Annotated in this window: 33 protein-coding genes and 1 pseudogene; 20 read left to right on the top strand and 14 right to left on the bottom strand. The window is 53.5% G+C overall.

All coding sequences use genetic code 11. The features are described 5' to 3' along the window. Positions 1–320 precede the first annotated feature (320 nt). From QZ303_RS07345 to udk, 8 genes are all read right to left on the bottom strand, one after another. Complete coding sequence (locus QZ303_RS07345) at positions 321–1607, bottom strand: hypothetical protein (protein ID WP_295731212.1); 1287 nt, start codon at positions 1605–1607, stop codon at positions 321–323. A gap of 86 nt (positions 1608–1693) precedes the next feature. After that, a complete protein-coding gene (locus QZ303_RS07340) occupies positions 1694–5392 on the bottom strand; it encodes a discoidin domain-containing protein (RefSeq protein ID WP_295731211.1) in 3699 nt (1232 codons plus the stop codon). A gap of 38 nt (positions 5393–5430) precedes the next feature. Continuing rightward, positions 5431–7257 carry a SusD/RagB family nutrient-binding outer membrane lipoprotein gene (locus QZ303_RS07335; RefSeq protein ID WP_295731210.1) on the bottom strand — a complete coding sequence of 609 codons (1827 nt, stop codon included), beginning with the start codon at positions 7255–7257 and terminating at the stop codon, positions 5431–5433. 39 nt (positions 7258–7296) lie between these two features. Next, a complete protein-coding gene (locus QZ303_RS07330; protein ID WP_295731209.1) occupies positions 7297–10740 on the bottom strand; it encodes a SusC/RagA family TonB-linked outer membrane protein in 3444 nt (1147 codons plus the stop codon). Between the two features lie 302 nt (positions 10741–11042). Then, positions 11043–12044 (bottom strand): FecR family protein, encoded by a 1002-nt coding sequence (locus QZ303_RS07325; RefSeq protein WP_295731208.1) that lies wholly within the window; start codon positions 12042–12044, stop codon positions 11043–11045. Between the two features lie 65 nt (positions 12045–12109). Continuing rightward, positions 12110–12673: an RNA polymerase sigma-70 factor gene (locus tag QZ303_RS07320; protein WP_295731207.1), complete on the bottom strand. Its 564-nt coding sequence runs from the start codon at positions 12671–12673 to the stop codon at positions 12110–12112. Beyond that, entirely contained in the window at positions 12673–13410 is a 738-nt protein-coding gene (gene lptB / locus QZ303_RS07315) for an LPS export ABC transporter ATP-binding protein (protein WP_295731215.1), read from the bottom strand. The genes QZ303_RS07320 and lptB overlap by 1 nt, the downstream gene beginning before the upstream one ends. 155 nt (positions 13411–13565) lie before the next feature. Next, positions 13566–14189 (bottom strand): uridine kinase, encoded by a 624-nt coding sequence (udk, locus tag QZ303_RS07310; RefSeq protein WP_295731206.1) that lies wholly within the window; start codon positions 14187–14189, stop codon positions 13566–13568. Between the two features lie 124 nt (positions 14190–14313). Here udk and QZ303_RS07305 point away from each other — a divergent pair, with 124 nt between their 5' ends. Together QZ303_RS07305 and QZ303_RS07300 are read left to right on the top strand one after the other, a co-directional pair. After that, on the top strand, positions 14314–15063 hold the full coding sequence (locus QZ303_RS07305; protein WP_295731205.1) for an ABC transporter permease: 750 nt from the start codon (positions 14314–14316) through the stop codon (positions 15061–15063). After that, positions 15060–15830, top strand: a complete 771-nt coding sequence (locus QZ303_RS07300) for an ABC transporter ATP-binding protein (protein WP_295731204.1) — start codon at positions 15060–15062, stop codon at positions 15828–15830. Before QZ303_RS07305 ends, QZ303_RS07300 begins: the two co-directional genes overlap by 4 nt. 18 nt (positions 15831–15848) lie before the next feature. Here the strand turns inward: QZ303_RS07300 and QZ303_RS07295 are convergent, their stop codons facing one another. Next, the gene (locus QZ303_RS07295) at positions 15849–16976 is read right to left on the bottom strand and encodes a vitamin K epoxide reductase family protein (protein WP_295731203.1); all 1128 of its coding nucleotides are present in this window, start codon (positions 16974–16976) and stop codon (positions 15849–15851) included. Between the two features lie 216 nt (positions 16977–17192). On the opposite strand from QZ303_RS07295, the gene QZ303_RS07290 reads away from it, so the two are divergent. Beyond that, complete coding sequence (locus QZ303_RS07290) at positions 17193–18194, top strand: porin (protein WP_295731202.1); 1002 nt, start codon at positions 17193–17195, stop codon at positions 18192–18194. Between the two features lie 31 nt (positions 18195–18225). Then, complete coding sequence (gene purT, locus QZ303_RS07285; RefSeq protein WP_295731201.1) at positions 18226–19416, top strand: formate-dependent phosphoribosylglycinamide formyltransferase; 1191 nt, start codon at positions 18226–18228, stop codon at positions 19414–19416. Between the two features lie 162 nt (positions 19417–19578). Here purT and QZ303_RS07280 read toward each other — a convergent pair whose 3' ends face one another. From QZ303_RS07280 to panC, 4 genes are all read right to left on the bottom strand, one after another. Then, a complete protein-coding gene (locus QZ303_RS07280; protein WP_295731214.1) occupies positions 19579–20448 on the bottom strand; it encodes an endonuclease/exonuclease/phosphatase family protein in 870 nt (289 codons plus the stop codon). Between the two features lie 86 nt (positions 20449–20534). Further along, a complete protein-coding gene (gene ffh / locus QZ303_RS07275; RefSeq protein ID WP_295731200.1) occupies positions 20535–21887 on the bottom strand; it encodes a signal recognition particle protein in 1353 nt (450 codons plus the stop codon). A 33-nt stretch (positions 21888–21920) separates the two neighbouring features. After that, positions 21921–22271: an aspartate 1-decarboxylase gene (gene panD, locus QZ303_RS07270; RefSeq protein ID WP_295731213.1), complete on the bottom strand. Its 351-nt coding sequence runs from the start codon at positions 22269–22271 to the stop codon at positions 21921–21923. A gap of 20 nt (positions 22272–22291) precedes the next feature. Next, the gene (gene panC / locus QZ303_RS07265; protein ID WP_295731198.1) at positions 22292–23140 is read right to left on the bottom strand and encodes a pantoate--beta-alanine ligase; all 849 of its coding nucleotides are present in this window, start codon (positions 23138–23140) and stop codon (positions 22292–22294) included. Positions 23141–24057: 917 nt separating this feature from the next. Here panC and QZ303_RS07260 point away from each other — a divergent pair. The 16 genes and pseudogenes from QZ303_RS07260 (at position 24058) to QZ303_RS07185 (ending at position 41589) form a co-directional block, all read left to right on the top strand. Beyond that, a complete protein-coding gene (locus QZ303_RS07260; RefSeq protein WP_295731196.1) occupies positions 24058–27078 on the top strand; it encodes a SusC/RagA family TonB-linked outer membrane protein in 3021 nt (1006 codons plus the stop codon). A gap of 29 nt (positions 27079–27107) precedes the next feature. Next, positions 27108–28676: a SusD/RagB family nutrient-binding outer membrane lipoprotein gene (locus QZ303_RS07255; RefSeq protein WP_295731194.1), complete on the top strand. Its 1569-nt coding sequence runs from the start codon at positions 27108–27110 to the stop codon at positions 28674–28676. 41 nt (positions 28677–28717) lie between these two features. Next, positions 28718–29734, top strand: a complete 1017-nt coding sequence (locus QZ303_RS07250; RefSeq protein WP_295731192.1) for a glycoside hydrolase family 18 — start codon at positions 28718–28720, stop codon at positions 29732–29734. Between the two features lie 22 nt (positions 29735–29756). Continuing rightward, entirely contained in the window at positions 29757–30965 is a 1209-nt protein-coding gene (locus QZ303_RS07245; RefSeq protein WP_295731190.1) for a DUF1735 domain-containing protein, read from the top strand. Positions 30966–31100: 135 nt separating this feature from the next. Beyond that, positions 31101–32468, top strand: a complete 1368-nt coding sequence (locus QZ303_RS07240; protein ID WP_295731188.1) for a DUF1735 domain-containing protein — start codon at positions 31101–31103, stop codon at positions 32466–32468. Between the two features lie 202 nt (positions 32469–32670). After that, positions 32671–33357, top strand: coding sequence for a DUF4136 domain-containing protein (locus QZ303_RS07235; protein WP_295731186.1), 687 nt, complete (start codon positions 32671–32673; stop codon positions 33355–33357). Positions 33358–33649: 292 nt separating this feature from the next. After that, on the top strand, positions 33650–33952 hold the full coding sequence (locus QZ303_RS07230) for an urease subunit gamma (RefSeq protein WP_295731184.1): 303 nt from the start codon (positions 33650–33652) through the stop codon (positions 33950–33952). 222 nt (positions 33953–34174) lie between these two features. After that, a pseudogene (locus QZ303_RS10620) lies at positions 34175–34456 on the top strand (urease subunit beta); the annotation flags it as partial. A gap of 141 nt (positions 34457–34597) precedes the next feature. Further along, on the top strand, positions 34598–36316 hold the full coding sequence (ureC, locus tag QZ303_RS07220) for an urease subunit alpha (protein ID WP_295731180.1): 1719 nt from the start codon (positions 34598–34600) through the stop codon (positions 36314–36316). Positions 36317–36407: 91 nt separating this feature from the next. Next, positions 36408–37061, top strand: coding sequence for an urease accessory protein UreE (gene ureE / locus QZ303_RS07215; protein WP_295731178.1), 654 nt, complete (start codon positions 36408–36410; stop codon positions 37059–37061). A gap of 27 nt (positions 37062–37088) precedes the next feature. Next, positions 37089–37772, top strand: coding sequence for an urease accessory protein UreF (locus tag QZ303_RS07210; RefSeq protein ID WP_295731176.1), 684 nt, complete (start codon positions 37089–37091; stop codon positions 37770–37772). A gap of 60 nt (positions 37773–37832) precedes the next feature. Then, positions 37833–38462 carry an urease accessory protein UreG gene (gene ureG / locus QZ303_RS07205; RefSeq protein WP_295731174.1) on the top strand — a complete coding sequence of 210 codons (630 nt, stop codon included), beginning with the start codon at positions 37833–37835 and terminating at the stop codon, positions 38460–38462. 32 nt (positions 38463–38494) lie between these two features. Beyond that, the gene (locus QZ303_RS07200) at positions 38495–39439 is read left to right on the top strand and encodes an urease accessory protein UreD (protein ID WP_295731172.1); all 945 of its coding nucleotides are present in this window, start codon (positions 38495–38497) and stop codon (positions 39437–39439) included. Positions 39440–39495: 56 nt separating this feature from the next. Then, entirely contained in the window at positions 39496–40479 is a 984-nt protein-coding gene (locus tag QZ303_RS07195; RefSeq protein ID WP_295731169.1) for an urea transporter, read from the top strand. A 26-nt stretch (positions 40480–40505) separates the two neighbouring features. Then, a complete protein-coding gene (gpmA, locus tag QZ303_RS07190) occupies positions 40506–41192 on the top strand; it encodes a 2,3-diphosphoglycerate-dependent phosphoglycerate mutase (protein ID WP_295731167.1) in 687 nt (228 codons plus the stop codon). A gap of 130 nt (positions 41193–41322) precedes the next feature. Next, a complete protein-coding gene (locus tag QZ303_RS07185; RefSeq protein WP_295731165.1) occupies positions 41323–41589 on the top strand; it encodes a CrcB family protein in 267 nt (88 codons plus the stop codon). A 301-nt stretch (positions 41590–41890) separates the two neighbouring features. Here the strand turns inward: QZ303_RS07185 and QZ303_RS07180 are convergent. Then, the coding region (locus QZ303_RS07180; RefSeq protein WP_295731163.1) for an HNH endonuclease family protein at positions 41891–42717 on the bottom strand (827 nt) is incomplete at its 5' end.

Genomic DNA, 42717 nt, shown 5'->3' with positions numbered 1-42717 from the left:
AATCAGGTAAGGGAGGGTATATGCCTTTATTTGTCTTAAATGAAAGAGCCGTGATTTTCCCGGTCCATTGATGGCAAATAACTCGCTAATTTCATTCCAGACTTTTGAGAAATATACTCCCCTCGATACCGACATTAATTATTAAATATAATATAATGCAAATGCGACGAGAGGTAGAAAGAGCCCTACATCTCATCGCATTTTTCAGAAAATAAAAAGGATCAGCAGTTTGAAGAATCTCTGCAGTGTGAATAATCTACAATCTATGAAACCTGGACTATGTCACCCCGCAAACCTTATCAATTATGCACGCTAAATAATCAAGGCACAATCACCTTAACGGCAGAACCGTCAGTGTAACGTATGATGCAGATTCCTTTTAACGGAGTATCAAGGCGAGTACCACGAAGATCGTATATGCCTTCGATGATCTTTTCTCCCGATAACACTACATTCTCAATCGAGGATGTTCCTTTGGACTTCTCATACTCCACGCCGATGTAGCCGAGGAAAAATCCTCGGTTGCCGGTAAGGTCATGGTAGGCAATCTTGACCTTCCCCTCCACGGCTCCGGATTCGGGGACGTAGAAATTATATGCCTCGTTTGTTCCCGTAAGGTCTACCGTCTCGCCATATAAGATCTCATTACCCTCCGCATCAATAACGTAGACTGAAAGCTTACCGGTAGGATTATTTCTACGAGCATCTAGTGAAGCCTCCAGGTTGATATCAGTGATCTTGCCCTCGAACGCACCGGAGACAATGACAAGATTCGTAAATGCGGCATTGTCGGATGCGGTGCCGAATTGCTGCCCCTTTCCTCCAGCATACGAAAAAGTATAATTAGAATGGTATTTGTCCTCCATCCACGTGGGATTAGCGGTCATCCAGTCGGTAATCTGCCAATTTACAGTCTCACCGTTATCTGCCGTAATGGGTTGAGGCTCTTTAAAGTTTGACGGCTTCCACACAAGAGCATCAAGATATTTTTCATACATCACGGTCTCCACTTCGGGTTCTTCCGAAGTTTCTTCGGTCTCGACATTGATATAACCGAGGTAAAACGGACCGGGGGAATAGGTATTGGTCATGTCGTGGTAACGGATTTTCACACGTCCGTTCACCACTCCGCCATCATCGGGAACAGCGAAATTGTAAGCAGCATTGGCATCCGTGAGATTCACAGTCTCGCCATACTGCACGGCATTCCCATCTCCACCGATCACATAGACAGAAAGCTTTCCGGCCTGCCAATATTTGCTCAGCGATGCCTCAAGATTGATGTCGGTGATTTCCCCTTCGAACACGGCCGACTCGATATTGAGTTCAAGAAAGTTGAATTTCTCCGATTCGACCTTGCCGAACTGCTGCCCGCGGCCTCCGGCATAACCGAAACCATAGTAAGACGAAGCATAACCGGGATCCTGATACTTCGAATCGATATTGACATAGTCGGTGATCTTCCACATCACTCCGTTGATGTCAACCTCCTGTTGAAAATTATTTCTTGTAAAATACATCTTGTCGAGATAAATCTCGTAACTGGCGGCTTGTGCAAAACATACACCGGTGGCCGCTACCATAATGGAGAATAAAAATTTCTTCATTTTGAATAAATATTAGATTGGTTAGTGTTTGCTCACCGGGAGAGTGAGCGGAAAGAACGTCTCCCGGTGAACGTTGATTAGTTTAGTTACCTCACAATGAGCTTTTCGGTACGGATACCGGTGGCATCTTTGACACACAAGATGTAGAATCCTGCTGGAACATCAATTCCATAGGTCACCGGACCGTCGGCGGCACGGGCCGTGTCCATCACCACGCCACCAAGCGACACGAGGGTGATATCGGCGTCGCCCGCCACCTCGAAGCGCACGTTATCGCCAGTCGATACGGGATTGGGGCTTACATCGAGGGTGCGCGCCGTGTCGGTGAACACCGTTTCCAGTGACGATGTGCTCTTGGCGGTAAACGCCTCGACCTCGGCAAGCGACGGATAGAAGAGAGCCTTTAGATTGCATACTACGGCAAGATACTTGGCCTTGACCGGATCAGGGAAGATATACTGCAATTCGGACACCTTGCCGATCGATTCGAAGCGCTTCACCTCGTTCCAGTACATGCCGTCGTCGCTCACCCGGATGGAAACATCCTGATTGACGAGTCCCGGTTCGTCGTTATCATCCACTCCTTCGTTGCCGTTGGGTATGTATATCTTTACCTTGGCGAGATTCCAGCTGCCCGAGGCCTCAAACACTGCCCAGGTATCATCCCTGAATGATGCGAAGTTTTCGAGCGAGAGAAGTCCGTCGGTGACACGGTCACCATCGGTAAGAGTCGACACGGTGGTCTCCTTGAAGCTTACGGCAGGCTTATAGTCGGCCTCATATTGGCGAATAACAGCGGGCAGACCATTGAGCACATTCTCGGAGTCATCGGTATCGATGGTCACTGCCACGTTGGCGTCGCGGTAGTCGCCTCCATTGGTGACACGAATATTTAGTGTGGCTTCGCCGATAGATTCTGGAGCCTTGAAGCTGACAATGAATTTGCCTGCGGCGGCATCCTCGGTAATTTCTCCGACAGCGAGCTTGTCGGAAGTAGCCCGGCAGCCGAAGTCGGCGGCACGTTGCTCACCATTGAGGTCGTAGGAAACCTCGATCGTTGCCGTGGCATCGGGGGCCACAGTGAGGGAAGCGGGAGCCTCTATGGCAAGATTGCTCGTAGCGGTACCCAATACTTCGAACTCCCATATGACCATGGTAAGATACTGACGCACGTCGTCATCTGCATTCGGACTGATGCGCACATAGCGCGCCATGCTCGGAGCGATGTAATCTTCCTTGATATTGTCGGACCAGCGGCCTTCCTCATCTACCGGAGTATTCCACTCCTTGCCGTCGGCCGAAATCTCGATAGTATAGTCACCGAAGTTGTCGCCCGTCCGGGCCTTTGTATTAGACTGAGCATCGTGGATACGGAAACCATATATCTTATACATGTTGCCGAGGTCTACGGTTGCCGACATGTTGGTGCCTATGCGATACCACCGTTCCGAGTTGTTGTCGGGCACAGTCTTGCCGTCGATAATCCACGCGGGTGTCATCACGTCGGTAGAGCCACGGTAGGCGCATATAGAGCCGTTGACGGCCACATTGGCCACAGCATCGAAAGCCGACTGCTCCATGACGGTTACGATGGGCTTGCTTACGGCGTTGACCCCGTCAGTCACTTTCACATCGAGAGCACCGGCACTCTTGCAGCGCACCTTGATTTCGGAAGTACCGTCGCCGCTGACCATCTCAAGATTTTCAGGAAGCTGCCATTTGAAGTCGGAGTATCCGTCGAGCGAACGGGCCTTTATGACTATCTCCTCACCCACCTTGGCATAGCTTCTGGATGGCTTCATCACCACCTTTTCGGCGGGAGAAGCCCATGGACAGTTGATCTCGGAGGGAGTTCCTTCCACGCCACCTTTCATCACGGGCACGAGCTTTACGGCCACCGAAGCATCAGTGCCGGTACGAGCGAATGTGGGGATGAAGAATGCCTCGCCGCGCGTCTGACCAACCAGAGAGGTAGACTCGGAAGTGATGGTGTAGATGTCGAAATGGTCGAAATCGGCATTCGGCGTGAAGTCCCACATGAGACGGATGTCACCCTTCTTATAGCCGAGGGAGTTGGTCTGACGGAAATTGGCAACGGTCACTTCCTGCGGCTGATAACCTGCCGGGAAAATGCCGAGATATCCGAGACGGAGCGAATAGGAGGATACGGCAGCTGTGGCCTTGAGGTTTAGGGCAATTATATAGACTGTCTTTCCGGCCACAGGAGCGAGACTGTATTCATCTACGGTCCAACCGTTCTCTTTTTTCGTGCTCGAGCGGGTCAGTGTCACAGGAGTGGCATTGACATCACTATCGGTGAATAGCTTCACCTGCACCGAGTTGGCGCGGCTTGTCTTGTAAACGAGCTTGAAAGTTCCGCCATCTTCTCCCACGGGAATCATGGTCTTGTACATGCGCATGAGATGGTCGCCCTTGGTGAGCTTGCCGGTGAAGAGGAAGCTCGTACCGCAATTCCAGGCCTCGTCCCAATCGGGCACCACCTTGAAGTTGGACGCACGATCCTCGATCCACCATCGCCAGGTGGGCAGGATGCTCTGCATGCCGGAATGGTTCCAGTCCTGTGTGCCGCGTTTCTCCCCGTTGACGAAACGATGCTTGCCGAGGCCTACGCTGAACGACGACTCGAAAGGCAGCGACTGTATTGCAGAGCGCTCGAGCAGGGCGCCGGAAAAACCGCGCCATCCCGACGGAGCCACGTAGCTCGGATCGGCCTTTCGATTGACCCACATAGTCTCCTCATTCTTGAATACGGAGGCCTGTGCCGCATAGGCTTTCTCACCGCACTCGTCGGCCGTGCCGAGCAGATTTCTCACCGGATCCTTCCAAAGCTTCTCTTCAGGACAGAAAAGATCCATCGAGCCGATATGCCCCGTGCGAGGATAATTGGCATCCACGTCGTCGGAAGCTCCGGTAGTGCCCTTGGCCGACATTCCGGTTCCGTAATAGACTTTTTTGAACTGCTTGTTGCCCCAATGCTTTGTATAGTTTGCGTATGACTCAGCCGTGGCGAAACTGTATTCAAGAAATTGCGACACATTGGGATGACAGTCTACTACGACATATTCAGGAAACAAGCCGGCATTATACCATTGGAACTCATGATATCCCAGGCCATCGGCCTCGGCAAGCTTCATATATTCCTGAATCACGGTTGCCCAACTTCCGGAGCCTACACCTTTTGTCTCCTCGTTTATGAACCAACCGTCGAAACCGAAGTACTTTGCTATTTCGTAGAGTTTTTTTGCATAGACCGGCACGCCGTTCTCCTGGCGCACAAGCTCGCGATCCCATTCGTCCTTTCCTCCGAACGCAGCCGGAGCAAGGAAAATCTGACCGAGAATCTTCACTCCGTTCATGTGTGCCGCATCGATAGAATAAGCAGGAGGAGGACATATGAATCCCTCGTTGGAAGCACCGGCCCAGAAAATGGCAAGATCCATATATTGCCAGTATGTGGGCTGATAGCCGGTAAAACTGTTGTCGCCCTGTGACGGGGGCACGCTGCACATGTTGAAGAAATTGGTTGCGTTGCAGAGTTGACCCTCGTAGTACTGGTTCTCGTTGGCCTTCATGAGTTGAGGCTCAACAAAACGCTGCGCATATGGCACTGTGGAGCGGTTGAACTTGGCGTTGAAGTCGGTCTCCGGCGACCAATTGAGAATGTCGCACGGAAAGTAGCAGCCGTTATATGGCTGTTGGGCGTGGGCCTGAGAAAGGCCAATCGCTCCGACAAACGCGGCAAGTAGTAGTCGTTTGATTTTCATGAGTTATAAATTAGTGGAATGTATTGAGTAAAAAGATGTTACCTAAAGTTGCGAGGCTCTGCCCGCTTTCCTGAGTCATTGTTGGTGTCGGCCACGTCCCACCATAATCGGCGCCCTTGAGAATTGGCGGCTTGCAGTTCGCCGTTTTCAGAGAAGAAGAGATTGGAGTTCTCGGATTGGGGATAGAGAATTCTCTTGATGTGCTTGCCTTGCGGCACGTCGCCTCCGCTCATGTTGGAAAGCTGCAGTTCGAGGCGAGGATAATCGGTACGCCGGAACTCCGCCCATCCCTCGTTGCCGTTGGGGAACACCGCCATCCACTTCTGCGTGATGATGGCTTCGAGCGCCCGCTCCTTGTCACCGCCAAAAGATCCGTCGGAGAGGGCGACCAAGCCGTCGATATAGGCAGCCGCGTCAGCGGGATCGATCATATAGTAGTCCATCGACGCCTGCACGCCTGCACGGAAATATCCTTCGGCATCCATAGTGAGGTCGGCACCCCTCCAACCTCGCAGGGCAGCCTCGGCCTTGAGGAAAAGAGACTCGGAATATCCAAGCCAGACGGTGGGGCGCGAACAGTTGAACCAGAACTCGGAGTCGAGACCGCGCTCCGGCTTGGGCTTGGTCTTTGTCACTGAATAGTTCAGTATCGACATGGATATGTCAGGCTCCTGGGTGCCACGGTGGCATCCGACATAGTCCTCGCGGAGCGATTCCTTGGCATCAGCGAGGAGATTGCTCGTCATCTTGGCGCGATACCAGCATTTGATGCAGCGCGGGTCTATCACCTTGTCCGTGGAGCCGTTGCGTCCGCTCTTAATCTGATAGACGGCACCACCGGTGGAGAGATTGCGGTAAAACTGCTCCATATCCCACGACATCACGCTCTCTCCGCCAAAAAGCACCGATGTCATGGCGTGTACATTCTCATTGCCGCCGTCGTTAAGGCCGCCCATATCCACGGGTGCATACTTCGGCACGGTCTGCATGTTGTCATCGTTAGAGGTCATCAGACCGTACTTATTGTCAAGCGCATGCTCCGCCTCTTCTTTCGCGCGTGCCGGATCGACATTGGATATGCGCAGGGCCATACGCAGACGCAAGGTGTTGGCGAAGCGGAGCCACTTGTAGACATCGCCGAAGTAGCATATATCATCACGGTCGATCTTGAACTGGGATGCATCCTCAGGATCAATCTCATCGACCGCCTGCTCGAGCATGCGGAACATAGCGTCGTAGATCTGCTCCTGTGTGTCGTAGGCCACGTTATTGGTCTGGGGGATACGTGTGCGCGCATACTCGCGGAAAGGCATGTCGCCATAGGTGTCGGTATGGGCCAGCATGCAGAAAGCATAATAGATGCGCGTGATATAGAACATGTTCTTATATCTTTCGGGCGACGGATTGAACTTATAGGCACGGAGCATGGTGCGGTACTCAACCGAGCGCCCCTCGTAGAAGTCGCTCCAACGGTAGGCCGACCAACCGTCGGTATATAGGTAGTCAGGGGACTGCTTGGAATGTTTGGGCTGATTGTTGGCCACATAGCCGGCATAGATGTCATGGGTAAGGTTGGTGCTACGCTGATGCTGCGAATAGTAGCCCTGGTAAAGGAATTCGCGAAATATGGACGCCACACCGGAAAGATCGGACAGACATCTGGCGGAATCCTCCTTGGATACCATATAGTCGATGTTGATGTCGGCGTACTTTGTCTTGTCCTCCACGTCGGTCACTCCGTTCTCGGTGCGGTCGTCCTCGATGGCATACGTGTCGCGTGAGAATTCGTCGAAATCATAGCATCCAGCTATGGGAACAACGGCCATCACTGCAATGCATTGGAGGAATATATTTTTGTATTTCATCGTTGGTGTCATTAATGGTCAAGCTTGTATTGCGTGGGATCAGAACTCAATATTGAAAGTAAAGCCATAGGTGCGGGCGTAGGGTACGGCAAGAAAATCGAGCGCCTGCGAGAACATCGAGGTGTCGTAGCCACCCTCGGGGTTGCCGGGCGTATGCTTCATAAGGAAGCAGAGGTTGCGTGCTACCAGCGACGCACGCAAATTGGTAAAAGGTGTCTTGTCAAGCCATTTCTTCGGTAGCGAGTAACCTATGCTAAGCTCCTTCAGCTTTATGTAAGAGGCATCATAGACAAACTCTTCGGCATAGCCTTTCTCATTGAGATACAGCCCGACAGTCGAGTAGTAGGACTGCGCGGAAACGGGGATGTCGTTGGCCGAGCCGTCCTCTTTCACACCGGAAACCACCATGTAGTAATCCTTTATGCCGTTGACCTCCTTGAATTCACCACGGTAGGCGGTGCGCTGCGACGTGCCTACGGCAGTGGCCATACCCTCGGAAACGCAGACAATGTCGCCGCCGAACTTCATGTCGAACATTGCCGACAGACTGAGGTTGCCTAGACGGAACGAGGGAGTGACAGACATGAGCAAATCTGGCTGAATGTTGCCGATGGGGTGGTCGAGCTTCCACTTTTCAAGATTCCCGTTGCCGTTCGCGGCCTGTGGGAGTCCGTCGGCATCTACCACCACGCGTCCATGCGTATCGCGCTTCATGAGCTTGTTGGCATAAATGTCACCGAGCTTGCCGCCTACGACAGCGCCCACCTTTACCGGCATATTGCCGTCACCGGCGAAGTATATATGATCCACACCGTCGGCGAGGGATTTCACACGCGATTCATTGCGGGCGATGTTGACAGTAAGATCAAATGTGAAGTCGCGTGTCTGTACGGGGGTGCCGTAGAGCATCAACTCAACGCCACGGTTAGTGATGCATCCTGCATTGACCCACATATGACTCCAGGGAGATGAAGTATCGACCAGCATCGACTGGTTCTTGGTAGAACTATAGTAGTATGTGAAGTCGATACCGAGACGGTTGTCGAAGAACTTGGCATCGAGTCCCACCTCATAGGAGGTCTTGATTTCAGGCTTCAGATCTGAGTTCATCTTGATGGTCTGTACGACAGGTACACGATGTCCTGCCTGAAATTCGTACTGCTTCGTGTTGTAGAGATTGTAGGGATCGGGATCCTTGCCTACACGTGCGGCAGATGCCCTGACCTTAGCAAAAGTAATCCATGAGGGTAGCGACGCATTTATCTGGCGCATGAAGTCAGTGACAACAAACCCGAGCGAGGCCGAAGGGTAAAAGAACGAGCAATGGCGCGTGGGAAGAGTGGTGGACCAGTCGTTACGCGCGGTAAGGTCGAGCGAAAGGAATTCGCGGAATGCCAACTGCGCCGAGGCATATACGGAGTACATGGCACGTCGGTGTCCTGTGTTAGTGCCGCTCACGAGGTTTGCTCCGGTGTTGAATATCCAGGTATCTTTCCGTAACATGTCCTGGACAGAAGCAGAAAAGGATTCATACTTCTTACCTCCGAGCGTGAAGCCGAGACGCCACTTCTCGTTGAAACGGTGGTCACCTATGAAAGCCAAGGAGATGTTCTGCTCGAAATGATTTAGTTCGGCACGCTTCATTTCGTCGTCGGTGAGCTTGGCCGACCAACCCGTCTCATCGGTGGATATGGCCTGGTCGCCCAGCCCGAGGTTGGTCTCCTCGATTCGGGTGCGATAGTAGTCGAATGCATACTTCGCGTCGAGATGAAGCCAATCCGAGAATGTGAGATTTATTCCATAGAATCCGAAAGCACGCCAACGCTCATCACTGTTCTTATAGCGATTGCGTATATAATAAGGGTTGGAATAATGCTGATCCGGCCCAAACCAGTTGTTGTGGAGACGCTGCTCGGTTGTGAACCGGCTAAGATCGGCGAGGCGCACGTTACCGGGAATGAGGAGGAGCTGCCCCACCTCCCCCATTATGCCGTTGTATGGCCGATTCTCGGCCTTGGTGTTGGACACGGAGATCTTGCCCTCGGAGCGAAGCCATTTACTGAAAGTATGCCCTGCGGAGAAATCGATGTTGAGTTTGGACAACGATTCGTCTTTGAACATGCCCCTGTTGTCGTTGTACCCTACCGAAAGACGGTAGTTGGAACTTTCATTGGCACTGCTGAGCGCAACGGTGTGAAACTGCGAGAAACCCTTACGGAAATACTCGTCAAGTTTGTTGCCTGAATAAGAATACGGAGTGAGGGTGCCATTCCATGAGGGTAGCATCCTGCCATCGTAGGCAGGGCCGAAAGCAAGTTCGCCGGTGATGGAGACATTATTTCCCTCCTCATCAGGTATCCACAAAAGTTTGCCTCGGCTGCCCTGCCCGTAGATTTCCTGAAAACCGATGCTTTCGGCGACTCGGCTCCAAGTAAAAGACGAACTGTAGGATACACCTATGCCTTTCCCCTTGCTACCTCTTTTTGTGGTGACAAGGATCACGCCGTTGCCGGCACGCGCACCGTAGAGGGCCGCAGCGTTAGGGCCTTTGAGCACGGATATGCTCTCGATGTCCTCGGGATTGATGTCGAACGAAGTGCCTCCGCGGTCATACCCACCAAACGCCGAGGCCTCAGACGTCTGGTTGTCGGTAAAAGGGACTCCATCGACAATCCATAGCGGTTGGTTGTTGTCGGTAAGCGAAGAATTACCACGAATAGTAATCTTGGTGGATCCTCCCAGACCTGTAGACGCGGTGTTCATCTGCATGCCGGCCACTTTACCGTCGAGAGCACCAATCACCGACGAATCACCGGTAGGATTTAGGGCATCGCCTTTTACTTCCTGCACGGAATAACCGAGCATCTTCTTCTCGCGCTTTATTCCAAATGCCGTCACCACCACCTCTTCAAGGAGTTCGCTCGCAGGCTTCATGACTACATCAAGCTCATCATTATTTCCGGATGAAGCCTCAATAGGCGTATATCCCACATACGCAATAGAAATCACTGGTGCAGCCACGGAGGTAGTGATTGAATAGTTTCCGTCCATATCGGTCACGGCCACATCATTGGTACCCTTTATTCTCACGGTGGCACCTATAAGAGGTTCACCCTGTTCGTCAATCACCTGCCCTGTGATTTTGCGTATTTCAGTTTCTTTAGCGGCATCCTGCTTCTTTGGAGAAAGATATATGAAATTGTCTCTGACCACATATTTCACATTGCTTCCGGTGAATATCGCTTCCAAAACCCGATCTATGGGTGCATCGTTCAATGATATCGCCCTGACCTGTTCTTTAGCGAGATTGTCGTTGTAAAAAAACTTGTATTTTGACTGACTTTTGATTCGATCGACCACCTCGCGAACGGTAGTCTTAGAAGTCGTTGTCATGGAAATCTGTGCCTGAGCCACAAAAGCGGCGCCACAGAATAACCCCAATGTGATCAGGCGCAAGCCCGTTGAGCTGACTGGATCATACATAGCAGATAAATATGTGAATAGAACTAAATTTTTAAGGTCAAGAATAATATATCCATCTTTGGCAAAATAGTGTCAAAGTGGCGTTGTCAGTAAATTTACCCCTATACGGAAGACATCACCTAAGCCGTCGATAAAAAAAATTTCACAAAACGGTTTTATAAGCTTAGAAATAAAAAATGCGGATGGTTCGCATAAATGCAATACCATCCGTAAAATCATGAGAGGGTGTCCGATAACAACGCTCTATGACAGGTTACTTCTAAAGTATGAAATTTGGATTATGTGTGGAATACGTCCACCAATCAGCTCGGATCAAGATAGACAATATCACCTTCGACACGGAAATCCACCGGAACAGATTCTGCGATAAACTCCAGAGCCTCTTCAATACTATCGAATCGTTTTGTCTCTCCTGAGTAAGTGGATACTGTATCCACCTTGTCGGATACAACCACTTTTACTCCATAGAGATATTCCAACGATTCCACAATCTCCAGGATATTAGCATTATTAAATGGTATCACATTGTCGTGCCATACCGCATCGAGCGATGTGTTGACATCCGTGATATCAAATTTCCCACTCTTAGCATCCAACACAGCTTTCTGTCCCGGACAGAGCAACACCGTGGCCTCACTTACCGGGGAGCTGACTCTCACACTACCGTCTATGAGACTAACCCAATTGACGAGAGAAGCCCCCATACGAGCGCAGAACCTCGTGCCAAGCACTCTGATGTCCATTTCGGGAGAAGAGACAACGAAAGGGACAGCGGCATCATGTGTCACCTCGAAATATCCCTCCCCGTCAAGATTCACTTTTCGATAGCCGCTCCCGGCAGTGAATTCTTCCGGATATGAAAGAGTAGAGTGTGAATTCAGCCATACCTTGGATCCGTCGGGGAGAGTCACCTCGCGGGGAGTATCCACGGCAGCTACAGTTATGGATGGTATCTCGGACCGACGGTTTAAATATGCCACTATCCCAACCGCCATTGTGACCAATACTGCAACAGCGGCAGCATATGGGATAAAACGGCGCATCTTCCATGAGAATTCGGAGGTATCGACATGCATGGACTCGGCAGCAGATTGTTTATCAGACGATTCACGCTCTATCCTGTCTTTTAGACGAAGCCACGAGGCGCCAATGTCGCTTCTCCCTGCCAACGACATACCGGAAGCGATGCCATGGGCGCGTTCAAGCTCGAAAAAACGGCGGGCATCTTCGGGCGACTCCCGTAAGCGTCGGTCGAGGTCGATTATCTCGTTCTCGTCACATTCATTATTAATGAACTTGATCATGAGGTTTTCTAAATTCTCATCCATTGTCTTTTCACATAAATAAACCCTTACGCCGGCAAAAGCACCTAAATTAAGTTACAGAAAATTAAAAACAAGTAGATATGCCTGAGCTTGTCGCGCAACAGACGCAAAGCACGGTTGATATGTGCATCGACCGTCCGCACGGATATATTCATAACGGCGGCTATGTCGGCATGCTTCATGCCATAGATATATTTCAGTTGGAACACCCTGCCACATTTGTCCGACAGGCTGGCTATGGCATCATTTATGATTCTCGACAGTTCCGACCGTTCGATTTCAAAAGAGGAATCATCGTCTGACGCAAGAAACTCAAGACGCATCTCGTTGATATCGGATATGGCCTCGAACAGTTCATCGGATATCTTGCGATGTCGGAGTACCTTCAAGGAACGATTTGTAACGGAACGAAAAAGGTATGTTGTCACTCCGCTATCAAAATCCATGTTCTCACGATTGTCCCACACCGCCACGAATACATCCTCCACCACATCCTCGGCCAAGGGATAGCTACCCAATAGGCAATAGGCATGAAAACGCAGCCTCTTGTATTGCGAGAGGAAAAGTTCCTTGAATCTATCTTCTATACCGGCCGGTGTGGATGGCATCAGTCAAAGCGCTTGCGGTTGAATACGAAGTTGCGGCCGAGGTATTTCTCGCGCACGGTGGGATTGCCGGCAAGTTCCTCGGAAGTGCCCTGGAAGAGTATCTTGCCCTCGAAAAGGAGATAGGCGCGGTCGGTGATGCGGAGGGTCTCCTGAGCGTTGTGGTCGGTGATGAGTATGCCTATATTTTTCTCCTTAAGCTTGTAGACAACTTCCTGGATATCCTCCACGGCAATAGGGTCGACACCTGCGAACGGTTCGTCAAGCATGATGAACTTAGGATTGATGGCAAGGCAGCGCGCGATCTCGGTGCGGCGGCGCTCACCGCCGGAAAGCTGATCGCCGAGATTTTTTCGCACCTTTTGCAGGCGGAACTCGGAGATAAGGCTTTCGAGCTTGTCGCGCTGGTATTCACGCGAGGTGTCGGTCATCTCAAGCACGGCACGTATGTTGTTCTCAACCGAAAGCTTGCGGAATACCGACGGCTCCTGCGCAAGATACCCGATGCCGTTCTGTGCGCGTTTGTAAACCGGATATGTTGTGATATTCAAGTCGTTGAGGAATATCTGCCCTTCATTTGGAGTGATAAGCCCTACCGTCATATAGAACGTGGTGGTCTTTCCGGCGCCGTTAGGGCCGAGGAGGCCCACGATTTCACCCTGGGTCACGTTGATCGACACATGGTTGACCACCGTGCGCTGGCGGTATTTCTTAACGAGATTTTCCGTGCGGAGCACCATCTTTCCCTCGTACAGAGGTCCCTGATCCGGGTCGGCCACCTCTGCCGTGTCGGGAGCGACACCACCGGCAAGATCGATTGCAGCGTTTTCAGCGGTTTCCGTATTCACTATAGTGGCTTCGACATCCTCTGTCGGACGTGCGGTTAGTCTGTCGGTCATTTCTTATTGCTTTGATGTAGGCGACTCTCAATATAATCAGTAAGGAGCTGTACGGCTACCCTGTTGGCCGCACCCTGCGGAACGAGCAGGTCGGCATTGCGCTTCGAAGGCTCTATGTAGAGTTGGTGCATCGGCTTGAGTATGGCCTCATAACGGTCAATCACCATCTGCGGGGTGCGTCCGCGCTCGATACAGTCGCGTGAAATCACACGGATGAGACGGTCGTCGGCATCAGCGTCGACAAACACCTTAACGTCCATGAGCTTGCACAGTTCCGGTTGGGTAAGAATCAGAATACCCTCTATGATGACCACATCGCGAGGCTCTATCGTCACCGTTTCCGGTTGGCGCGTGCAGGTCAGATAACTGTAAGTCGGCATCTGTATGGCATGCCCCGACTTAAGTTCACGCAGATGCCGCTCAAGCAGTTCCCACTCGATGGCGGCAGGCTCGTCGAAATTGATGTCACACCGCAGCTCGGGAGGTATGTGACTCGAGTCGCGATAGTACGAATCCTGTGGAAGCACCGCTACCTCTCCCTGCGGCAGAGAGTTTATTATCTTGTTAACCACGGTGGTCTTTCCCGAACCGGTGCCACCTGCTATGCCTATTACCAACATTGTGATATATCTACAGAGGGCATTCCGCCCAGTTTATGCGACACAAAGTAAACAAAAAAAAAGCGATGAGCCAAAGAAATTGCGTAACTTTGACCGTTGATATTTAGAGCATGTTTAAAATCATATGATAATCGAATCGTCATTGGCCCGCTTCGGGCAATATTGCATATTCATGGGGAGGGTGTTCGCCGTTCCCCAGAAATGGAGGGTATTCGGACGCAAGTTCGTGCAGGAAATCGGCAAGCTCGGACTTGACTCCATACCTCTTACCATAATAATAAGCATCTTCATCGGAGCGGTAATCTGCATACAGATGCAGCTCAACATGACAAGCCCCATAATGCCGGCCTACTCCACAGGGCTTGCCACACGCGACATCCTGCTGCTCGAATTCAGCTCTGCCGTGCTATGCCTTATCCTGTCGGGAAAGGTCGGCTCAAACATCGCATCGGAGATCGGAACGATGCGAGTCACCGAGCAGATTGACGCACTCGAGATCATGGGTATAAATTCAGCGAGTTTCCTTGTCTTGCCCAAGATTCTTGCATTCATGGTGTTCATACCGGTGCTGGTAGTCTTTTCGATAGCTACCGGCCTTCTGGGAGGATGGATCATAGCAGCCTTCACCGACCTTATTTCGATTTCACGCTACATCTACGGCATACAGACGATGTTTATCGAATGGTACGTATGGTACACTATAATAAAAGCCATCGTATTCTCCGTGATCATCACCTCGGTGGCGTCGTTCTGCGGCTACTATGTGAAGGGAGGAGCGCTCGAGGTCGGGAAAGCGTCGACCAACGCCGTAGTGTCGAGTTCCATACTTATATTACTTTTTGACGTAATACTCACAAAACTCCTGATGCAATGATAGAGGTAAAGGATATCGAGAAATCGTTCGACGGCGTGAAGGTGCTGAAAGGCGTGAGCGCCACATTCGAAACAGGGAAAATCAACCTCATCATAGGGCAGAGCGGCTCCGGCAAGACAGTGCTCATGAAGTCGCTTGTGGGTTTGGTGCGTCCTGAGAAAGGAGAGATACTCTACGACGGTCGCGACCTCATGACCATGGATCGAGAACGTCTGCGCCATCTTCGCACCGAGATAGGGATGCTATTCCAGGGATCCGCGCTTTTCGACTCCGAGACGGTGCTTGGCAACGTGGAGTTCCCGCTCATGATGTACACCCGCATGACGCCTGCCGAACGTCGGAAACGCGCACAATTCTGCCTCGAACGAGTAGGATTGAAAGGTGCTGACGAAAAGTTCCCGAGCGAAATATCCGGAGGTATGCAGAAACGAGTGGCCATCGCCAGAGCCATCGCCCTCAACCCAAAATATCTGTTCTGCGACGAGCCTAACTCCGGCCTTGACCCAAAGACCTCGATACTTATCGACGAACTGCTCTACGACATCACCCACGAGTATGGCATGACCACAGTAATAAACACCCACGACATGAACTCGGTGCTCGGCATAGGCGAAAACATCATCTTCATTAACAAGGGCTATCGCGAATGGGTCGGCAACAAGGAGCTGATCTACACTACCGCCAACGAGGCGCTCACCGACTTCGTTTTTGCCAACGACCTATTCCAGAAAGTGCGCGCTTACGTGCTCGAACATGCCCACAAATAACCATCTCGCTCATGTCCGTCACGAAAGAGTGACATGTATGCCAGACGTGTCGGCTGCCTTTCGCGCTGATTTGTTATCCGAAGCCGTGTTTCCCGCCTTATTGGATTCCACGGCTGAAGCCGCGTCAGCATCCGACATCTCCGCCCCGAAAAGGCGCGGAACAATACGATTGATCACAAGTAGCGTCACAAGATAGCATGCCAGCAATATCACCAGATCGAAACGCAATGGAAAAACACCGTGAAACCGGCCACCGACGAGATATACAAGAAACTCAAGCCAGAACAACGTCTGCACGCACAGGCACAATGTGCACCAGGCCTTAATCTTGAACTTCTGGTAGCACACACTCCATATCGTATAAGGGAGACAGCATACGCTCGCCACTGCCAGATACGGCACGCAGGCGGGATACAGCAATATCGCCATGAAGCTTACCGAGAAATATGTCATGCCTATCTGACACCACGGGAAAAGCCCTATGAACACCGAAGCGTCGTGGCTCAGTACAGTCGAACATCCATGGCTTTGGATCACGCCGCACACACTGTCGGCAGCACGGCTCTCGACATGCGCATCCTTAAGTATCAGCAGGTAGCAGACATATATGCCGACAGCATTCAGCACAAGCGCCACCGGTACCGACCACGTGCTGAACACATCATTGACCACAGCGAACGATACGACAAGAAACGCCAGGCAAGCCACTAACACCCACGTCTCCACCCGTCGCGACATCTCCTTGAACCGGTGAGACTTGAATCCCGTCTCTCCACTGTGGGCATCCGGAGCGGCTGTAAGCGCTCTCCCGTCCCATCCGGCGACAAAATCCGACAATAGAATACTCCCCTTTCGCCGGTTCGGACCGATGAACTCCACCCTCTCGGACGTGACCCCGGTGACAATCCGGCAACCGACATCGGAACATGACGCCACGAACGGCACCGACAACGCGGCCAATGCTCCTGCGGAAGGCTCTCCATCCTTGATTTCCGGATTGGCACGATATTCGCGTAGCAGATCGTACATTGCCGTCATGGCCATACGGCGCGGATAAGCGCGATAACGTCGGCTGCTGTAGGCATCCGTGTGCGGTATGCCGAGTACTTTAAGATATTCTGTGAAAAGCGATGCGGAATTTGCCATATTATATACATTAAGCTTCAATGATAAATGAATAACAGCCGATGACATAAATGTGTTGCAATCGCAGGGACACGAATCAATAAAGCACTCGAAGAGACTGGAGGCATTTTTAACCGTGCCGCTTTGACATACGATGGAATTGCCGTACCTTTGCAGACAAGATAAACCAGTCACTCATCCATAATGAACGGAGCAGTTGCAAAAATACTGTCTATCATGTCGGTAACCGCCATATGCGCCACAAACGCGCATGGCGTCGACACGTACAATGCCGATAAACAATTCGATTATATACCTAAAGTACACGGCACCATCCGCACACGCTACGAGATGGTAACCGAAGATATCATGTCACGATTCCAGGTACGCACCGCCCGCGTGGCCCTGAGCGGCAACGCAGCGCCGTTTATCGACTACTACATGCAGACCGATTTCGACGACCGGGGAGAGTACAAGTTCCTCGATGCATGGGGTCGCGTGGCCATATCCGACGGCATAAAGGTGTCACTCGGACAGATGCGCATACCATTCAGCGTGGATGCCACCCGTGCGCCGCATCAGTATTACTTCGCCAACCGATCCACCGTCAGCAAGCTCGTGGGACAACAGCGCGGTGTCGGCGGCAAGATAGCCGTCGCCATCCCGGGCACAGGACTTACTGCCGAGGCCGGAGTGTTCAACACCCACTCCATCACCAAGCAGAAAACGTGGGAACGAACAATGGATGCCTCCTGCAAAGCACGCTATACATTAGGCAACATGTTTGTCGAAGGTGGATTTGAATCTGTCGTGCCCGACTCCGTGCGCATCAACCAGATAGATGCAGCCCTGCATTGGGGCGCCGGACGTTGGATGATCGAAGGAGAATACCTCTACAAACATTACACACGCGACCGTTTCAAGCCGACACACGCATGGAACGTTATGGCCGACTACAGCATGCCGATACGCACCAACACCTTCAACTACGTTTCATTCCAGGCACGCTACGACGGCGTTACCGACAACAGTCAGGGTACGCGAAACGCCGACGGATTCCTCTATATCACGCAGCCGCGCCACCAGCGCGCCACCATAGGCACCACCTTCAGCTACGTGCACCCCAAGCTGCGTGCCGACCTGCGCATCGACTACGAAAACTATTTCTACCCATCGGAAACCATCGTCGACACCGACGACAAGAGCAAGATAGTGGTCGAGCTGGTAATACGATTCTGAAAATTAAAAAATCATAGTATATAACACAGACATGTCGAAGATAGGATCAGTGATGACACCCGTAGGGCGCAAGGCGCTCCTGCTGGGCAGTGGAGAGTTAGGAAAAGAGGTGGCCATCGAGCTTATGCGCTATGGCGTCGAAGTGGTGGCATGCGACCGCTACGCCAACGCACCGGCCATGCAGGTGGCACACCGCTGCCACGTGTTCAACATGCTCGACGGCGCCGAGCTGCGCCGCATCATCGAGCTTGAACGCCCCGACCACATCATACCCGAGGTCGAGGCGATAGCCACCCCCACCCTGCTCGAACTGGAAAAAGAGGGCTACCATGTGACCCCCACCGCACGCGCGGCATGGCTTACCATGAACCGCGAGGGCATACGCCGTCTCGCCGCCGAGGAGCTTGGCATCACCACGTCGCCCTACCGTTTCGCATCAACACGCGAAGAGTTTGAGAAAGCGGTCGAAGAGATCGGCATACCATGCGTGGTAAAGCCCATAATGAGTTCTTCCGGCCATGGCCAGAGCACCATAAAAAGCGCCGATGACATCGACCGCGCATGGCACATTAGCCAGGAGGGCGGACGTGCCGGTGCCGGACGCGTCATAGTCGAGGGCTTCATCGACTTCGACTACGAAATCACCCTGCTCACAGTGCGCAGTTGCAGCGGCACAGTCTACTGCCAGCCCGTGGGCCATATCCAGATCGACGGTGACTACCGCTACTCATGGCAGCCCCAACCCATGAGCGCGGATGCGCTCGCCTCCGCCCAGGAGATTGCCAAGAAAGTGACCGACGCTCTCGGAGGCTACGGCATATTCGGCGTGGAGCTTTTCGTCAAGGGAGACAAAGTAATCTTCTCCGAAGTCTCGCCGCGTCCCCACGACACCGGCATGGTCACCATGATCTCGCAGGATCTAAGCGAATTCGGCCTGCACGCACGCGCCCTCCTCGGCCTCCCCGTGCCCGATATCCGCTTCTACGGGCCATCGGCGTCACGCGCCATAGTAGTCGAGGGTGACACTGACAAAGTTGAGTTCGACAATCTTGAGAAAGTGCTCGCCGAGCCTGGTGTGCAGATACGCATATTCGGCAAACCCGAAGTGAAAGGACACCGCCGCATGGGTGTGATCCTCGCCACAGACGAGACAGTCGACGCCGCACGCGCCAAGGCCGAACGTGCCTACGAGGCTCTACGCATCAACGTCCTCCCGCGCTGACAAAATAAGGGGTGGAACTCCCCCAGCTATACAACCCCACGGAGCACACAAAGGACACAGAGAAAGGGAAGGTGATTCCCATATATTAACTCTGTGTCCTTTGTGTGCTCCGTGCGGCTTTTCTACAGCAATGTGCGTATCCCTATAACAATCATCTATGAATCAAGGGAGGACGACAGTGACACGCACCGGAAAATGATCCGAAGGTATGCGGGCCTTGTAGTCATATATATCGACCTCGGTAGGAGCAGTTCCCTCCGTGTCGATAAGTCCGGCTTCAGGCGAACCGGTGCGATAGGTGTCGGTAAACACCCCGTATTTCAGCACACGCACTCCCGGCGACGTAAACACATGGTCGATCCGCTGCCTGGTAAATCCGTTCACATTGTAGTGGTTGATAGTACCGTTTGGGTCATAGACAAATTCAGCAGTGACAAAAGAGTCGGCAAACACACCGTCACCCACGATTGAGCGGTAGGAATCGCTCGTCTGGTCCACGTTGAAGTCACCCGTCAGAAACACCGGCAGTTCAGGCCCGAATTCCACGATCTTCCGCTTCACCAGCCGTGCGCTCTCTATGCGCGCCTTAACACCCACATGATCCATGTGCAGGTTGAATAACAGGAATTCACGTCCTGACTCCCTATGGCGGAAATGTCCCCACGAGCATATGCGGAAGCATGCCGCGTCCCATCCCAGACCCGGACGGTCGGGAGTCTCCGACAGCCAGAAGTCGCCATGCTCCACCACGTCAAACATGTCCTTGCGGTAGAATATCGCAGAGTGCTCGCCGGCCTCTTTGCCGTCATCGCGCCCCACGCCTATGTAGCCATACTCCGGCAGCAGTCCCGAAAGGTCATCGAGCTGGCTCTTGAACCCCTCCTGCGTGCCGAATATGTCGAAATCATGTATTTTAACCATGCCGGCCACATAAGGACATCGCTGCTCCCATCCGTTACCGGCCACACTGTCCTCCTCGTTTATCTGGCGCAGGTTATAAGTAGCGACATTGAACGTGGCCTCTCTGGCCATGCACAATGCCGCGATACCTATAGCAAGAACCAGCAGATACAGTCTACGGTACATAATTCCCACTATATCGATTATATGTCAGCCGATCAACGCGGACCGCGCATACCTTTCATGGCGCGCATGGCGTTCATCATCTTCATCGGGTTGGACTTTATGGCGTTGGCCTGACGCATAAGCTTGCGCGTCTCCTCAAACTGCTTCAGCAGGCGGTTCACGTCCTGGAGCGAGTTGCCCGACCCCTTGGCGATACGCTGGCGGCGGCTCGCGTTGATTATGTCGGGGTTGGCACGCTCGGCGGCTGTCATCGACTTGATGATCGACTCTATCCCCTTGAAAGCGTTGTCGTCGATGTCGACATCCTTTATCGCCTTGCCGACACCGGGAATCATCGAGGCAAGGTCCTTCAGATTGCCCATCTTCTTGATCTGCTCTATCTGAGCCAGGAAGTCGTTGAAATTAAACTGGTTCTTGGCAATCTTGCGCTGTAGTTCGCGGGCCTGCTTCTCGTCAAACTGCTGCTGGGCCTTCTCCACGAGCGACACGATGTCGCCCATGCCGAGTATACGGTCGGCCATACGCGCCGGGTGGAAATAGTCGAGGGCATCGAGCTTCTCCCCCGTGCCGACAAACTTGATAGGCTTGTCGACCACTGTGCGTATCGACAGCGCAGCACCGCCACGGGTGTCGCCGTCGAGCTTCGTCAGCACCACGCCGTCGAAGTCCAGGCGCTCGTTGAACTCGCGCGCCGTGTTCACGGCATCCTGGCCCGTCATCGAATCGACCACGAACAGTGTCTCCTGCGGCTTCACCGCTTTCTTGATGGCGGATATCTCCTGCATCATCTGCTCGTCCACGGCCAGACGTCCGGCGGTGTCGACGATCACGAGGTCGTAATGGTTGGTCTTGGCATAGCGTATAGCGTTCTCGGCGATCTCCACAGGATTGCGGTTGCCTTCCTCGGTATAGACAGGCACATCGATCTGCGCCCCGAGCACCTTCAGCTGCTCGATGGCCGCCGGACGGTAGACGTCACCCGCAACAAGCAGCGGACGACGCGACTTCTCGCTCTTAAGCTTCTTAGCGAGCTTGCCGCTCATGGTAGTCTTACCCGAGCCTTGCAGACCCGACATGAGTATCACCGTAGGATTTCCCGAAAGATTTATCTGCGCCGTGTCGCCGCCCATCAGCGCGGCAAGCTCGTCATGAACGATCTTCACCATCAGCTGACCCGGCTGTATGGCGTTGAGCACATTCTGCCCGAGCGCCTTAGCCTTCACAGTATCGGTAAACTGCTTGGCTACCTTATAATTCACGTCGGCATCGAGTAGCGCTCGGCGCACATCCTTCAATGTCTCGGCTACGTTGATTTCGGTAATCTTACCTTGGCCTTTAAGAAGCTTGAAACTACGTTCAAGCCGTTCGCTTAGATTTTCAAACATATGGTCGTGTAAGTGTTATCATGTTAAAGAGTCCTACACCAGGCGGTTGGTCGCAGTGTCGGGGAATATCACCGCCGGCTTGAACGTCAACGCCTCCTCGTAGGGCATCATGGCATAGCTCATTATTATCACAACGTCGCCCGGCAGCACCTTACGGGCCGCAGCGCCATTGAGGCATATCATGCCCGAACCGCGCTCACCCTCTATAGCGTAAGTGTCAAAACGCTCGCCGTTGTTGTTGTCGACGATATACACGCGCTCGCCCGGCAATATGTTGGCGGCATCCATCAGATCGCGGTCGATGGTGATGCTGCCTATATAATCGATATTGCTTTCTGTGACAGTCACACGGTGAATCTTCGACTTCACCATCTCTACCTGCATCATTGCCTTACCGTATATATTTATATAGTATATTTTATGTTGTCGATCAGACGCACGTCGCCCATGTAGACCGTGACGCATCCCACGGCCTCACCCGCAGCGTCGTCCCAACCGGCTATCGGCCGCATGTCGGCACCGTCGACAATCTCGTAGTATTCCACTTCCATCCCGTCCACGGCGTTGATGGCATCAATCACCTCGCGCTTCACCTGCGCCACGCTCTTGGTGCGCGCGCCCTCGACGCTTCCGGCGAGGATACGGTGGATGGCAGGAGCGGCCGCACGCTGCTCCGCCGACAGGCGCACGTTGCGCGAGCTCAGAGCCAGACCGTCGGCCTCGCGCCTGATGGGGCATGCCACGATATCAATGTCGAAGCCCTCAAGCTCCACCATACGGCGTATCACCGCGATCTGCTGGAAATCCTTCTCGCCGAAATAGGCACGGTCGGGTCCGACCATGCGGAACAGACGGCTCACCACCTGAGCCACACCGTTGAAATGCCCCGGACGCATGGCGCCCTCCATCACCTCGGCCACCGGACCAAGGTCAAACACCCTGGTATCAGGCTCAGGATAAATCTCCTCTACAGTCGGGAAGAACGCTATGTCGACACCTGCCTCGCGAAGCTTGGCGGCATCGGCCTCCTCGGTGCGGGGATAAGTGCGCAGGTCGTCGGGATTATTAAACTGGGTCGGGTTGACAAACACGCTCACCACCACTACGTCATTGTCGGCACGGGCCTTCTCTATCAATGACACATGGCCTGCATGGAGCGCACCCATTGTAGGCACAAAGCCTACGCTCCGCCCCCCGGCCCTGAGGCCGTCGACAGCTTCACGCAGCTCTTTGGCTGTACGTACAGTTTTCATTTCGTTGTTCTTATCTTTTGTCGTTCTTGAAAGGGCGTGCATCATGCAATGCTTCATTAGCACGGCATCAGCCCACGGCCTGCAAAATTACTTAATCCCCCGCTATCACGCAAACATTATATCGCCAAAACCCAAATTCAAAATAAAAACACGAAAAAATTCACTTTAAACCATATATTCACATGCCTGCAATCCAAGCTTCCACAACAGATTACAACACAATCAAACAAATATTAACAAAATATAAGCAATCGAACATTAATTATCCACATAACAAGGTATTTTTGATATATTTTAACAAATATGATTATATTTTACCATCCTATTATCATACCTTTGCATCGAATTCAATCCAACCCCTTTGCCATAATTCCTATTTTAATCCACCAAATTAAAACCCAACCAGATTTGACTTACTCAGCCCCGCACTCAGCCATCGCTTACCACATGACCATTGCTGCGTCGATGCGTCAACATCCGGCCTCTCCCTCCTTGTCACTTTATTCCTCAATAACCTGAATTCCTCGCTTGTTACTTTTGTATATATACCCCCAGACCTACGATTAACACAATTTAACAATGGGGGGGGTAAAATCTACCTGCAATTTAGTATATTTGCAGGACTATTTTTCACCTAATACCAAAATGATCAGACTTACTCAATAATTTAACAAACAGACTTTAATCAGACATAAGATTTTAAACAACCAAACCATTCCACGAAGCTTGAGCCGTCCCCCCGACGTACAAAGCCCACCAGCTCCTTGCAATTCTTTCTGCATCCACCTCTTTCCGATCCGGGCCATATAGCCATCTCCTTCCTCCGGACTCCTTGTAAAATTAATACCACCATACCAAAACTATTTATTCAACCAATCAAACAAATTATGAAGTCAAAAGTAACAAGTTTGTTATTGATGCTTTTACTCTTCCCTGTGATGAGCGTGCTGGCTCAGACGTCGCAGGTCGAGGGTATCGTAACCGACTCAAGCGGCGAGCCGCTGATTGGAGTATCGGTCTTAGTAAAAGGTACATCCTTAGGAGCATCAACCGACATCGACGGACAGTTCAGCATCAAGGCCAAACCAGGCGACGTGCTGAAATTCTCCTACATCGGCTTCCGCCCCGTGGAACTTTCGGTTCCTGAAAGCGGCAAAATAAATCTCGTGATGGAGACCGAGGCCACAGCCCTCGATGAAGTAGTGGTAACCGCCCTCGGTATCAAGCGTGCACAGAAAGCCCTTAGCTACAACGTGCAGACCGTCAACGGCGACGCACTCACCTCCAACAAGGACGCCAACTTCATCAACTCGCTCGCGGGCAAGGTGGCCGGTGTCAACATCAGCTCCGGTTCCGCAGGTTCAGGTTCTGCCGCCCGTGTCGTGATGCGTGGTACCAAGTCGCTCACAGGCAACGACAACGCCCTCTACGTGATTGACGGCATACCCATGTTCGACGTAAATACCGGCTCTGAAGAGGGCGGTACGATGTCGAAGCAGCCGGGTTCAAGCTCAGTGGCCGACATCAACCCCGACGACATCGAGTCAATGTCGGTGCTCTCGGGTCCCTCGGCAGCAGCACTCTACGGTTCTGCGGCAGCCAGCGGCGTCATCCTCATTACCACCAAGAAAGGTACTGAAGGTCGTGCACAGCTCACCTACAGCAACACCACACAGTTCCACCGTGCATGGATGACCCCCAAGTTCCAGAACATCTACGGCAACAACCAGGGAGAATTCACCTCATGGGGCAAGCGTATGGACACTCCGACCTCCTACGACCCCACCGACTTCTTCCAGACCGGCGCCACAGAGATCAACGCCATGACCCTCACCGTCGGCAACGACAAGAACCAGACCTACGCATCGGCAGCAGCCACCAACGCTCCCGGCATCATGCCCGAGTCTGACTACAACCGCTACAACTTCTCGATCCGCAACACAACCAAGTTCTACAACGACAAGCTGACTCTCGACCTCGGAGCCAACTACATCATCCAGAACAACAAGAACTTCGTAGGTTCGGGCGAGTACTTCAACCCCCTGCCCGCCCTCTACCTCTTCCCCCGTGGAGAGAACTTCGACGACGTGCGCATGTTCGAGCGCTTCGACCCCTCGCGCAACCTCATGACCCAGTACTGGGAGCAGAAGTACAGCACCGCGTTTACCATGCAGAACCCCTACTGGACCCAGAAGCGTATGCTCCGCGAAGCCCGCAAGCAGCGCTACATGTTCAACGCATCGCTCAAGTACGACATCCTCCCCTGGCTCTACATCATGGGCCGCGTGCGCACCGACAACGCAAACACCGTATATGAGGAGAAGTACAACGCCTCCACCATCATGGTAATCGCAGGGTCCGACAAGGGTATGTATGCCAAGAAGCGCACCATGAACCGCTCGACCTACGCCGACATCATGGCATCGATGAACAAGAACTTCCTCGACAACCGCCTCAACGTCAACGTGCAGGTAGGTGCGTCGCTCAACGACATGCTCGAAGAGTCGGAGCACTACGAAGGCGGCCTCGCCACCATCCCCAACTTCTTCGCCTACGGCAACATCTCAACCACGCAGATGAAGCGCGGCGAATCGGAATGGCACGACCAGGTGCAGTCGATCTTCGGATCTGCCGAAATCGGCTGGGACAGCCAGTACTACCTCACCCTCACCGGACGTAACGACTGGGCATCCATGCTCGCCTTCACCGACAAGACAAGCTACTTCTACCCCTCCGTGGGCGGTTCATGGCTTATCAGCGAGACTCTCCGCGACCTCCTTCCCGAGGTGATATCGTTCCTTAAGGTACGCGGCTCCTGGGCCGAAGTGGCATCTTCCCCCTCGCGCTACCTCACACGCATGCAGTATGTCTACAATGACCAGACCAACCAATACGAGTGGCCCTCGAAGCACTACAACCCCAACCTCAAGCCCGAGAACACCAAGTCGTATGAAATCGGTCTGAGCGCCAAGTTCTTCAACAACACCCTCGGCCTCGAGTTCACATACTACAACGCCAACACCTTCAACCAGACCTTCGAGATCCCCGCTTCCGGTTCGTCGGGCTACAAGACCAACCTCATCCAGACCGGTAACATCCGCAACCGAGGTATCGAGGCAGCCCTCAACTACAACAACCAGTGGGGCGACTGGAGATTCTCCACCGGACTCACCTACTCGCTCAACCGCAACAAGGTGATCTCCCTCGCCAACGGCGCCATCGACCCCGAGACCGGACGCCCCATCGAGATGGAATACTTCGCTGCCACAGGATGCCTCGGCATGTCGGGAGGCCCCGCTATCCGCCTCTACGAGGGTGGCACCATGGGTGACCTCTACAGCAACATGCGTCTCCGCCAGTCACCCAACGGCTACATCTGGAAAGACTCCGAGACAGGCAAGGTACAGCTCGAACAGGTCGATTACTTCAAGGTGGGTTCGCTCCTCCCCAACTACAACATGGGCTGGACAGGATCACTCGGCTGGAAGGACCTCAACCTCTCCTGGGCCGTCACAGGCCGATTCGGCGGTAAGGTCGTATCCGACACACAGGCAGTGCTCGACCGCTACGGCGTATCGCAGGTGACTGCCGACGCTCGCCTCAACGGTGGTGTGCCCATCCCCGGCAACGGCATAGCCGACGCACAGAACTACTACGAGACCATCTCGCAGGCCCCCGGCACATATTATATATATGACGCCACCAACGTGCGCCTCGCCGACCTCACCGTGTCATACACCTTCCCCCGCGCCATGCTCAAAGGCATAGCCGACGTGACCCTCTCGCTAACCGGCAAGAACCTCTGGATGATCTACTGCAAGGCTCCTTTCGATCCTGAAAGCACTTCGTCGACCACCAACAACTTCTACCAGGGTGTCGACTACTTCCAGCAGCCCAGCATGCGCACCTACGGTTTCAATGTCAAACTTACATTCTGATCCACCTTACGACAATCATGAATAAAAATATGTATAAAAACAATATAGTAAGCCTGATGTTGGGCGGCTCGATCCTCCTCGGAGCGGCCGGATGCACCGACAAGTTCGAGGACTTCAACACCGACCCCAAGGCTCCGACCCCGGAGGAGATGGAAGGTGACTTCGCCTCGACTGCGACCCTCCTCAACTCCATGATGCCCGTGCTCGTGCTGGGACAGGAGAACGACTTCCAGATGATCGACCAGATGATCGGTTGCGAGTACGGCCGCATGACTTCCGCAGCCAACATGTGGGGTACCGACATGTACTACGCCACTTACAATCCTCCCATCGGATGGACCGGCAACACATTCGACACCAACATGCCGAAGATGTACACCCCCTTCTTCATGATCCGTAACATCTCCGGAGGCGAAGGCCTCACCTACCACTGGGCCAACCTCATGCGCATCTTCGGATCGCTCCGCGTCAGCGACTGCTACGGCCCGATACCCTTCTCCAAGATCGGTAGCGGCGACGATTTCGCAGTGGCCTACGACGACATGCCTACCCTCTACAACGCCATGTTCGAGCAGCTCGACCTCGCCATCACCGGTCTCAAGGAGGCTGCCGGAGGCAATGCCGCAAAGATCTTCGCCGATGTCGACTTCATCTATCAGGGCGACATCGCGAAATGGGTCAAGTTCGGCAACACCCTCAAGCTCCGCATGGCCATGCGTCTCGTCAACGTAGAGCCGCAGCTCGCACGCCAGAAAGCCGAAGAGGCTGTCAGCGATCCGGGTGGCCTTATCGCCGACAAGAGCGATGCGGCATGGTCAACCTTCCTTCCCGGCGGAAACTCATTCCACAAAGTGAATGTGCTCTGGAACGAGGGTCGAGTCAGCGCCGACATCACATCCTACATGAACGGATATTCCGATCCCCGTCTCCCCATCTACGCCTCACCCGCTCCCGGGTCGGCTACCGGGGCTATCGTTGGTGCCCGTAGCGGCGTTTACCACTACAATCTCCTGAAATCCGAATCCACCAACTATTCCTACCCCAACGTCACCGCACAGACCAGCCTCCTGTCGATCTCCGCAAGCGAGTCTTGGTTCGCACGCGCCGAGGGCGCTCTCCGCGGATGGAACATGGGCGGAACAGCCAAGGATCTCTACGAGCAGGGCGTGAAGGTGTCTATGGAAGAGCGTGGAGCCACCATCGGCGACTACCTCGACAACACGTCCGGTCCCGCCGACTATGTGGCACTCGACAACACATCGTACAACATCGCAGCCACCACCACCATCTGCCCCAAATATGACGAATCGGCTTCGTTCGACACCAACCTCGAGCGTATCATCGTCCAGAAGTGGCTCGGCAACTTCCCCAACGGATGGGAATCGTGGACCGACTTCCGCCGCACCGGCTTCCCGAAATGGTTCCCCGTGGTCGACAACCGCTCTACCAACGGCGTGACCTCCGCCCGAGGAATGCGCCGCCTCCCCTTCCCGCAGTCGGAGTTCAACACCAACGAAGCCAACGTGAAGGCTGCGCAGCAGATGCTCGGAGGCCCCGACACCGGCGCTACCGACCTCTGGTGGGCAAAGAAAAACTAATTACTTATCTTAATCACCTTAATTAATCTCTATTTCCAAAAATGAAAGGACTGAAATCTATATTATTTGCCGCCGCAGCCCTGCTCATCGTTCCCTCGGTGACCACCTCCTGCGACGACTGGACCGAGGCAGAGGCCGAGGACTACTATACCCCGCCGACAGACGGCTACTACAACAGCCTCAAGGAATATTTCGCATCCCCCCACAAGGTGATGTTCGGATGGTTCGGATCATGGACCGCCGCTTCTAAAGCCAACTCCCTCATCGGCCTTCCCGATTCGACCGACTTCGTCAGCCTCTGGCTCACATGGGGTCCTCTTACCGAGGCCCAGCAGGCGGATCTGAAAGCGTTCCAGGCACGTGGCTCAAAGGCTGTGCTATGCTGGCTTGCAACCAACATCGGCGAGAACATCACTCCCGGACATCCCGGAGTACCGCCGCTCGAGGTCGCCGAGGAGTTCTGGGGATTCACCAATGGTGATGTTCCCTCAATGATTGAGGCCGCCAGAAAGTATGCCGACGCCATTGCCGACACCTGCGACAAATATAACATCGACGGTTTCGACATGGACATCGAAGCTACAGGTACTCTCATCATGGGTGGAAGCGAGACCCGCAAAGTGCAAAACGAGTTCCTGCGCCAGTTGCGCAAACGCTTTGACCAGACCGGTCGCATGCTGGTGATCGATATCCCCGGCGGATACGGATGGCTTGACTATTACGACTACCTCGACGAGGATGTCGTGGAGAGCATAGACTACATCTGCTGGCAGACATATGAACTCGGACATTCCGGTCTCGACCAATTCTTCAACAGCGTAAAGAGCTTCAAGCCGGACATCTTCGAGAATGTAATGAAGAAGTCTATCGTCACTGCCACATTCGAGCGCGCTACCGACAAGAATCTTTTCCCCGTGCAGTCCACATGGCACTACAGTGGAGGCATCGAGCATGCCGGACAAGGAGCATACCACATCGAGTATGACTATCCCGGCACCCCCGACTATCCCTATGTGCGCAAGGGCATAGCCACACAGAATCCTCCTATCAATAACTAATCTTATAAAAGGAATAACATAGATGAAGAAAATAGCATATAACGTTCTTGCCCTCTCACTCGCCGCCCTCGCCTTCACCGCCTGCGACGACGCCAAGAACGATGTGATTGACAACATGGTCTACATCTCCGAAGGTGCAGGCTCCGACCCCACTTCTGAAGTGGTGGTCGGCAAGGCCGGAGAGAAAGCAACCACCAAAATCAACGTGCGCATGGCTCAGAAGGCCCATGCCGACACCAAAGTGAAACTCGCGCTCGACGCTGCCACCCTCGATGCCTACAACAAGCGCAACGAGACTGAGTATGTCGTGGTTCCTAACCAGTATGTATCTTTCCCCGCCGAAGTAACCATTCCCGCAGGATCCGCCTCAACAGAAGTGGAGATTGAGATAACCTCGTTCGATGGTGAGGCCGGCGTGGACTATGCAGCTCCCGTGAAAGTGACCGCAGCAGATGGCGTAAGCGTATCGGCCGGTTCCTCCTCGCTAATCATCACTCTCGGAAAGACTCTCGTTCAAAAAGCTCCGAAGTTCTACTACGACAACGCCATGAAGATGAACTGGGAGACTCCTGTAGCCCTACAGAACCTCACCCTCGAGTGGTGGGCACGTGTTGTGAATACCAGTGGTAACGGGGGATTCTCCAAAAATAATCAGGCGTTGTTCGCTTTCGAGTCTGATCCGTTTGTCGAACTATACGTACGTTTCGGCGACATAGTATACGTAGATCCTGATGGAAGAGACCTCTACAACTTCCTCCAGATAAAGACAATGGGAATCGATGCCAACTACGACTCCGGAAATCCCAACGACAAACCGCTCAAATGGGGCGAATGGATCCACTTCGCACACACCTTCAACGGCGCTACAGGAGAGGTTGTCCTCTATGTCAACGGTGTGGAGGCCAACCGCAAGAACGGCCCTGCCGGAACAGTGTTCAACTTCACCGGCCTTACCATGTGCGCATCCGGATCAGACTGGTTCCACGACTACATAGAAATGGCACAGGTGCGTCTCTGGAGCACCACCCGCACTGCATCACAGATCGAGAAGTTCATGAAGAAGGAAGTGAAATACACTGATCCCAACCTTGTGTTCTACCTCCCGATGAACGAGGGTGAAGGTGAGACTCTCCACGACGTCACCGGCAACGGCCACGACGTGACCATTGGCTCTGCCGACAACGGCAGCAACCACCAGGCTCACGGCTGGACCGAGTACACATTCGAGTAAACCGATTCCATCAATCCGTAGGGACGCACCCACGGTGCGTCCGCTTCCACCCGACGGCAGCGTCCGTGCCCTCTCCTCGCCGGTCGCGTCCCTACGGTTGATTTCAAATTCTCCAAAAAAATTTCACAGAAAGCAATGAAAAAATTTCAGAAATACCTCTCTGTCTGCGCTGTGGCCGTAATGCTCGCTCCGCTGGCTTCCTGCGACGACGATGACACTGTAGACCCCTACGACATCAATTACTGCTTCATATATCAGCCTAACTCCACTTTCGCGCAGCTCGAGTATAAGGCCAACGGCCAATTTCTCATTGATATCAATGATCCACTGGCTCTCAAGCCAGTGCGCCTCACAAAGCCCGCGCCGCGCAACATCAACGTGGAGATAGCCATCGATCCCACCCTTGTCGATGAATACAATCAGGCAAACGGCACATCTTACGTATTCCTCGAGGGAGCTTCGATTGTCAATCCCATGCTGACAATTCCCCAAGGCGAATATATTTCCCATGATCCCGTCACTGTGACTTTCGGCGACAAGAAGGCGTTCCAGACCGAGAATACCGACCTTATCCTCCCGATCGTGATCCGCAACGCAGACGGTATGGCCATCTCGAAGAGCAGCCGTGTGTTCCTTACATTCACCTCGACCTACCGAGCCAATGGAGTGACTCCGATTGCCGACACTCGTATAACCATCGACCCTGATGTAGATGGTTGGGAGAGCGCTTTCACCTCCTATACCATCAACGACTTCCTCACCACAGAATGGGCAGCAGACGATGCCATCACAGTTAAGGCTACCATTGACAACTCGCTCATCGATGCCTACAACAGTGAGCACAATACCGACTATAAGCCCTTGCAGGCAACCATTACCGATCTCAACATCCCCGCAGGTGCCAGCAAAGCCAACCTCGCCCTGACTTTCGGCGACTACACCGGTATTGCCCAAAACGATAAGTTCCTCGTTCCTGTAAAACTATCCATCACCTCAGGTGCTGGTGCTGAACTGAGTTCGGATGTAGCTTATGTAAAAGTTATTCAGCTGCCTCTCGAACTCGAGTGCTACAGTACTTTGCCGGGTACCTACACTCAGATTCCTTATGAATCCACATGGTCAGGAATGTTGAATGGAGACACCGCCATTCCGGAAGAGATATTCACCAATCCTAAGGATAACACCGTATACCTATGGACTCCCATAGGATCTACCATGGCAATTGATCTCGGATCGGTTAAAAACGTGAATGTGATGAACTGGAATTTCTGGCTTTATTATTATGCGATCAACTCTGCTTCTAATATTCAGACAAGCGCAGATGGTCAGAATTGGAGTGATTGGGGAGATGTAACTCTACGAACTTCCGCCGGAGCACAGTACAACTACATCAAATTCTCCAAGACAGCCAAGTTCCGCTATATCCGCTGGACAAACGGGGACTATGCCTTCAATTCTACTTGGGAACCGTTCTATATCGGAATCGTTTTCTACGGACAATAAGACTTCAACACATCAACCATAATCTTTCATCGTCTTTCCAAACAAGACAGGAACACCGATTGAAAGATTCCCGATCAAGCTCCCGAGGACTCCGCGTCCCCGGGAGTTTTTCATACCCGTCTGCCCATATATTCCGTACATACTACCCTACACCTCAAACCATTCGCGCCCCACAGGTGTTTGAATACCAAACACCACGACTATGGGACTACGAGGACTCCACACAGCACTCATCTGCATCATCGCCGGCGCACTCGCCGGGTGCTCGCAATTCGCTCTCGTCAACAGCGAGACCTATAACGACGCCCGACTCTCCGACTACAAGACATTCCGGATAGTCGACCCCTCGATGGGCAAACTGCCCCCGGGGATGGAGATGGTGACATACTACAACATCGCCGCCGCCATACGCGAGCAGATGCTCGAGCGTGGTTACACCGAGAGCGACGATGCCTCCCTGCTCGTAAATTTCGCCGTCACCATCCACAAGGAGGTCACCACCGAACCGGCCCTCCCGCCTCAGCCGCCGGTAGCGCCCGGACCGGTCATCATACCGCCGCGCCCCGCCGGACCCGGACTCGGCCCGCAGGTCCCCGGCCCATACTACAATGGCATGTACCCCTATTATGTCTATCCGCGGCAGCGTTACTGGAACTCCGGGCGCTACGCCGGCATGCAGGTGGTCACCGGCATATACAAGGAGGGGGTACTCACCATGGACATGGTCGACATAAAGACGATGACACCGCTCTACTCGTCATCCGTAGCCACCATCATCGACTCCGGCAACTCGCAATACCGCAACCTCAGCTCCATCGCCGAGGCCGTCACCACCCTCTTCTCCCGCTTCCCTGTCCCCATCCTCCCCCGCTACCGCTCCATGCACTGATTCCCCACCCATAGCAACCATTCAGCCTAAATCGCACAGAGCACACATTTCCATATACACGATGCACCTGTGTGCTCACGATAAAAATCCGCGCTGTTTTCACATTTCCCGCAGACGAATGTGCCGGGGGACATCCCTACAGTCCCATAATAACCGAACTGTCTTATTGGCTGAATTGTCCCCTCCCGGAGGGAATAAAAATTCTTTCATTTCCCAAGATTTCCGGGGTTCGCGTTAACTTTTTTTTGGAAGGATTGTTATAAGTAATATAACACATAAACCACATTAAGTTATGCATCTTACACCGAAAGAAATCGACAAACTCATGTTGCTCAACCTCGGAATCATAGCTGAACGCCGCAAAAACCGTGGCCTCAAGCTCAATTATCCCGAGGCTGTGGCCTACATCACGTCGGCGGCACTGGAAGAGGCCAGGGCCGGAAAGACCGTAGAGGAAGTAATGACACAAGCCGCGTCCGTCCTCACCAAGGACGATGTGATGGAGGGTGTGGCCGACATGATCTCGTTGCTCCAGGTCGAAGCCGTATTCACCGACGGCTCACGCCTCGTGAGCATACACCACCCGATAAAGTAACCAACACCTAACGCGAACACAATCATGGCAACCGACAATACAAAGAAGCCCGCCACCGACCCGCAGGCACCGGGCAATCCCGTATTAAACACCGACGGCTACAGCAAGGAGAACCCGCCGAAGTCGTATGACACACCCGTACAGGTCTACCAGGGTGTGCCCCCAATCTACACACCCGTCACTCCCGGCTTCACGCCCAAGGAGTATGTGCCCGTAGGCGGCGTGATACTCGCCTCCGACCCGATAGAGTACAACGCCAACCGCTACACCGTGAAGCTGAAAGTGCGCAACACCGGCGACCGCCCCGTGCAGATCGGCAGCCACTTCCACTTCTTCGAGGTGAACCGCTACATGGAGTTCGACCGTAAGAAAGCTTTCGGATGCCACCTCAACATACCCGCCACCACCGCCATCCGCTTCGAACCGGGCGACGAGAAGGAGGTAGAGCTTGTGAGCTACGGAGGCAAGCAGAGAGTATGGGGATTCAACGACCTTGTCAACGGATACACCGGCGGACAGGACACTCCCACATTCTACCCCGTCGAGATGAAAGCTTTCCGAAAAATGGAAGAATACGGCTTCAAGAGCGTCAGCGAGGACGAAGCCGACGCAGAGTTTACCACAAAATAATCCGAACAACCTACTATGGCTACTATATCAAGACAGCAGAACAACATGCTTTTCGGTCCTACCACGGGCGATAAGATCCGCCTTGGCAACACCGACCTGTATGTACAGATAGAAAAAGACCTCCGCACCTACGGCGACGAGGTAGTGTATGGTGGCGGCAAGACTCTGCGCGACGGCATGGGACTCGCCAACCGCTACACCACATCCGAAGGGTCGCTCGACCTGGTGATCACCAACGTAACCATCATTGACCCGCTTCTCGGCGTGATAAAGGCCGACGTGGGCATCAAGGACGGCAAGATCGCAGGTATCGGCAAGGCCGGCAACCCCGACGTGATGGACAACGTGACCCCCACCCTCGTCACCGGCCCCTCGACCGACGCCATCTCTGGCGAGCACCTCATCCTGACAGCCGCCGGCATCGACGGACACGTGCACCACGTGGATCCGCAGCAGGCCTACAACTGCCTCTCCAACGGCATAACCACCCTCATCGGCGGCGGCATCGGCCCGACCGACGGCACGAACGGCACCACAATCACCTCCGGCGTGTGGAACGTACACAAGATGCTGGAGGCCTACGAGACAATCCCTATCAACTACGGCACGCTTGCCAAGGGCAACTCCTCCGTCGACGCCACACTCGAGGAGCAGATTCTCGCCGGCGCATGCGGATTCAAGATCCATGAGGACTGGGGCGCCACACCCGCCGCCATACGCGCTTGTCTGGATTGCGCCGACCGTATGGACGTGCAGGTGGCAATCCACACCGACACCCTCAACGAGAGCGGTTTCGTGGAGGACTCCATAGCCGCCATCGACGGACGCACCATCCACACCTACCACACCGAAGGCGCAGGCGGCGGTCATGCCCCCGACCTCCTTAAGGTGGCCTCGCTGGCCAATGTGCTACCATCGTCGACCAATCCCACCCTACCTTTCGGCATCAACTCCAAGGCAGAACTGTTCGACATGATTATGGTATGCCACAACCTCAACCCCGACATACCGAGCGACGTCGCCTTCGCCGAAAGCCGTGTGCGCCCGGAGACACAGTCGGCTGAGAACATTTTCCACGACCTCGGCATACTATCGATGGTAAGTTCCGACAGCCAGGCCATGGGCCGCGTGGGCGAATCGTTCATGCGCACCTTCCAGATGGCAAGCTACATGAAGTCGGTACGTGGCAAGCTCCGCGAGGACAGTGACGATAACGACAACTTCCGCGTGCTACGCTATCTTGCAAAGATCACTATCAACCCCGCCATCTGCTACGGCATCAGCGACATCCTCGGCTCGATAGCCCCCGGAAAGATGGCCGACCTCGTGCTCTGGGAACCCGCATTCTTCGGCACCAAGCCAAAGATGGTGATAAAGGGCGGATTCATCAACTGGGCACAGATGGGCGACCCCAACGCATCGCTCCCCACTCCGCAGCCTATCTACATGCGCAAGATGTTCGGCGCGGAAGGCAAGGCGCTCGGCGCTACCTGCGTCAACTTCATGTCGCAGGCATCCATCGAGGCCGGTGTGCCCGAGAAACTGGGACTTACCCGCCAGTGCTACGGTGTGAGCCGCACCCGCCAGCTTGCCAAGACCGACATGCTGCGTAACACCGCAATGCCGCGCATCGAGATCAATCCCGAGACATTCTATGCCTACGTAGACGGCGAACTCGCCTACGTGCCGCCGGCACCGGTGCTACCGCTCGCCCAGCTCTACTGGTTCAGCTAAGTGATATGATCGACAACTGACACTAACATACGGTGCCGGGCTCCGCAATCCCGGAGCACCCGGCATCGTCACTTTTTCAAATACTCACACTATGAAGATTTTCAGCGAAGTAATAGGCAACATCCACTCCGACAAGCAACTCGCGGAGAAAATCGCCGCATACGACATCGAACGCCTCCACCTCGACCAGTGGACGGCACAGAAGAGCCGCTTCATCGTCACCGGCGACAAGGGGACGCAATGCGCCGTGGCCCTCAAGCGCAACCATCAGCTCGTCGAGGGCGACGTGCTCGAAATCGATCCCGAAAGCCGGAAGGCGCTCGTCGCCGCCATCGAGCTTAATCCGGTGTTCGTCATTGACCTTACCGAGGTAGAGAAGCTCGACAAACTACAGATTATCCAGACCTGCATCGAGCTTGGCCACGCCATCGGCAACCAACACTGGCCGGCAGTGATAAAGGGCACCAAGGTATATATCCCCCTCACCGTCGACAGCAAGGTGATGCAGTCGGTAATGGACACCCACGCCATCCCCGGAGTCACCTACACATTTGAGGAGGGGGCAGCCGTGATCCCTTTCCTCGCCCCACACGAGATACGCAATCTCTTCGGAGGCACCTCGCAGGAGAGCCACGCACACGTCCATACCCACACACCGGGCATCACCGCCGACGCATTCGGACATGACGGGCACACCGTGCCCCACAGCCACGACGGAGGCAAGACCTTCCATACCCACGAATAAGCCCGACTTCCATCAAACCATAAGCTTATGATTACAGCCACCATGCGCCTGCTCGAGATGAGCGACTCACAGTTTCCGGTGGGCAACTTCTCATTCTCCAACGGACTGGAGACCGCGAGCTACGAAAATATCGTGCACGACGCTCCTACACTCGCCGCCTATGTGCGCGCGGCCACCATACAGAGCATCTATTCCGACGGCATAGCTTCGCTCCACGCCTATCGTGCCGCCACACGTGGCGACCACGACGACATCGTGCGCGCCGACAACGAAGTGATCCTCTGCAAGATGAACGACGAGGCCCGGCAGATGGTGCTCCGCATGGGCAAGAAGCTCGCCGAACTGGCCGTGCACATCGCCCCGTCGCCGCAGACCGAGCGCATGCTCGCAGACATCAATTCGGGAGCCACACCGGGCACATATCCGGTAGTGCAGGCCGTAGTGATGCACGCGGCCGGCATAAACGAGGCGGACATGTTCACGTCGCAGGCCTTCGGAGTGGCCAACATGATACTCGGCGCCGCACTGCGCTGCGTCAGAGTGTCGCACTACGAGACCCAGAAGATACTCTACGACCTGGCCCCGGTACTCGAAGCCGACTACGAAGCCATCCGCACTTTGGGATATGACGACATGCGTGCATTCGTACCGGGCATCGACCTTATGGCGTCGCTCCACGAAAAAGGACAAATGCGAATGTTCATGAACTAAAATCGCCCCCGGACCGTATTATAATCAGATACAACACATATTCTCCAAAATTCAATCGAAATGTCAACTTGCCGCATAGGAGTAGGCGGACCGGTAGGATCCGGTAAGACCGCACTCATCGAAGCCATCACACCGACCCTCATAAAAGAAGGGTTCAAGGTACTAATCATCACCAATGACATCGTCACCACAGAGGATGCCAAACACGTGCGCCGCATGCTGAAGGGTGTGCTCGTCGAGGACCGCATCATAGGCGTGGAGACCGGCGCATGTCCCCACACCGCCGTGCGCGAGGATCCGTCGATGAACATCGCCGCCGTCGAGGAGATGGAAGCCAAGTTTCCCGACACCGACATCGTGTTTATCGAGAGCGGAGGCGACAACCTCACCCTCACGTTCTCTCCCGCGCTTGTCGATTTCTTCATCTACGTGATCGACGTAGCCGCAGGCGACAAGATTCCACGCAAGGACGGCCCGGGTATCTCCCACAGCGACATACTCGTCATAAACAAGACCGACCTCGCACCCTATGTCCATGCCTCCCTCGAAGTGATGGACCATGACTCGAAGCTCATGCGCCCCGGCAAGCCGTTCGTGTTCACCAACTGCATGACCGGCGAGGGCATCGACGAGCTGGTCGGCCTCATCAAGGCCATGGCCCTGTTTGACCATCAGGGACAGAACAAATAAAGCCACCGTCACACCACTTTTGCCCGATTTCTATGAAAGATGTTGTAAACAGCAAAGAGATGCAACGCGTGGTAGCCACCCGTGAGATGCAGCCATACAACCGTCCCACGCGCGCCATGTATATCGGCGCGCCGGGCAAGGTGGGCTACCTGCGCCTCGGCTTCGAGCTGGACAAGGACGGCAAGAGCATCATGCGCGACCTTCAGCGCATGGCCCCGCTTATCGTGCAGCAGGAACTGTACTGCGACGAGGGCATGCCGGCAATGCCTGTCGTGTATATCCTCTCGTCGGGAGGCCCGAACGTCGACGGCGACCGCTACGAACAGGAAATCGTGATGCGCCGTGGCGCGATAGCACACGTCACCACAGGCGCCGCCACCAAGATCGCCGAGATGAACGACAATTTCTCGGCCTTATGCCAGCAGCTTACCCTTGAGGAGGATTCCTATCTGGAGTTCATGCCCGAGCCTACCATACCGTGCCGCACGGCACGGTACGTGACACGCACCGACATCACATGCCACGCGTCGGCAACGCTGTTCTACAGCGAGATATTCGCCTGCGGACGCAAGCATCGCGACGAGCCTGAAATATTCGCTTACGACATACTCTCGGTCACATGCGACGCACGGCGTCCAGACGGCGAACGCCTGTTCCGCGAGAAGTTCGTCATCGAACCTGGAAAACAGTCTCCGGAGATGCTCGGCATCATGGGACGCTACCACATGTTCGCCAACGTGATCGTGCTCACGCCTCCCGACAAGGCCGAGGAAATCTACAATGCCACCGAAGTCGGATTCAAGGATGGAGGCGATATTGCCATAGGCATAACCCGACTCCCCAACCATGCGGGACTGCTACTGAAAGTGATGGGCATGGAAACCGAACCAGTCAAGAAAATCGTGCGTGAGTTCGCCTCAACCGTGCGTATGACCGTCAAAGGTCATCCCCTTCTCCCTGACTTCCCATGGAGATAATAGGTTCGCAAAGTACCCAATATACCAACCCGACTTATGTCGTAAAATAATTCAATATGTCTACTAAAACCAACAGCCGGAGCCTCGCCACATATGTATCAGGGACTCTCAAAGGAGCAGGCCAGGTGATGTTTCAAGGAAGTGCCTGGACGGGTCTGTTCATCATCGCAGGAATATTCGTAGGATGCTATTTCGAAGCTCCTACCGGTGAACACATGCCAGTAGTGGCATGGGGAGCATTGGCCGGACTTATCGTATCGACCCTTACAGGCTACCTGTTTGAATCAAAGAGCGACGGCGACCAGGGGCTGTGGGGATTCAACGGCATACTGGTGGGTTGCGCCGTATTCACCTTCCTCGACAACTCCATATGGTCGTGGGTCGCCATGATAATCGGTTCGGCGGCAACGGTGGTTGCACGCCGGGGATTCAACAACATATTCGCGCCGTTCAAGACCACGTCCTACACGTTCCCATTCATACTCGTATCGTGGTTCATCCTGCTTGCTGCACGCAACATGTACCACCTCACCCCCGTAGGCGAGGCTTATGCCGCATTCCCCACTGAAATCACCACCGACACATTCCACTACAATTTCCAGGAACTGGTTGTCTATTGGCTGAAAGGCATCTCTCAGGTGTTCCTCGTCAATTCATGGGTCACAGGCGTATTCTTCATCGTAGGGCTTGCCCTGTGCAGCCGTTGGGCCGCATTCTGGGCCATGCTGAGTTCAGCAGTCGCCTTGTTCATGTCGATCGTGTTCGGTGCATCCCACCCCGACATCACTCAAGGGTTATTCGGGTTCTCGCCCGTACTGACAGGCATAGCCATGGGATGCACGTTCTACAAGCCAGGAGTCAAATCGTTTTTCTACTCGCTGGCAGCCGTGATATTCACCGTGTTCGTGCAGTTCGGCATGGATGCCCTGCTGTCACCAGTTGGCCTCGCTACCCTCACCGCTCCATTCTGCATAGCCACATGGATATTCATGCTTCCCATGTACAGGCTTCAGGAGAAGAGCGGGAAATCAGCACACTGATTATACAACACACCTATGATACACTTATGAAACGACTTATACTTCTTCGCCACGGTCAAAGCCGGTGGAACCTCGAAAACCGCTTTACAGGCTGGACCGACGTGGACCTCACCGACCAAGGCCGTGAAGAGGCCCGAAAAGCAGGCGAAAAAATGCTTGACGCGGGAATCCTGCCCGCATATTACTTCACATCCTACCTAAAGCGAGCCATCCATACACTCGAGATCGCAGCCACTGCCATGGACCGCTGTTGGGTGCCTGTGGTCAAGGACTGGCATCTCAACGAACGCCACTACGGCGCACTACAAGGATTGAACAAGGCGGAGACCGCCAAGAAATATGGCGACGAGCAGGTGCACATATGGCGACGCAGTTTCGACGTGGCTCCACCCTCGCTCGACATCGAGGATCCGCGATACCCCGGCAATGACCCTCGCTACGAAGGTCTTGCGTTCGAGGAACTCCCGCTCACGGAATCACTCGCCGACACTATCAAGCGCGTGACACCATGCTGGTCGGAACTGATAGAGCCGAAACTGAATCTCTACGGAGACATACTTGTGGCGGCCCACGGCAACAGCCTGCGCGCCCTCGCCAAGATGCTGCTGCACCTCGATGATAACGAAATCGTAGGGGTGGAAATCCCTACCGGACAACCATGGGTATTCGAACTCGACGACAAGCTGTCGGTCATCAAGGAATATTATTTGTAACCGAAAACATTCAAAACTTATATGTCATGATCAAAGCAATGTTATTGGCAGGTTGCGGCGGATTCGTCGCACCTGCGGACGTTATCTGGTAGGCAAATGGTGTGCCGGCATGTGGCACGGTTCATTTCCCATGGGCACATTTCTGGTGAACATCATCGGATGCTTCATAATCGGACTTTTCTTCGGGCTGCTCGAAAAAGCACATGTGATGACACCGGGAGAAAATGTACTGTTGATCACCGGTTTCTGTGGAGGATTCACCACATTCTCATCGTTTGCCGACGACATGTGGGTGCTCGGCTCCAAAGGCGACTGGGGCACATTCGTGATCTACCTCGCACTCAGCGTGGTTCTTGGCGTTCTCCTCGTCTGGGGTGGCCGTGCCCTCATCAGATAAGCCTCAGACTTTCTCCAAGCATAAGCTATCTGAAGCATTTCGATACTGACAAGATATCGCCGCCACATGGCGGTTGTGCTCTATCACTACAGCCTCCCCCATCAGAACAGTCGTCTCCCTATCAAGTACTGCTGTTCCCTATAAATCATTTAATCGAAATTTGGGTTTAATTTTCTTTTTCAATGCCGATACCGGGACTCCACTCCCGATATCGGCATCTTTCCATGTTCCAACTGCAAACGTATCAAGTTATGTTTTAGAACATAAGGAAGCATAAACGCAACGTGTGGCTTCGTTGAATTTACTCATCGTCTGTTGAGTTTTGAATGAGTTGAAGATCGAATATCAGCGCTTCATCGGGAATAGAGCACTCCTTGAATAAAACATTGATGATTGTCAACTTAGTCTGAGTACTATTGTCACTGAATACATAGCAGCCTGGAGCAAAACTTGTTCTTCCTTTTTGTTCTTCGGTGTGAAACCAAGAGTCCTTTGAGCAGAGATAATCTACCGCTGTCTTGTGATTCTCATAAACCATGCCACACAACTCCAACAGCATGGCTTTCCATGATGTAACGAGGCGTCTTTCGCCATTATAGGTAAAAGCAGCAAGGTAACGGCCTGTAAGTTCAACATCTTCATCATTGAATGTTACGGAGTCCGTCGGTTTTTCCAATGGCGTGAATTGTGTTTGTAGCATGGGCCATATAGTTTTGAAGCGAGATATCAGCTTCTCCTGACGCTCCAGAATTTCAGTCTCAGTCCATTGAGTGCATTTTTTTAAGTCTGCGCTTAAGCTGTAGACGCTATCTTTAAATCCAACTATCTGATTGCCATCTTTGTCAACCATTCCCTCCCATTTGTTTTTAAAAGGAGCGTTGCTATAACTTTGGTTGTAAGCGGAAAGAGTTAGGTTGGCAAAGGTATGTAGATATTTCTCGTGAATATTTTCATACTTCGGACCGAGTTCGGCTTTCCATTTTGTCGAAAGGGTCTGGGGCATGATATGCTCAATAGAAATGGTGCCATCCTTCATGCCGCCTACGATATCTATAAATTCCTTAGAGAGACCGTTATTCATCCTCTCAAAGATAAAATGGCGATAGGCAATTGGCATCTTATAGACAT

Origin of the sequence: uncultured Muribaculum sp. (genome assembly GCF_910583865.1) — a bacterium.
Taxonomy (GTDB): domain Bacteria; phylum Bacteroidota; class Bacteroidia; order Bacteroidales; family Muribaculaceae; genus Muribaculum.
Note: the sequence above shows the minus strand (reverse complement) of the source record. Positions and strands in the feature narration are given on the sequence as shown.

Excerpts from the sequence above, each read along its gene's own strand:
- QZ303_RS07345 (WP_295731212.1), bottom strand. The coding sequence starts at position 1,607 with ATGAAGAAATTTTTATTCTCCATTATGGTAGCGGCCACCGGTGTATGT.
- QZ303_RS07340 (WP_295731211.1), bottom strand. The coding sequence starts at position 5,392 with ATGAAAATCAAACGACTACTACTTGCCGCGTTTGTCGGAGCGATTGGC.
- QZ303_RS07335 (WP_295731210.1), bottom strand. The coding sequence starts at position 7,257 with ATGAAATACAAAAATATATTCCTCCAATGCATTGCAGTGATGGCCGTT.
- QZ303_RS07330 (WP_295731209.1), bottom strand. The coding sequence starts at position 10,740 with ATGTATGATCCAGTCAGCTCAACGGGCTTGCGCCTGATCACATTGGGG.
- QZ303_RS07325 (WP_295731208.1), bottom strand. The coding sequence starts at position 12,044 with ATGATCAAGTTCATTAATAATGAATGTGACGAGAACGAGATAATCGAC.
- QZ303_RS07320 (WP_295731207.1), bottom strand. The coding sequence starts at position 12,673 with ATGCCATCCACACCGGCCGGTATAGAAGATAGATTCAAGGAACTTTTC.
- lptB (WP_295731215.1), bottom strand. The coding sequence starts at position 13,410 with ATGGTGCTCCGCACGGAAAATCTCGTTAAGAAATACCGCCAGCGCACG.
- udk (WP_295731206.1), bottom strand. The coding sequence starts at position 14,189 with ATGTTGGTAATAGGCATAGCAGGTGGCACCGGTTCGGGAAAGACCACC.
- QZ303_RS07305 (WP_295731205.1), top strand. The coding sequence starts at position 14,314 with ATGATAATCGAATCGTCATTGGCCCGCTTCGGGCAATATTGCATATTC.
- QZ303_RS07300 (WP_295731204.1), top strand. The coding sequence starts at position 15,060 with ATGATAGAGGTAAAGGATATCGAGAAATCGTTCGACGGCGTGAAGGTG.
- QZ303_RS07295 (WP_295731203.1), bottom strand. The coding sequence starts at position 16,976 with ATGGCAAATTCCGCATCGCTTTTCACAGAATATCTTAAAGTACTCGGC.
- QZ303_RS07290 (WP_295731202.1), top strand. The coding sequence starts at position 17,193 with ATGTCGGTAACCGCCATATGCGCCACAAACGCGCATGGCGTCGACACG.
- purT (WP_295731201.1), top strand. The coding sequence starts at position 18,226 with ATGTCGAAGATAGGATCAGTGATGACACCCGTAGGGCGCAAGGCGCTC.
- QZ303_RS07280 (WP_295731214.1), bottom strand. The coding sequence starts at position 20,448 with ATGGCCAGAGAGGCCACGTTCAATGTCGCTACTTATAACCTGCGCCAG.
- ffh (WP_295731200.1), bottom strand. The coding sequence starts at position 21,887 with ATGTTTGAAAATCTAAGCGAACGGCTTGAACGTAGTTTCAAGCTTCTT.
- panD (WP_295731213.1), bottom strand. The coding sequence starts at position 22,271 with ATGCAGGTAGAGATGGTGAAGTCGAAGATTCACCGTGTGACTGTCACA.
- panC (WP_295731198.1), bottom strand. The coding sequence starts at position 23,140 with ATGAAAACTGTACGTACAGCCAAAGAGCTGCGTGAAGCTGTCGACGGC.
- QZ303_RS07260 (WP_295731196.1), top strand. The coding sequence starts at position 24,058 with ATGCTTTTACTCTTCCCTGTGATGAGCGTGCTGGCTCAGACGTCGCAG.
- QZ303_RS07255 (WP_295731194.1), top strand. The coding sequence starts at position 27,108 with ATGTATAAAAACAATATAGTAAGCCTGATGTTGGGCGGCTCGATCCTC.
- QZ303_RS07250 (WP_295731192.1), top strand. The coding sequence starts at position 28,718 with ATGAAAGGACTGAAATCTATATTATTTGCCGCCGCAGCCCTGCTCATC.
- QZ303_RS07245 (WP_295731190.1), top strand. The coding sequence starts at position 29,757 with ATGAAGAAAATAGCATATAACGTTCTTGCCCTCTCACTCGCCGCCCTC.
- QZ303_RS07240 (WP_295731188.1), top strand. The coding sequence starts at position 31,101 with ATGAAAAAATTTCAGAAATACCTCTCTGTCTGCGCTGTGGCCGTAATG.
- QZ303_RS07235 (WP_295731186.1), top strand. The coding sequence starts at position 32,671 with ATGGGACTACGAGGACTCCACACAGCACTCATCTGCATCATCGCCGGC.
- QZ303_RS07230 (WP_295731184.1), top strand. The coding sequence starts at position 33,650 with ATGCATCTTACACCGAAAGAAATCGACAAACTCATGTTGCTCAACCTC.
- ureC (WP_295731180.1), top strand. The coding sequence starts at position 34,598 with ATGGCTACTATATCAAGACAGCAGAACAACATGCTTTTCGGTCCTACC.
- ureE (WP_295731178.1), top strand. The coding sequence starts at position 36,408 with ATGAAGATTTTCAGCGAAGTAATAGGCAACATCCACTCCGACAAGCAA.
- QZ303_RS07210 (WP_295731176.1), top strand. The coding sequence starts at position 37,089 with ATGATTACAGCCACCATGCGCCTGCTCGAGATGAGCGACTCACAGTTT.
- ureG (WP_295731174.1), top strand. The coding sequence starts at position 37,833 with ATGTCAACTTGCCGCATAGGAGTAGGCGGACCGGTAGGATCCGGTAAG.
- QZ303_RS07200 (WP_295731172.1), top strand. The coding sequence starts at position 38,495 with ATGAAAGATGTTGTAAACAGCAAAGAGATGCAACGCGTGGTAGCCACC.
- QZ303_RS07195 (WP_295731169.1), top strand. The coding sequence starts at position 39,496 with ATGTCTACTAAAACCAACAGCCGGAGCCTCGCCACATATGTATCAGGG.
- gpmA (WP_295731167.1), top strand. The coding sequence starts at position 40,506 with ATGAAACGACTTATACTTCTTCGCCACGGTCAAAGCCGGTGGAACCTC.
- QZ303_RS07185 (WP_295731165.1), top strand. The coding sequence starts at position 41,323 with ATGGGCACATTTCTGGTGAACATCATCGGATGCTTCATAATCGGACTT.